This window comes from Mitsuokella sp. AF21-1AC (assembly GCF_003458855.1).
Taxonomy (GTDB): domain Bacteria; phylum Bacillota; class Negativicutes; order Selenomonadales; family Selenomonadaceae; genus Mitsuokella.
In genome coordinates, this window is sequence record NZ_QRVW01000001.1 from 57,330 (window position 1) to 115,000 (window position 57,671).

The following is a 57,671-nucleotide window of genomic DNA, read 5'->3' on the forward strand; positions in this document are numbered from 1 at the left end:
GCTGAAAAATAATTCATTTTCTTTTGAAAATATATTGCAGGATATACCAGAACCGAAAAATCCCTGCGTCAAAGCCATGCTGCAGACCATTCAAAAGCAATATGCAAGTAAGTTGTCCATGCAGCAGTTTAGTCAGGATCTGGGCGTATCGAGTGTATATCTTCATACGAAATTTAAACAGGAAATGCATTATACGTTTCATGATTTTTTGAATCGTTACCGCATTGGTCAGGCTGTCAAACAGTTGTGTCAAAAGGATTTGAAAGTATATGAAATCGCTGAACAAGTAGGATTTTCCGATTATAAATATTTTATTTCTGTTTTTAAAAAATATATGGGCTGTTCTCCCAAAAAGTTTCTGGAGCGCATGTAGTCTTGAAAAATAACACAAATGAACAATCGAGCCGATTGCTAATGCAGTCGGTTCGATTGTTATTTTACTGGTTCCCCATAAGAAAGCAGAGGATAAAAAAGTACGTACTTGCTCCTGATGACGAATCTGCTATACTGAAACTATAAAGCATGCATGTGTTTGTATCTATCTTGTGACAGGGGGCGGGAGTATGGATCTTGCCGTATTGGAAAAAAATCTGAAATGGCGCGGCATCAAGCTGGCGGTATTTCAAACAAAAGAGGAAGCGGCTGACTATCTGGTCCGGGAAATCCAGGGCAAAAGCGTGGGTTTTGGCGGTTCGATGACATTGGAAACCATGGGGCTGTATGAAAAACTCAAGGCCAATAACGAAGTATTCTGGCACTGGCGTCAGGACATGACAGCGGATGAAGCGAAAAAACGCGCGTATACAGCCGATATTTATCTTTCTTCGCTCAATGGTGTGGCAGAGACCGGAGAACTCGTCAATATTGACGGTGGCGGCAACCGCGTGGCTGCCACGCAGACAAAACATGAAAAAGTGTATTTCGTCGTGGGTGAGAATAAAATCGCACCGGATCTGCATGCAGCGATTCACCGCGCACGCAATATTGCCGCGCCGCTTAATGCAAGACGCCTGCATAAAAAGACACCGTGTGCCGTAAAGGCGGATCACTGCTACGACTGCAAGAGTCCTGAACGCATCTGCCGCAGTCTCAATGTCATCTGGGAACGGCCGTCTGCCGTTGCTGCCTGTGAACTCGTGCTGATCCGTGAACCGCTCGGCTATTGATCAAGATAAAAGGAAGGAAATCACCATGAAATTCAAGTTTGCACATAATAACTTCAATGTACTCGACCTTGAAAAAAGCCTCAAGTTCTACGAAGAGGCTCTCGGCTTCAAGCCGGCCCGCAAGTTTGAGGGTCCGGGCTTTACGCTCGCGTATCTCACGGACGGCGGGCAGACTCCGCATGAGCTGGAACTTACGTGGCTGCATGACCGCAAGGAGCCGTATAATCTCGGCGAGAATGAATTCCATCTCGCTGTCCGGGCCGATGATTTTGAGGCTGCTTACCGAAAACATAAAGAGATGGGCTGCATCTGCTTTGAAAACAAGGATATGGGCATTTATTTCATCAACGATCCAGACGGTTACTGGATTGAAATCCTGCCTGCCGATATGTGACGTCCGTTATCCGGCCAGTCCTGTCTGAATGTATTTTGCTGGACAGCAATCATAAAAAATACCGCAGCGCATGATTTTATGTGCTGCGGTATTTTTTGTGCCGGAAGCTGCTGTTTATTTGATTTTGGCATGTTCGGCGATGTAAGTTTCCAGATGCTTAAGATGCGGATTTTTGCGCAGTTCCTCGGGTTCATAGGTGATGAGCATGCTGCCGGTTACAAGATTGGCCGAAGCATCCGTCACGCCTGTGAACGTCTTGATATAATCGGTCAGCTGCTGCGCCAGTTTTTCATTGTCGGCCAGCGCGAGGGTGTAAACGCGCACGCGGCCCGGTATGAAACTCGCGATATCCGTGCCGGCGAGCAGAGCGCCGAGTGTCGTCACTTCGGCTTTGCCGGCTGCATGTTCGGCCGCATGGCAGAAACGTGACATATCTGCCTTTATTTTTCCGCGGTGCTGGATGGCATGCAGGATGGAAAGCACACCCCAGACGACGCCGCAGGCAACATGCAGGCGTTTATTGGCAAACATCGTGGCGACGGTAGCCACGCCGCTGAGCGTCAGAGGCACGCCGAATGGAAACTGTTTGATGGCTTGTGCGTTCATGGAAAATCCCCCTTTTTGATAAATATATTCAACATCATGAGGAAAAATCCTCTTAAGATCTTTTCATCTGCCGGAATTTGTGAGAGAATAGGAAGGTATTTGAACGATCTTGAAAGGGGGATTGCCATGATTGACGTGGAACATCTGGTGAAGCGTTTTCCGCATAAAGATAAAAATGGGAAGGACAGCTGGAAGACAGCCGTCAATGATCTGAGTTTTTCTGTGGGCCGGGGCGAAATTTTCGGCCTGCTCGGACCGAACGGTGCCGGCAAGACAACGACAATCCGCATGATGACGATGCAGACCCAGCCGACAGCGGGCAGAATTCTTTACGATGGCCTCGATACCGCCAAGGAGCCGCAGGCCATCAAGTCGTGCATCGGCGTCGTTCCGCAGCATATCAATTTTGATCAGGATCTCACCGTCGGAGAAAATATGGAACTACATGCGAGGCTGCATCATCTGGGGAAAAAGGAACGTCAGGAGCGCGTCGCAGAACTCCTGGATTATGTGGAACTTGGCGATGTCGTTCATGATGGCGTGCGCCGGCTGTCGGGCGGCATGAAGCGCCGTCTTTTGATCATCCGGGCACTCATTCACCGGCCGAAAATCCTGTTTCTTGATGAACCGACCGTGGCACTTGACCCGCAGGTCCGCCGCCGTATCTGGGAACTGGTGCGCCATATGGCTGACCAGGGTGTGACAGTTTTCCTGACGACGCATTATATTGAAGAAGCCGAGGCCCTCTGCAATCGCGTGGCCATTCTGAACAAAGGGAAGCTCGTGGATCTCGACAGCCCGCAGCATCTGCGGGAGAAGACGAATCTGCCGAATCTCGAGGAAGTATTCCTGGCCATGACGGATAAAAAGGAGGCACGGCGATGAAATATCATTACTGGGAAGATGTCTGGACCGTCTTCTGGCGCGACTGGGTCGTGCTGAAACGGCGCATGACGAAATTCATTTTGTCGCGCATGGTGGCCCCGATGCTCTATCTCGTCGCGTTCGGCTGGGGACTTGGCCGCAGCATCCAGGTGGATTCCGGCACATATCTCGACTTCATCGTGCCGGGCATTCTCGCACTCAATTCCATGAACATCAGCTTCAACAGCATCACGCCGGTACACGCGGAACGCATCTACCACAAGAGCCTCGAGGAGTACATCATCGCGCCCATCTGGCCCGATGCCTTCGTCATCGGCAAGGTGGCGGCGGCCGTGCTGCGCGCGCTGATCTCCTCGGCGATCATCGTCATCCTCGCGCTGCTCTTCGGCGCGCATTTCACGATGACGCCGCTCTTCTTCTGCGTGCTGGTGCTCAACTGCATCATCTTTGCCGAGATCGGCTTCCTCGCTGCGATGAAGATCAATACGTACGAGGAGATGGCGCAGGTCAATACGTACATCCTGCTGCCGATGTCGTTCCTCTGCGGCACGTTCTTTTCGACACAGGCGCTGCCTTCTCTGGTGCGTCTGGTCATCGAGGTGCTGCCGCTCACGCATACGAGTTATCTCTTGCGCGGGCTCGGCAGCGGGGCAGAGGTATCGTATCTTTCGCTGCTCGTCCTGCTGATCTACGCCTTCATCGGCCTGGTATGGGGCAGCCGCTCGTTCCGCAAACTCACAGAATGACGCTATTTTGCATACATGCGGCAGCATGTTTCCCGGACTGCCAGAAAGGATAAAGGATATACATTTTGTTCAAGACGATTTTACATCATCATGCGACTTCCTGCACGGACTGCAAGAAGCTCTGCTGTACGAAAATCGAGAATTTCGGCGTGAAGATTGGGCGTCTGACCATCTTCGAGGATGTGAACATCCACATCCACTGCGGCCAGCTCACGGCCCTCATCGGTCCGAACGGCGCAGGCAAGAGCACGCTTCTCAAGGCCATTCTCGGCGAGATTCCGCATACGGGCACGCTGCATTACGTCGATGCCAAGGGCAAGCATACGGGCCATCCGCTCATCGGCTACGTGCCGCAGTACCTGCGCTTTGATGTCAGCGCGCCGACGAGCGTCATGGATATCTTCATGGCCTGCCTGACAAATCGCCCCGTCTGGCTCTGCTCGGCCAGATCCCTGCGGCCGCGCGTCTTGAAGAGCCTCGCGCGCGTCAAGGCGGAGCATCTCATTGACCGGCGGCTCGGTGCGCTCTCAGGCGGTGAGCTTCAGCGCGTGTTGCTGGCGCTGGCCCTCGATCCGATGCCGGATCTCCTGCTGCTCGATGAGCCCGTTTCGGGTGTCGACCAGAACGGACTCGAGCTCTTCTACGAGATCGTGGCGGATCTGCGCGAGAAGGAAGATATGGCCATCATCCTCATCTCGCATGACCTCAACATGGTGGCCCGCCATGCCGACCAGGTTGTGCTGATGAACAAGGGCGTCGTCATGAGCGGTACACCGGAGGAAGTGTTTGCCGATGCGCGCACGAAGAAGATCTTCGGCATGCTCGCCGGTGAGACAGCCGCAGAGGCGGCCGCGGAGAGGGGGAACGCCTGATGGAAACCGTTTATTCCCTGCTCGACCTGCTGCCGTTTGCCTTTCTCGGCAGCGATTTCATGAAGAATGCCTTCCTGGCCATCGTGCTCGTGACGCCTCTTTTCGGCCTGCTCAGCACGATGGTCGTGTCAAACCGCATGGCCTTCTTCTCCGATTCGCTTGGACACGGAGCCTTCACGGGCATTGCCATCGGCGTGCTCCTGGGCTCCGTATCGCCGCTTTTGTCGCTCGTCATCTTCTCCGTACTCTTCGCGCTCTTCATCACCTGGATCAAGAACAAGAGCACGGCCTCGACCGATACGATCATCGGCGTGTTCTCGTCGACGGCCATCGCACTGGGCCTCATGATCATGAGCCATGGCGGCGGCTTCAACAAATTCTCCTCGTATCTCATCGGCGACATCCTGAGCATCTCGCCTGACGATCTTATGGCGCTGGCCGTGGTCTTCATGCTCGTCGTGGCTGCATGGTGTCTGATCTTCAACCGTTTGCTGATCCTTTCCATCAATCCGTCGTTTGCGCGGAGCCGCGGCATCCATTCGCTGCTGGTGGAGAGCCTGTTCGCCTCGCTGCTGGCCATCGTGGTGTCCATCAGCATCCAGTGGGTCGGCATTCTCATCATCAACGCCTTGCTGGTCCTGCCGGCTGCGGCGGCGCGCAACGTCACGAACAATGTGAAGCAGTACCACGTCGTTTCCGTCCTCGTCGCGATGTTCTCGGGCTTTGCGGGCCTCGTCATCGCCTATTACTGCAACATGGCTGCCGGTGCGACCATCGTCGTCATCGCCGCCATCCTGTTCTTCATCACCCTGTTCCTCAAGCCGTTCTTTGCACGCTGAACGGACTGGGCAGAAATATCGCCTGGCTGGCCGGACAAGATTTCTCTTGTCCGGCTTTTCCGATTTCCAGGGTGATTTTACCAGTTGTTCAAGGGTGGCAGAAAAGGATTTCGCCTTGTTTTCGCGAATACTCCCTATATAAGGAGGGTGATTGATATGGAATACAAGAAACTCGATGAAACGCGCTGGCTGCTGCGCCTCGATCCCGATGATGAAATCATCGCTTCGCTGGGGAAGCTGGCAGCGGAAGAAGGCATCCGTCTCGCGATGGTGCAGGGCCTTGGTGCGGTCAAGAAAGTCGTCATGGGTGTTTACAATGTGCCGAAGCAGGCATACAAGGCCAATACGCTCACGGGAGCCTACGAGATGCTCTCGCTTACGGGTACGCTTGACACGATGCAGGGCAAGCCTTACAGCCATCTGCACATCGCGGTTGGGGATGAGGAAGGCTATGCGCACGGCGGCCACCTCAATGAAGCCGTCATCAGCGCGACGGCTGAAATCATTGTGACGGTTCTGCCGGGTGAGATCGACCGGGTGCGCAGTGAGCAGACGGGCCTCAACATCTGGAAATTCTGAGGGAAGCGGGGATGGTCATGACCCAGCAGAATCAGCCGGCTGCCGCCGGCCTTGAGAAGCGGTATGTGGAACTCGGGGAGTTCCTGGAGATCTTTCAGCCCATCTATGCCCGGCGGCTCAAGAAGACGCGGCTGGATACCATGCGCTTTGCCTACTATACGAGCGCCGGCACGGGAATCAATATCCTCAAGGGGCATCAGCTCTGGATGCGGGCGGCAGCCTGCATGAATGACTATCGGGAAATCGATTACGGCATCCAGCTGCTCAACAAGACGATCTATGGCTCCGCTTACCGCCGCGAACGCATCCAGAAACTCGCGGCGCGTCTCGACTGGGGCGATAATGTGCTCGATTCCATGATGAGCGACCTCAACCGCAATGAGCAGCGCTACATCACGCATACGTATCTGGCCTGCGTGGCCGAGCAGCGCCCGCGCGAGAAGGGCAAGGGACGTCTCTCGATGTGGCGTGCCTATGGCAGGAAGACCGGCGTGGCTTTCGTGCTGAAGCCCAAGGCCATTTTTCGCCCGCTTGCTCCGCTGCCGCTGGTGCTGACACCCGTGGAATACCTGAGCCAGTCTCAGTTTACCGAAGGCTTTGACTGGATGCTCGACAATATCGAAGTACATCTCGATGCCCTGCAGCGCTATGAGCCGGCCAAGGTCCTCGAGTACTTCGTCAACATGCTGATGATGTCGCTCTTTTCCATCAAGAATCCGGGCTTCGTGGAGGAACGCGAGTGGCGTTTTGTCTATCATGAGACGGCGAGCAGCCGCCTGCATCACGATATCGTGGTCGTCGACGGCATCCCGCAGATCATCTACAAGCTGCCGTTCTGCGGCCCGGGAGATAAGGAGCCTGGCGTGCCGCTCGAGGAAGCTCTGGAAGAAATCATCATCGGCCCGAGCCAGTACGCCGATGTCATCCAGGCGGCCTTCGTGCGGATGCTCGAGGAGATCGGTATCAACAATGCCAGCGAACGCGTCAGCAAAAGCAACATCCCCCTGCGCTGAAGGCAGGGGGATGGAAGGTGCACGTTTATGTTGATGGTGCATCAGGCGGGATGCCCGGATGGCTCTGCCAGCACTGGAGCTTCCGTACGTCGATGCAGCTGACGCGCCCGTCCGGCAGGAAAGAACCCGTGTCGCAGTCGAGGATGTGATTCTTGAAGAGCAGCGGTGCGGTGTGTTCGGAGGAGAAGTACTGCACGGGTGTATGGCCGATGATGACGCGCGGCCTGCTAGCGTAGTCTTCGTAGAATTCCGTGCGCAGCCAGAGCATGTCGTCGACCTGCTCTTCATAAGACTGCTCGGGGTAAAAGCCGGCATGCGTGAAGATGAAGTCCGTGCCGGCGGCCGCGAGATGGTTGAGGGAGAGCAGGAATTCGAGTACGGCGTGGTAGCGCCCGCAGTCCACTTCGTAAAGGCGGCGCAGCCCCCTGAAGGTGGGCTGCCCGCCGCTGCGAAGCCAGCCGTGTGAGAGATCCATGGGCTCGCGGATGCTGTGATTCTGGAAATAGTGGAGCATCATGGCCTCATGGTTGCCGGTCAGCGCGATGATATGCGGGTGTTTCTCGATGAGCTCCATGACGAGCTGCAGGACCTCGGCACCGTGCGTGCCGCGGTCGATGTAGTCGCCGAGGAAGACGAGCAGATCGTCATCCTGATACTGTATCTGGGGCCAGAGCGAGAGCAGGCGGTGCCAGTTGCCATGGATGTCGCCGATGGCCAGCAGACGGCGGAACCGTTCTGGGGCTGGTATGAGGACGAGTCCGTCATCGTTTTGAATACGGCCGTCTTGTATGTGTTTCTGCTTTTGCCGGATTTCTTCTAAGATATTCATATGCACCAATACCTCATTCAGATCTTGTTATGTGTGCAATGATACATGAGTTCAACTCATATTATAGCAAAAACTGGCAGAATCATCTATCAAAGCAGAGGAAAGGAACGAAAATACGGATATGTATTTTAAGCCAGAAAAAGCTCCGTGACCGCCGCGGCATCTTTTCAGGAAGATGCCGCAGAAGTCATGGAGCTGTCCGGGTAAAACTTGCGGCTGCGGCGATGACGAAATTCCTCGGCATCAACTGCAGTGCGCTTTTGTGTGCGCTTGGTCAGAGTGGGGATGAAGGAGCCCTGCGCATCGAGGGACGCAGATACGGCCTTGCTTTTGCTCAGCCCTGATTCGGATTCCAGCTGCTGGCCCCCAATGGCTCAATCGGATGCGAGTCACTGAATGGAGCCCCGCAGTTTGGGCAGCCCTTTTCCTCACCGCAGCTGTCGCAGTAGAGCATGCCGCAATTGCTGCACTCATATAAGAGTTCCTTCTGTTCTTCCTTCTCCTGTGCGCCGCAGTAGCTGCAGTCATCCTGCAGAACAAATGCATTCTTGTCAGCCATGGTAATCACGTTCCTTTCTCTTGCTAGGGCTGTTCCTGTTTCTTTTTATCATTCATCTGTTGCCCAGGATTCTGGGAACGTTTGCCCTTTACAAGTATCAGTATACGGATTTGATGCTGCTGTTTCTGTAACGTTGGATACACAATCAGATTTCCTGAGACAAAACGGAGTGAATGCTTGAAAAAAACACATATTTAGAGGATAATATTTTACAGCAGTTTAGGGTTCTTTCAGGATAAGGATTGTGATACGATGGGAAACGAGATTGAGATCCGGGTCGCGACACCGGATGATGCCGATGCCTTGCTGGCCGTTTATGCGCCGTACGTCACGGATACGGCCATCAGCTTTGAGTGTGAGGTGCCGACGGTTGAGGAATTCCGGCGCCGGATTGCCCGTACGCTTGAGCGTTATCCGTATCTCGTCGCCCTGCAGGACGGAAAGATTGCCGGCTATGCCTATGCCGGTCCGTTCGTCGGGCGCGCGGCTTATGACTGGTCGGTTGAGACATCCATCTATGTGGCGCGCCATGCCCGCCGTTCAGGCCTAGGACGCGCCCTCTACACGGCGCTTGAGAACATCCTGCGCGAGATGGGGGTCCTCAATCTCAATGCCTGCATCGGCTATCCGAAAAAGGAAGATGAATATCTGACGACGAACAGCGTCGATTACCATCGTCATCTCGGCTATGCCTGGGTGGGCCGTTTCCACGACAGCGGCTGCAAGTTCGGCCGCTGGTACGACATGGTCTGGATGGAGAAAATCATCGGCAATCATCCCGATAATCCGGAACCGATTCGCCCGTTCCCGGAAGTGCGCGCCATCATCCGCGAATGTTATGGCATCGCGTGAAGCCTGCGCGTATGAAGTCAGGGACATGGAACAAGGAGTGTTGATAATATGAGGATAAGAGCGGGAAAAGTCCTGCTGGCTGTTTTTCTGCTGGCGTTTTGCTGGCAGCTATCTTCGGCGGATGCTTCGCCGGAAATCTCGGATGAGCGGGCGACACCTGCCTACTGGGTAAGCCGTCATCCGGAAGGAGAGCGCGTCCTGCTCGATGCGGCCGGGGTCAAGAACGTCAATGCCGTGCTCCGCCAGCACAATGAGATGCTCGTTGATCTTGCCGCCATGCCGGAGACCATCACCGGCAATGAAATCGAGCGGCGCATCGAGGCCGTACAGGCTCTTGGTGATTTTGACACGGCCAGCGTGCCTGGTCTCTACAAGAATGGTGCGGCACTCACGGCTTACAGCTATGGATTTGCGCGCAAGAACTGCAATCTTGCCTCCCTGCCGCAGGAGGAGCATCTGCGCTACGGCATCGTGACCGAGCGCGCCAACCTGCGCTTGCTACCGGAAGCCGCCGGCTGGTTTGAGTCGGCCGGTGACACGCATTACGACATGCTGCAGGCTACGGCACTCGACCCGGCGGAGCCTGTCGCCATCCTGGCGGACAGTTACGACGGCAAGTTCTTCTTTGTCGCCTCGCGCTATTACGACGGCTGGCTGGCGAAATCTTCACTTGGACTCACGGACCGCGATACTTGGCTCGGCTATGTCCAGCCGGCTGACTTTGCCGTGGTGACGGCGAACAAGAAGCAGATTGCAGCGCCGGGCGGCCGCAGTCTGCTCTTTCAGATGGGCGCGAAGATTCCCGTCAGGAGTGCAGAAAGCGGCCGCCTGCAGCTGCGCCTGCCCGGCGCAGAGGCGGGGAAATTACGCGAAGAGCTTGTTACGCTGCCGGCGGACGATACCCTGCATCATGGGTTCCTGCCCTGCACGGAGAACAATTTCATCCGTCAGGGGTTCCGCTTCCTCGGCGATGTCTACGGCTGGGGCGGCCTCGATGACAGCGTCGACTGTTCGGCTTTCGTGGCCGATGTTTACCGCAGCATGGGCGTGGAGATTCCGCGCGATGCCGATCAGCAGGCCAAATCCATGCCGGATGTCACGAATCTTTCCGGCATGAGCGAAGAAGAACGCCTCGCGGCGCTCTCCCGCTGCAGGCCCGGCACGCTGCTGGCGAACAACACGCACGTCATGATGTATCTCGGCGAGGATGCGGACGGCACGCCAATCGTCCTGCAGTCCATGAGCAGCTGGTTCAGCTTCGGCAGCGATTACGGCAAGCATTATCTGCGCAAGGTCATCGCGTCGACGACGACGTTCCTGAATGCCAGCGGCAATCCGTACATCGACGGTGTGCATTATCTCGGGTCCCTGTGACCTGTCAAAAGATGGGAGTAACGAAAGTTCATGAAAAGTCCTTTGCGCTATCAGTTTTCGGAGTATGACTGCGGTCCGACGACGATGCTCAATGCAGTCAGCTACCTGTTCGAGCGCGAAGAGATTCCGCCCGAGATCATCCGCAATGTCATGCTCTACAGCCTCGACTGCTACAGCAATAAGGGGGAACCGGGCCGCGCCGGCACGAGCCGCATGGCGATGATGTTCCTCTCGAACTGGCTGGACGGGTTCGGCAGGGCGACGAACCTGCCGCTCTCGAGTCAATATCTTTCGGGCAAGGCCGTGTACATCGGACAGGAGAGCCTCGTCAACGACGCCCTGCACCGCGGCGGCGCCGTCGTCGTGCGCCTTTTTTACGAAGTGGAGCATTACGCTTTGCTGACCGGCGTACAGGCTGACGGCATCCGCATGTTCGACCCTTGGTATGTGCCGGAGGAAAGCAGGGAGTTTGACGGTACGGGCATTCGTCTGACGCTGGCTGCTCCGAAATCCTACAACCGCATCGTGCCGTTTTCCTGCTTCAACCGCGAGAGCAATGAGCCCTACGCCCTGGGCCCCGTGGACGACCGCGAGGCTGTGCTGCTCTTCAACAAGCGCACGGAAAAGACGGCTCAGGATACCATCGAGTATTTTATCTGACTTGTTTTTTGCCGTTTCTCCTTTACAAGGATGCGAAAATACGGTATAATATAATACGTTGTCGGGATATGGCGCAGTTTGGTAGCGCGCTTCCTTGGGGTGGAAGAGGTCGGGAGTTCAAATCTCCCTATTCCGACCATTTAGCAAAATGAGTCCTCTATGTGATGTAGAGGGCTTTTTTATTGTTTCGTGATAAGACAATATATGATATGCTATAGGCAGGTAATCTTTACTTTGAACGGAGGGGGCTGTGATGCTGAAGAGAATGTCAGAATACTCTTATTACGCTGGCGCTTGCCTGCGGTTGTATCCAAGCCATCGTCAAAAGCGGCTGATCAAGAAGAACGCAGATGCTGCTCGTTTTGTATACAATGAAATGGTGGCCTGCAGTAAGGAAATATCATCATTTGGCTCTTTAAATATTTACATCAAAGGAATCAGTGAACGCATTGCCTGCCTGCAGGAGAGAATGAAGTCCGTTACAGCGTTGAAGGCCCATTTTTTGTGGATGGACGATCCGGAGCTTGATGCTAATATGATTGCCAATGCCAAGAAAAATTATGCTCATGCCTGGCATTGTTACCGACAGGGAGAAACGACATCCCCTCCGGCTTTTCGACGCAGGACGTATGGACAGACGTATCAAACAAATCCGCATTATCATCCCAAAAGAGTGTTACGGGCTGAATTGACAAACGGCAGTGCTGGCTTTCGTGATAAGCATCATGTTTATATACCGAAATTGGGATTGATGCGCTGCAAGGGATCACGCAAATGGATGGATAAGCTTTTTGATATGAAAACGGTGCGTATCGGAACGATGACGATTCGCAGGGATGCCTGTGGCGATTATTTTTTGTCCATGCAGTTGGCATCAGATCAGCCATTTTTTGATGTTTTGTTCCATAAGGAGGACAGTCTGGGCATTGATTTGAATCTTTGCAACTTTTATACGGACTCCAATGGCGAGACGGTTGAAATGCCCGTACGGCAACACTTGCTTGAGCGCTTGAAACGAGCGCGTCGTATTCTTTCGAGAAAAGCTGTGTCTTGTCGCAGGAAAAAAATCATGTTGAAAAATGGGAGAAATTATCAAAAACAGCGTCAGAGAGTGGCGCGTCTGTAACGACAGATCAAACGGCAGAGAATGGATTTCTTGCATATTCAGTCTTGGCATCTCATCAAGAACCACGGTGTGATTGTCGCTGAAAAACTTGATGTTCGTCATCTGCTTCATGTAAGTCGCAGCAGGCGGGTAATCCAACAGGCAGGATGGCAGTCATTCTTAAAGTTATTGGCCATGAAAGCAGATAACTACGGACGGATTTTTTTACAGGTTGAACCTGCTTATACGACACAGAGATGTTCTTCGTGCGGTCATATACTGCCTTTGAGAAAGCGGTTGAAACTTTCGCAGCGCATCTGGACGTGCCCGGTTTGTCATGTAAGCCACCAGCGTGACCATAATGCAGCACAAAATATCCTGCAGCGTGGCCAGATGCTGTTCCGTGTATAAAATACTTGTCCGTTTGGCGGCTTGCGGACGATAAAGGGCTGGTCAATTGGTTTACTGCTGCATTTTCACGATGAAGCAGGCAAATTCTACCCAGTCAAACTCCAGCAGCATGCTTCCTGGAGGCCTATATGGCAGCCGACATCACGTCGTTCCGACTTTTTTAGAGAAACGATGGATTTCTAAACGAGTAAAGAAAAGAACTGCTCATGAAATGAGGAAATGATTTTATGAGCAGTTCTTTTATTATGGATTTTTTTGTTTTAGGCGTATATAATGGAGGTACGTATCGCTAATGGATAATGTTTTTTGATTATGGAGGGAACGTCATGGGCATGGTGCCGAAACTCAATACGATGCATTTTGATAAAGAAACGCCATTTGAGGTAGTGGCACCGTTTGAACCGATGGGCGATCAGCCCGAAGCGATTGCTGAGCTGGCGGCCGGTGTGGAAGCGGGACAGAAAGCGCAGGTCCTGCTCGGCGCGACGGGCACGGGCAAGACGTACACGATCGCCAAGGTCATCGAGAAGGTGCAGAAGCCGACGCTCGTCATCGCGCACAACAAGACGCTGGCCGCGCAGCTTGCGAGTGAGTTCAAGGCGTTCTTCCCTCATAATTATGTAGGCTATTTCGTCAGCTACTACGATTTCTATCAGCCTGAGGCCTACATCGCTTCGACGGACACGTACATCGAGAAGGACGCCTCCATCAATGACGAGATCGATGAGCTGCGTCACAGTGCGACGTGTTCGCTCTTTGAGCGCCGCGACGTCATCATCGTCGCGTCGGTTTCGTGCATCTATGGTCTGGGTTCACCGGAAAGCTACCACGAAATGGTGCTGTCGCTGCACAAGGGACAGGAGGTCGAGCGCGATGCCATTCTGCGCAAGCTCATTTCCATCCGCTATGAGCGCAATGACGTGGCGTTTGAGCGCGGCCAGTTCCGCGTGCGCGGCGACGTCATCGAGGTCTTTCCGGCCGGCTACAACAACCGCGCCGTGCGCATCGAGCTCTTTGGCGACGAAGTCGACCGCATCCTCGAGTTCGACGTCGTGACGGGAGAGGTCTATGGCGAGCGCACGCATTCGATGATCTTCCCGGCTTCGCACTACGTCACGGAAGACGAGGACCTCAAGATTGCCATGAAGGACATCGAGGCGGAGATGGAGGAACAGGTCCGGAAATTCAAGGCCGATGGCAAGCTCCTCGAAGCGCAGCGCATCGAGGAACGCACGCGCTACGATCTCGAGATGATGCAGGAGGTCGGCTACTGCTCGGGCATCGAGAACTATTCGCGCCATCTGACGCACCGCAAGGCCGGAGATGCGCCGTATACGCTGCTCGACTACTTCCCGGAAGATTTCCTGATTGTCATGGACGAGTCCCATGTGACGCTGCCACAGCTCCATGCGATGTATGCCGGCGACCGCAGCCGCAAGGTGTCGCTTGTAGAGAACGGCTTCCGCCTGCCCTCGGCCTTTGACAACCGCCCGTTGACCTTTGAGGAGTTTGCCGCCCGCATCAACCAGATCATCTATGTGTCGGCAACGCCCGGCAAGTACGAGCTCAGCCAGGCGCAGCAGGTGGCACAGCAGATCATCCGCCCGACGGGCCTGCTGGACCCCGAGATCGAGGTGCGGCCGCTCGAAGGGCAGATCGACGACCTGCTGGCGGAAATCAAGCTGCGCATCGAACGGCAGGAGCGCGTGCTCGTCACGACGCTGACGAAGAAGATGGCCGAGAACCTCACGGATTACTTCAAGGAAGTCGGCGTCAAGGTTCGTTACCTGCATTCGGATATCGCGACCATCGAGCGCGCGGAGATCATCCACGACCTGCGGGCCGGCGAATTCGATGTGCTCGTCGGCATCAACCTCCTGCGTGAGGGCCTCGACATGCCGGAGGTATCGCTGATCGCCATTCTCGATGCCGACAAGGAAGGCTTCCTGCGTTCCGATACGTCGCTCATCCAGATCATCGGCCGTGCTGCCCGCAATGCACATGGCCATGTCATCATGTACGCGGATCGTATTACGGATTCGATGCAGCGGGCCATCGACGAGACAGCCCGCCGCCGCGAGATCCAGGACGCGTACAACAAGGCCCATGGCATCACGCCGAAGACCATCGTCAAGCCCATCAAACCGCTCATTGAGACGACGCTCGTCGCCGAGACGGGGGGCAGGTACGAGGTCAAGAAGGGCAGGAAGAAGCTGACGAAGAAGGATAAGGAAAAGCTCATCAAGACGCTGACGCGCGAGATGCAGCAGGCTTCGCGGGCCCTTGAATTTGAGCGGGCGGCGGAACTCCGCGATATGATCCTGGAGCTCGACGGCAGCCTGCCCGGCGCGAAACCGAAACAATCATGACGCGTATCAGGAAACAGGTTACGATTTGGGAAAGGAAGATTCTTTTGCGATTGAGTCCAAGGCAGAAGTTGTTTTTGACGGTGTTTCTCGGCATCATGACGGCGATGGCACCGCTTTCGACGGATATGTATTTGCCGGCTTTGCCGGAACTCGGCGGGGATTTCGGAATATCGGCCTCGCTGACACAGCTGACCTTGACCATGACGATGCTCGGCATGGCCTTCGGGCAGATCTTCATGGGGCCGCTTTCCGACCGCTTTGGACGCAAGCTGCCCCTGCTGCTGGGCATGCTGGTCTTTACGGCCGCGAGTGCCGGCGCCTGCCTGTCCGAACACATCACGGCCTTCCTCGTATTCCGTTTCCTGCAGGGCTTCAGCGGCGCGAGCGGCATCGTCATCGCCCGGGCCATCGCGCGCGATGTGGCGGAGGGGCCGGAGCTCACGCGGTTCTTTGCCATTTTGATGCTCGTCAACGGACTGGCACCGATTGCAGCGCCGGTCGTCGGCGGCCAGATCCTGCGCTTCACGAGCTGGCGCGGCATCTTTGCCATTCTCGTGCTCGTCGGCATCGCCCAGTTCGTTTCCACGGCGCTCTACCGCGAGACGCTCAAGCCGGCCGAACGGCTGCACAGCATCGGACAATCGTTTGCCAAATTCCCGCAGCTCCTGCGCGACCGTTATTTTCTCGGCCACTGCCTGCTGCAGCTCTTTTTCTTCGGTTCATTCTTTTCGTATATCGGCGGCAGTTCGTTCGTCTTCCAGAATGTTTACCACGTTTCGGCTCAGGCCTACAGCCTGATCTTTGGCGGCATCGGCGCGGGCCTGCTCGTGGCCGGCACCGTTCCCGCGCGTTTTGCCGGACGCGTGCCCGATGAAAAGCTTTTGGCAATCTCGCTGCGGATCCCGCTGATTGGTGCGGTTTTCCTGCTTGTGGGCTTCCTGTTCGGCGCGCCCATCTGGTATACGCTGCCCGTCCTGTTCGTGACGATCGTGCCGCTTTCCATCATGGGGACGGCCAGCTTTTCGCTCGCACTTTCGCGCCAGGGCAGGAATGCCGGTTCGGCCAGTGCGCTGCTGGGCTTCAGCCAGATGATCCTGGGCGGCGTGATGATGCCGCTGACCGGTATTGCCGGCGACAGCAATCCGCTGCCGATGGCCATTTTGATGCTCGCCGGCTACCTGTTGAGCGAGCTCGTTTACCATTTGATGATCCGCCGCCATGCTGAGGCCTGAGGGCGGACATGCAGATACATGAAGGAATATGATTATGGAAAACAGCATCAGAATCAAGGGCGCGCGCGCCCATAATCTCAAGAATATCAGCCTCGAGATCCCGCGTGACAAGCTCGTGGTCATCACGGGGCTTTCGGGTTCCGGCAAGTCTTCGCTGGCTTTCGATACGATTTATGCCGAAGGACAGCGCCGCTATGTCGAATCGCTTTCGTCGTATGCGAGACAGTTCCTTGGCCAGATGGACAAGCCTGACGTTGATCAGATCGATGGCCTTTCGCCGGCCATCTCCATCGACCAGAAGACGACGAGCCACAATCCGCGTTCCACGGTCGGCACGGTCACGGAAATCTACGATTATCTGCGCCTCTTGTTCGCAAGGGCCGGCCGCCCGCACTGCCCCAAATGCGGCAAGTCCATCACGCAGCAGACGGTCGATCAGATGATCGATCAGATCAAGGAACTGCCGGAACGTACGAAGCTGCTCATCATGGCGCAGGTCGTGCGCGGCAAGAAGGGCGAGCACAAGAAGATCCTGGCGCATATCCGCCATGAAGGCTATGTGCGCGTGCGCGTCGATGGCGAAGTCATGGATGTCGGCGAGGATATCCAGCTCGAAAAGAACAAGAAGCACACGATTGAAGTCGTCATCGACCGTCTCGTCGTGCGCGAGGGCATGGAAACGCGCCTCGCTGATTCGCTGGAGACGGCGCTGAAGCTTGGCGATGGCGTGGCCTATGTGCAGATCGTCGATGGCGAACTCCTGATGTTCAGCGAGAATTTTGCCTGTGTCGACTGCGGCATCAGCCTGCCTGAGATCACGCCGCGCATGTTCTCCTTCAACAATCCGTACGGCGCCTGCCCGGTCTGCATGGGACTCGGCAGCCATATGGAATTTGACGAGGAGCTTGTCCTGCCGGATCCGGAGCTCAGCGTGGGTGGCGGCGTCTTTGCGCCGCTCTCAAAGAACCTGCATTCCTATGCGATGTGCGTCATGAAGGCACTGCTCGAGTCCCGCGGCTATACGCTGGAGACACCCTGGAACGAGATCGACAAGAAGACGCAGGATGTCCTGCTGCATGGATCTGGCGATGAACGCTACAAATTCCATTACGTGAATATGTTTGGGGAGAACAAGGAGTATTTCGTCCCGTTTGAAGGCGTCATGCCCCTGCTCTCGCGCCGCTATCAGGAGACGGACTCCGACGAGATGCGCGAGTCCTACGAGAACTACATGACGGAGATCCCCTGCAAGGCCTGCCACGGTGCGCGCCTCAAGCCGGAGACGCTTTCCGTCACGGTGGGCGGCAGGAACATCTATGAAGTCACGACCATGACCATCCGTCAGGCCGATGCCTTCTTTGAGAACCTGGAACTCACGGCACGCGAACAGAAAATCGCCAGTCAGATCCTCAAGGAAATCCATGCGCGCTTGAGCTTCCTGCTGAATGTCGGCCTCGACTACCTGACGCTCTCGCGCTCGGCTGGCACGCTCTCGGGCGGCGAGGCCCAGCGCATCCGTCTGGCCACGCAGATCGGCTCGGGCCTGCAGGGCGTCCTCTACGTCCTCGACGAGCCGAGCATCGGCCTTCATCAGCGGGACAACAACCGGCTGCTCGCGACGCTCAAGCATCTGCGCGACCTCGGCAACACGCTGATTGTCGTCGAGCACGACGAGGACACGATGTACGCGGCGGACCACATCGTCGACATCGGCCCGGGTGCCGGTGCGCACGGCGGCCAGGTCGTGGCACAGGGCACCGTCGAGGACATCATGAAGGTGCCCGAGTCCATCACGGGGCAGTATCTCTCGCGCCGGAAATTCATTCCCGTACCGGCCAAGCGCCGCCCGGGCAATGGAAAGTTCATCGAGATCGTCGGCGCGGCGGAGAACAACCTCAAGAACCTGACGGTGAAATTCCCGCTCGGTACCCTGACCCTCGTGACCGGCGTATCGGGCTCGGGCAAGTCGACGCTCGTCAACGAGATCCTCTACAAGGGTATAGCCTCGCGCCTCTACCACGCGAAGGGCAAGCCGGGCAAACACAAGAAAATCAAGGGCCTCGAGAACATCGACAAGATCATCGACATCGATCAGCAGCCCATCGGCCGCACGCCGCGCTCGAATCCGGCGACGTACACGGGTGTCTTCGATGCCATCCGTGAGCTCTTCAGCCAGACGAGCGAGGCGCGTATGCGCGGCTACAAGGCCGGACGCTTCAGCTTCAACGTCAAGGGCGGCCGCTGCGAAGCCTGCAAGGGCGACGGCATCCTGAAAATCGAGATGCACTTCCTGCCCGATGTTTACGTTCCCTGCGAGGTCTGCAAGGGCGCACGCTACAACCGCGAGACGCTCGAAGTGCGCTATAAAGGAAAGAATATCTCGGAAGTGCTCGATATGACCATCGACGAGGCCGTGGACTTCTTTGCCAATGTGCCGCGCATTGCGCGCAAGCTCAAGATCATCCAGGATGTCGGCCTCGGCTACATCAAGCTCGGCCAGCCGGCCACGACGCTCTCGGGCGGCGAGGCCCAGCGCGTCAAGCTGGCGACGGAGCTCTCGCGCCGCTCGACGGGCAAGACGCTCTACATCCTCGATGAGCCGACGACGGGCCTCCATACGGCGGATATCCACAAACTGCTCGACATCCTGCAGCGCCTCGTCGACGGCGGCGACACGGTCGTCGTCATCGAGCACAACCTCGACGTCATCAAGACGGCGGACTACATCATCGACCTCGGCCCCGAGGGCGGTGACCAGGGCGGCACCATCGTAGCGACGGGGCGCCCCGAAGACATCGTCAAAGTCTCAGCGTCGTATACCGGGAAGTTCCTGCAGCCGCTGCTCCAGGAAAGGAACGTCTGAATGCGTTGGCATCGGCCACTCGTCAGACGGTACTTGACAAAGGCAAATATTCGTTCATAATAAGAAGAAAACAAGAGTTTTGGGGGGTGTGATTGATGGATCTTTTGAAATCGCTTTTGGCGGCCTTTGCTGCCATCGGTGTGGCGGTGGGGGGCTCGCTCTTCATGCTGGCCATTGCCGTCATCGTCATCTGTCTGATCCTGACCGGTTTCGGCGCGATGCTGGGACTCTCTGTCGCGATCCTCTGGTTCATCATTCAGCTGGGCCTGGCTTATATCGTGGGCAGTATCATTCATTTCGTCGCAGAAAAGATACTGGCCTGGCTCTACGATACGACACAGGTGGGGTTCCTGGCGTATCCGTATCAGCGCCATCGCGTATCACTGGCCGTGGCCGTCATCGGCGTGCTCTGGATCTGGTTTGGCTGAGCACAGGCAGGACAGGATGCCATCGTGGGAAGATTGTACCATCCCACGATGGCATTTTTTTCATCTCAAGCCTGTATCATGGTCATGCAGAAAAGGCATGAGCGATTTCCCGCTTCGTAATTGACTATTCCCTGTCGTTGACCTAATATATGATATATATTTTCATTTCCCCTGTGTCTCGAGACGCCAGAGGAAGAATCTCTGGAATGAGGTGTATGTTTTCATGGAAGTCTCGTTCATACAAATTGCCATCATCTGTGCAACGATTGCCGTGGTCCTCGGCTTCGGCATCCGCGCCGCGCGCTCCGTCCATTCGACGAAGGGCTTCAGCGTCGGCGGGCGTTCGGCCGGCGTGCCGCTCGTCGCGGGCGGCATCGCAGGTACCTGTGTCGGCGGCGGCGCCACCGTCGGTACGGCGCAGCTGGCCGCGACGACCGGCCTTTCGGCTTGGTGGTTCACGATCGGCTCGGGCGTCGGCCTCATCATCATGGGGCTCTTCTATGCCAAGCCCCTGCGGCGCACAGCGCTGGAAACGATTCCGCAGTTCCTGGCTCAGAATTTCGGTCTGACCTGCGGCGTGTTCTCGAGCATCGTCTCGTCCATCGGCATCCTGTTCAGTGCCGTGGCCAGCTGCCTGCCGGCCATCTACATCATTTCGGTCCTGTTCGGCATTTCCTTTGTGCCGGCGACCATCCTGCTCGTACTGGCCGTCGCGGCCTATGCGTTCTTCGGCGGCATGAAGAGTGCCGGCGTCGGCGGCATCCTCAAGATGATCGTCATCTGGGTCACGATGGCCATTGCCGGTTTCATGGCCGGCCATGCGGTGCTGACGGATCCGGCCGTCTCGTCTTCCCTGCCTGCCGGCACGTTCAATCTGTTCCACGGGGACATCAGCCATATCCTGGCCAACTTTGCCTCGGTCGTCATCGGCATGCTCTGCACTCAGTCGTATATCCAGGCAATCTTCTCGGCATCGAACCCGCGCACGGCTTCGGTGGCCGCGTTCACGGCGGCGCTCATCAGCCTGCCGGTCGGCCTGCCCTGCGCGATGGTCGGCATCTACATGGGCGCCGTGCACCCGGAGGTCACGCCGATCCTTTCGCTGCCGGTATACCTCCTGACGGAACAGCCGACGCTGCTCGGCGGCATCGCGATGGGCGGCATCATGCTCTCGCTGATCGGCTCGATTGCCGGCCTTTCGCTGGGCATCGGCACGATGCTCTCGCGCGATATCTTCCACCGCGCCCGCGTCACGCTGCGCGCCCGCAAGATCCATAAGCTGGCCGGGAATCCCGAGCAGCAGGAGATCGACATCACGGAGATTCCCACGGTCAATCATCCGTACCATCTCTCAGAGCTTGCGGTCACGCGGCTCATCGTGCTGCTGACGATTGCACTGGCGGCGTTCATCGCCCTGCTCAACGAGGGCTCGCAGGTCCTGTTCTGGAATTATCTCTCGATGGCGCTTCGGAGCGGCGGCATCTTCCTGCCGCTGAGCTTTGCGATTTTCGCTTCGGGCACGATCACGAACCTCAGCGCCACGCTCTCGATGGCATGTTCCACCGCCGCCGCACTGCTCGTCGTTTTCCTCGGTGCCGCCGGCAATCCGCTGTTTTTCGGCCTGGCCGTCAGCGCGCTGTTCCTCGTGCCGTGCTATCTGCGCCACCGGTAAGAGCATACGTTTGTTTTGTGCATTACGGATGACCATACAGCAGGATTTTTCCTCCAGGCGTGGAATATTAAAATAGAATAAAGACGTTTGGCATCCCTGCTGTCTTTGGCGGCAGGGATGTTTGATACTTGGCATAGGGGGCGGCTTCATGGAATCCAATTTTTTATTTCTGCTCGAACGGTTTCCCGTGCTGGCGCGCTTCGGGCAGCAGGCTGAGCGTTACTGGCAGTCGGACGCCAACGCGTGTCTCATGAAGCTGGGCATGATCGGGGAAACCATCGTCCAGCTCATCTACGACATCGATGCCATCGAGCATCCGGTGCCGGACGACGCCGTACACCGCATCCGCCGTCTTGAGCGCGAGGGCTACATCGCGCCGGATATTGCCGCCATTCTTCACACCCTGCGCAAGAAGCGCAACCTTGCCGTTCACGAAAGCTATGAATCGGTCGAGGACTGCAGGCTCCTGCTGCCGCTTGCCTATACGCTTACCGAATGGTTTTACGAGACGTATGGCGATTACCGCTATGAGCATCGCGACTTCGTGCCGCCGGAAGTCATGGAGGCGCGCGAATCCGCTGCCGAGCGCCGGAGGGAAGCGGCCCATGATGAAGAAGTGGCAGCAAAGGCTATTGAGACGGCAAAGGCCGAACGCCTGTCGCGCGCCAAACGCCAGCAGCGTGCCGGCCTCGCTGCCCTGCACCGTCACAAGAGCGAAGCGGAGACTCGCCTTGCCATCGACGAACAGCTGCGCCGCGTAGGCTGGGAGGCCGACACGCAAAAGCTGCGCCACAGCAGGGGCACGCGCCCGCAGAAGGGCAGGAACATGGCCATTGCGGAGTGGCCGACCAGCACGGGACCCGTTGACTACGCCCTGTTCTGCGGGGAGAAGATGGTTGCCGTCGTCGAGGCCAAGGCGGCGTACAAGGACGTCGCTTCTGTGCTCGACGGGCAGGGCAGGCGCTACGCCGTTGTCGCGGAAGACCAGGCTCCTTACGCCGCCGGCCGGTGGGGGGACTATCAGGTCCCCTTCACCTTCGCGACGAACGGCCGCCCCTACATCGAACAGTACAAGGAGAAATCTGGCATCTGGTTCCAGGATCTGCGCGACCCGATGAACATCCCGCACGCCCTGCGCGGCTGGATGTCGCCCGACGGCATCCTGGCACTCCTGCAGCAGGACAAGGCAGCGGGGGAGAAGCGTCTCGCCGCCGAGCCCTACGATGAGCTGCGCGACCCGCAGGGCCTGAGCCTCAGGGACTATCAGGTCAGAGCCGTCGAAGCCGTTGAGCAGGCCCTCTCTGACGGCCAGACCTCGATGCTGCTCGCGATGGCGACCGGCACGGGCAAGACGCGCCTGATCCTCGCGCTTATCTACCGCTTCCTCAAGACTGACCGTTTCCGCCGCATCCTCTTTCTTGTCGACCGCAATGTCCTCGGCGCGCAGGCGGAGGATACCTTCCGCGAAGTCAAGCTCGCCGAGCTTCAGACGCTCACGCAGATCTACAATGTCCAGGGCATTGCCGACGATGCCGTCGTCGAACGCGAGACGAGCGTGCAGGTCGCGACGGTCCAGAGCCTCGTGCGCCGCATCCTCTATCACGAGGGCGAGGCGATGCCGGCCGTCACGGACTTCGACCTCGTGATTATCGATGAGGCGCACCGCGGCTACATCCTCGACCGCGACATGAGTGAGGACGAGGTGCTCTATCGCGACCAGCGCGACTATTTGAGCAAATACCGCAATGTCGTCGAGTACTTCGATGCCGTGAAGATCGCGCTGACGGCGACGCCCGCGCTGCATACGACGCAGATTTTCGGCACGCCGGTTTTCACGTATTCCTACCGTGAGGCCGTCGTCGACGGCTACCTCGTCGACCACAATGCCCCCATCCACATCGAGACCGAGCTTTCCACCAGGGGCATCCACTATGAGCAGGGCGAGCAGGTCGTGATGCTCGACCCCGAGACGGGCGAACTCCTCAATGGCGCGCAGCTGGCGGACGAGCTCGACTTCGATGTCGACGACTTCAACCGCACGGTCATCACGGAGAATTTCAACCGGGCCGTGCTGAAGGAGATTGCCGACCGCTTTGATCCGGCCGAACGCTCACAAGGGAAAATGCTCATTTTCGCCGCCAACGACCAGCACGCCGACCTCATCGTGCGCCTGCTGCGCGAAATCTATGAGGGCATCGTGCCCGCGGGTGCCATCAGCAAGATCACGGGCACCATCGAGAACGGCAATCAGAAAAAGATACGCGAAGCCGTGCTGCACTTCAAGAATGAGCAGTATCCGAGCATCGTCGTGACGGTAGACCTGCTCTCGACGGGCATCGATGTCCCGGAGATCACGACGCTCGTCTTCCTGCGCCGCGTGAAGTCTCGCATCCTCTTTGAGCAGATGCTCGGCCGTGCGACGCGCCTGTGTCCGGCCATCCACAAGGAGGCCTTCGATATCTACGACCCGGTCGGCACGTATGCTGCTCTCGAAACCGTCAGCAATATGAAGCCCGTCGCCGCCAACCCGAAGGAGACGTTTGCCAAGATGCTCGACGGGCTCGAGCAGGAAGCGCTGGCAGCTGACGGGGACGATGACCGGGCGAGGCAGAAACGGCTCAGTGTCCGTCTCGACCGCTTCACGAGCCGCCTGCGCCGCAAGAGCAAATTGCTCGACAAGGCACAGGACAAAGAAGCGGCGGCCTCGCTGACCATTGCGGGAAAAGTGCCGGCCTCGCTGACGGATTTCATCAACCAGGTGCACGCACTGCCCAGCGAGCAGGCGCGCACCGTCCTGCTCGCAAACCGCGAGGCCGTTACGAAGCTGGAAGCCATTCACCGCACGCGCAGGGGCATTGTCATCGACAGCCACGAAGACCGTGTCATCAGCGTCCGCTCCGGCTACGGCGAAGGGGAGACGCGGCCGGAGGACTACATCGAATCTTTCACCGCGTGGGTCCGTGAGAACCGTGACAAGGTCGAGGCGCTCAGAATCATCTGCACGCGGCCGCAGGACCTCACGATGCAGGAACTCAAGAGCCTGCGCAAGCAGCTCAGCGAGCTGCATTTCACCGAGCGCCAGCTGTCGGAGGCCATGGCGGGCGGCGATGGGGCAGCCGTCACGGCCGATATCATCAGCCTCATACGACGCGCGACCATCGGCACGCCGCTCAAGAGCCACGCGGAGCGCATTCACGATGCCGTCAGCCGGCTGATCGATGAACTGCACCGGCAGAATCAACTCACCAAGCCGCAGGAAAATGTTCTGCGCAAAATCGAGAAATACTTCCTGGCCGATGAGAATTACGTCATCGGCATGCAGATGTTCAGCGAAGACCGCCGCTTCAAGATGGAGGGCGGTCTGCCGCGCCACGACAAAATCTTCCATGGTCATCTGGCGGAAGTCATCGACAAACTCAACAACTATCTCTATGACGATGGAGGAAAATCGGCATGACCACACAAGAAATCGTAGCGAAACTCTGGAACCTCTGCAACGTCCTGCGCGATGACGGCATCACCTATCATCAGTACGTGACCGAGCTGACCTACATCCTCTTCCTCAAGATGGCAAAGGAGACGGGCGCCGAGGACACGATACCTGAAGACTGCCGCTGGGATGCCCTCCGGGCCCTGAAGGGGCTTGAACTCAAGAACCGTTACAAGACCGTACTCGACAAGCTCGGTACGGAGACGCAGGGCCGCGTGCGCGAGATCTACGCCGGAGCCGCGACGAATATCGACGAGCCGAAGAACCTCGAGAAGATCATCGCGAGCATCGATGAACTCGACTGGTTCTCCGCGAAGGAAGAAGGGCTCGGCAGCCTCTACGAGGGCCTGCTCGAGAAAAACGCCAACGAGAAGAAATCCGGCGCGGGCCAGTACTTCACGCCGCGCGTGCTCATCGATGTCATGACGCAGCTCGTGAAGCCGCAGCCCGGCGAACTTTGCAATGACCCCGCCTGCGGCACGTTCGGCTTCATGATCGCCGCCGCGCAGTACGTCAAGTCCCAGACGGATGACTACGCTGACCTCACGGCAGATATGGCGGACTTTGAGATAAAGGAGGCCTTCTCCGGCTGTGAGCTCGTTCACGACACGCACCGCCTCGCGCTCATGAATGCCATGCTGCACGGCATCGAAGGACCAATCTTCCTTGGCGACACGCTTTCCAACTTCGGCAAGCGGTTCAAGGATTACGATGTCGTGCTGACGAATCCGCCGTTTGGCACGAAGAAGGGCGGCGAGCGCGCGACGCGCGACGATTTCACCTACACGACGAGCAACAAGCAGCTCAACTTCCTCCAGCACATCTATCGCAGCCTCAAGCCCGACGGCAAGGCGCGCGCCGCCGTCGTCCTGCCCGACAATGTGCTGTTCGCGGACGGCGATGGCCAGGCGATCCGCCGCGACCTCATGGAGAAATGCGACCTGCACACCATCCTGCGCCTGCCGACGGGCATCTTCTACGCCCAGGGAGTCAAGACGAACGTGCTCTTCTTCACGCGCGGCGCAGCCGACCAGGGCAATACCAAAGAAGTCTGGTTCTACGATCTGCGCACGAACATGCCGTCCTTCGGCAAGACGCACCCGCTGCGCAAAGAGGACTTCGCCGACTTCGTCAAGGCGTATGAGGCGGACGACCGCCGCAGCATCGCCGACGAGCGCTGGCACTGTTATACGCGCGAGGAGATTGCCGCGAAGGACGACAGCCTCGACCTCGGCCTAATCAAGGACGACTCCATCATCGACTACGAAGATCTGCCCGATCCCGTCGAGAGCGCCGAGAGTGCCATCGCGAGTCTCAAGGACGCCGTGCAGCTCCTGCAGGAAGTCGCCGACGAACTGCGCGCGGCAAAGGAGAAGTGAGCATGGCCAAGAAAAAACAGGAAATGACACCAGAAGAACGCCTTGCCGCTGCCCTCGTACCCGGAGAGGAACAGCCGTATCAGCTGCCAGAGGGATGGAAGTGGGTGTATCTGGGAAAAATCACTACGATTGTTGGCGGTGGAACACCATCATCCAGTCATCCAGAATATTACGATGGAGGAGAGGTCCCTTGGATTACTCCGGCAGATTTATCAAATTACCATGAAGTATATATTTCACGAGGTAAGAAAAATATTACGGAACAGGGACTGGCAAAGTCTTCGACGAAGTTAATGCCACCCAATACAGTGCTTCTGTCTTCCAGAGCGCCGATTGGCTATGTCGCGATTGCTGAAAATGACATTTGTACAAATCAGGGATTCAAGAGTTTTCTTCCGTCCGTGCATTTTGAGCCTCGGTATTTATATTGGTTTTTTAAGGGGAATCAAACACTTCTGACCCAGTATGCAAGTGGAACGACTTTTTTGGAATTATCGGCAAGACGCGCAGGAGAAATAAAGTTTCCTATTGCTCCGATTTCCGAGCAGCAACGCCTTGTCGCACGCATCGAGTCCCTGTTTGCCAAGCTCGATGCTGCCAAGGAAAAGGTGCAGTCTGTTCTCGATGATCACGAAACGCGCAAAGCCGCCCTGCTGCATGATGCTTTTGCAGGAAAACTGACAGCGAAGTGGAGGAAAGAGTATGAGATAGATGCGCCTGCATATCGAAGTGTAGTATTGGCTGAAGTCTGTGACAGCATCTTTGACGGTGACCACATGCCGCCACCAAAATCGAGCAGTGGCATTCCGTTCTTGGTCATCTCGAATGTGAACACAGGCAAACTCAATTTCTCGGATACACGATTTGTTCCGCAGGATTACTACGATGCGCTGACTGACACGCGCAAGCCGCAAAATGGTGATGTACTCTACACATTGGTCGGAACGTATGGCATCCCTGTACTTGTCGATACCGACCGAGCTTTCTGCTTCCAGCGTCATATGGCACTGCTGAAGCTGAAGAAAGACGTTATATTGCAGAGGTATCTATGGTATGCTCTGCAGGAGAAGAATTTTTATCGAAAAGCTACGAAAATCGCAAAGGGAACGGCACAGCTGACTGTTCCCATTAAGGGATTGCGTCAGTTGACGATACCGATGGCGTCGCTTCTTGAACAGCAAGAGATTGTCCGGATCCTTGATCGACTGCTTGGCCGCGAGGAGCTGGTCCGACAGTCGGCGGAGTCGGTGCTGGAAACGATTGACCGCATGAAGCAGTCCATACTCGCGCGGGCATTCCGCGGCGAGCTTTGAGGGGCTGAGCTGGATCTTGCGTGATGATTACTGATAGGATGAATACGATGGAAAAAGATTGGATACCAGATATCTACAGCGATGTCCCGGTGGCGTATGTAGTCTATAAGCTGATCTTCGCCGAGGATGGCAAGACCGTGCAGGACGCGCAGTACGTCTTTGTCAACAAGATTTACTGCGAGATGGCGGGGCTGACAAAAGAAGAGCTTTTGGGGAAGCGCTTCTTGGAGGCCTACGAGAATGCGGACCTCGTCTGGATGACGTACTGCACGAGGGCGTATCAGGCGGGCAGGGCCATCCGTGACTGCATCTATGCGCCGGAGATCGATCATTGGCTGGATTTCACGATCATGCCGCTCGAGCAGCCGGGCTATGTCGCTTACACATTCATGAATGTCGATCTCGACCGTGCGCGGCAGCTGCAGATGAAGCGCGAGTACACGACGAACGACATCATCCTGCGCATCTCGAAGATTCTCAACGGCGAGGACGATTACGAGACGGCGATGAACCACGCGCTGCGGGAGCTCAGCCATGTGCTGCACCCGGACCGTCTCTACATCCTCGAGACGGATGGAGAGACCGTCTCGAATACCTTTGAGTGGTGTGCGCCGGGGGTTCAGCCGGAGATGGATACGCTGCAGCATCTTGACTATCAGACGTACATTGGCGGCTGGGAGAAGTTCCTCGAGAAGGCGTCGAGCGTCATCATCGAGAATATCGAGGTTTTGAGGGACGACGATCCCGTCGACTACTGGAACCTCAAGCGTCAGGGCATTGAGCGCATCATCGACGCGCCGTTCTATCACGCGGGCGAGCTCATCGGTTACCTCGGCGTCGACAACTATGAGAAGAGTGAACTTGTCAATACGGTCACGGTGCTCGAGACGGTGTCGTACTTCATCGCCTCGAAGATCACGAACCATCGCCTCATGGTGGAGCTCGAGCGTGCGAGCCGCTACGATGCGCTGACAGGGCTGCACAACCGCAACGCCTGTATCGAGAAGATTGACTTCCTGACGCAGCATTCGAGCTATGCGGGCATCGTCTACGCGGACGTCAACGGCCTCAAGGAAATCAACGACACGCGTGGTCATCAGGCAGGAGATGAAGCGTTGAAGCGAGTGGCCCGGCTGCTCGCGAAGTGCTACGGCCTTGAGAACACCTACCGCATGGGCGGCGATGAATTCCTCGTGCTGATGCCGCTCGTCACAGCACTCGATTTCAAGAACAGCTTCCGCCGCCTGCGCGAGCTGGTCGGCCGTGAACAGGACTTGTCCATTGCCCTCGGCAGCGACTGGGTATCCGATACCGCGCACCTGAACGAAGCCATCTGTCGCACCGACCAGCGCATGTACAGCGACAAGGTCGAGTATTACAACCGCCACGGCAAAAAAATCCACGACCGCCACATCCCGCACGAGTTCCGTCAATCCACCGAAACAGAATCACCTGTTTCCGACTAACGGCATGGAACATCCGCACAAGAGCCTTGGAACGCACCGTTTTCCAGGGTTTTTATGTTTTTTTAGTGGCAAAGTTTCTTTTATGAGATCAGGTCTTTTCCTGAGATAAGCCGGATATACTTTTACCGAAGACATGCTGGTTGCAATTTTTTTTTGCATGTGATAAGATGATTTCCATATAAAGCAAAGACGATGAGGAAGAAGAGTACGCGCCTGGCCTGGTGCAGAGAGGGGACGGCTGGTGAGAGTCCCGGCAGGAGGGTGCGGAAGGTAGCTTCGGAGTTTTCCGGCTGAACGTCAGTAGGCGGGGACGTGGGCGGCGTTAACGCGAGAGTCATGCGGCCGTGGCTGCATGAGAAGATTGGTGGTACCACGAAGGCAGGCGCTTTCGTCCTTTTGGACGGAGGCGCTTTATTTTTTTGAGGAGGATTCGTATGCCAGAGAAAGAAGAGCTCGGGAACAACATCCCGAAGGTTTATGACCCGCAGTCGTTTGAGAAGAAATGGTATGAGTTCTGGGAGAAGAACAAGTTCTTCCATGCCGAGGTCGACAAGAGCAAGAAGCCGTACAGCATGGTCATCCCGCCGCCAAATGTCACGGGCCAGCTGCACATGGGCCATGCGCTCGACAATACGCTGCAGGATATCCTGATCCGCTACCATCGCATGCAGGGCTACAACACGGTCTGGATCCCGGGCTGTGACCACGCCGGCATCGCGACGCAGGCCAAGGTTGAGGCCGCTCTGCGCAAAGAAGGCACGAACCGCTATGAACTCGGCCGCGAGAAATTCCTCGAGCGCGTCTGGGACTGGAAGGAGAAGTTCGGCAGCCGCATCATGTTCCAGCTGCGTTCGCTCGGCTCTTCGCTTGACTGGGACCGCGAGCGCTTCACGATGGACGAGGGCTGCAGCCGCGCCGTCCGCGAGGTCTTCGTCAGCCTCTACGAAAAAGGACTCATCTATCAGGGCACGCGCATCACGAACTGGTGCCCGTCGTGCAACACGGCCATCTCGGACATCGAGGTCGAGCACGAGACGGAGCAGGGCCACCTCTGGCATCTGCGCTATGAGGTAGAGGGAGAGCCGGACAAGTATGTCGAGATCGCGACGACGCGTCCGGAGACGATGTTCGGCGATACGGGCGTCGCCGTCCATCCGGATGACGAGCGCTACAAAGATCTCGTCGGCAAGACGCTGATCCTGCCGGTCGTCGGCCGCCGCATCCCGCTGTTCGCCGATGAATACGTCGACAAGAACTTCGGCACGGGCGCCGTCAAGGTTACGCCGGCGCACGATCCGAACGACTTCGAGATGGGCCAGCGCCATCACCTCGAGGAAATCAAGGTCATTGGCAACACGGGCAAGATGCTCGAGGGTGCCGGCAAGTATGCGGGCATGGACCGCTATGAATGCCGCAAGGCTCTCGTCAAGGAGCTCGAGGAGACGGGCGTGCTCGTCTCGGTCGAGGATCATGAGCATTCCGTCGGCCATTGCTCGCGCTGCCATTCGACGATTGAGCCGCTCGTCTCGAAGCAGTGGTTCGTCAAGATGGAGGGCCTCGCAAAACCGGCCATCGAGGCGGTAAAGGACGGACGCATCCAGTTCGTGCCGGAACGCTTCACGAAGACGTACATCAACTGGCTCGAGAACATCCGCGACTGGTGCATCTCGCGTCAGCTCTGGTGGGGCCACCGCATCCCGGCCTGGTACTGCGATGACTGCGGCGAGACGAGCGTTTCGCGCACGGATCTCACGGAGTGCCCGCACTGTCACAGCAAGCATATCCATCAGGATGAGGACGTGCTCGACACATGGTTCAGCTCGGGCCTCTGGCCGTTCGAGACGTTCGGCTGGCCGGACAAGACGCCGGAGCTCGAGCAGTTCTACCCGACGGCGACGCTCGTCACGGGCTATGACATCATCTTCTTCTGGGTCGCACGCATGGTCATGATGGGCCTGGAGTTCGGCAAGGACATCCCGTTCCATCACGTCTTCATTCACGGCCTCGTGCGCGACAGCCAGGGCCGCAAGATGAGCAAGTCGCTCGGCAACGGCATCGATCCTGTCGAGGTCGTCGAGAAGTACGGCGCCGATACGCTGCGCTTCATGCTGATTACGGGCAACACGCCGGGCAACGATATGCGCTTCTACTGGGAGCGCGTCGAGAGTGCGCGCAACTTCGCCAACAAGATCTGGAATGCGTCGCGCTACATGCTCATGAACCTCGAGGGCTTCGATAAGAGCTTCAAGCCGGAGGAGAACGACTTCACGCTTGCCGACAAGTGGATCCTCTCGCGCTATGCCAAGACGGCGGAAGGCGTCACGAAGAGTCTCGATAACTTCGAGCTCGGCGAGGCCGGCCGCATGATCTACGAGTTCATCTGGAATGAGTTCTGCGACTGGTACATCGAGCTCACGAAGGCCCGTCTCTACGACAAGGAAAATGTGCGCGCCAAGAATACGGCGCTCTATGTCCTTTCCTATGTCCTCGAGCATACGCTGCGCCTGCTGCATCCGTTCATGCCGTTCCTCACGGAGGAGATCTGGCAGAAGGTGCCGCATGACGAGACGTTCAAGAGCATCATGATCGCGGACTGGCCGACGGAGAGCGATGCGCTCGTCAACGATGCAGCCGAAGCACAGATGACGGCCATCATGGAGACGATCAAGACGGTGCGCAATCTGCGTGCCGAGGTCGGTGCGGCTCCGGGCCACAAGAGCGAGGTCATGCTCCACTTCACGGAAAGCGGCCTGCGTGAGGTCTTCGCCGAGAATGAGGGCTACCTCAAGGCGCTCGCTGCGGCTGAGCCGGTCACGCTGCTCGCGGACGATGCCGAGAAGCCGGAGAACGCCATGGCCGGTGTCGTCGATGGTGTCGAGATATACCTGCCGCTCAAGGGCCTCATCGATGTCGAGAAGGAAACGGCCCGCCTGCAGAAGGAACTAGACAAGCTCGAGAAGGAGATCAAGCGCCTCACGGGCAAGCTCAGCAACGAGGGCTTCCTCAAGAAGGCCCCGGAGGCTGTCGTCGCCAAGGAGCGCGAGAAGCTCGCCGGCTATGAGGAGAAGAAGCAGGCTGTCGAGGGACGTATCCAGGATCTTGCCAAGCTTTGAGAAATGGAGCGACGTGATATGAATTATCAGGAAGCCATTTCCTATCTGGAAGGGCTGAAGATTTTTGGCATCCGGCTCGGACTCAGCCGCATCACCAGGCTGCTGGAGCTACTGGGGGAGCCGCAGGACCGTTACCGCACGATCCATGTGACGGGAACGAATGGCAAGGGTTCTGTCTCGGCCATGCTCGAAGGCATCCTGCGCCGCAGCGGCATCCATACGGGCTTTTACAGTTCGCCGCATCTTGTCTCCTATACGGAGCGCATCCGCGTGGACGGTCAGGCCATCAGCGAGCAGGAGTTTGCTGACGGCGTGGCGCTCATCCGTGAGAAGGCGGAGCAGATGACGGCGGAAGGCGGTGAGTATCCGACGCAGTTCGAGGTCCTGACGGCCCTGGGCTTTTACTATTTCGCCAAGTGCCAGGTCGAATACGCTGTCATCGAGGTGGGCCTCGGCGGCACGCTCGATTCGACGAATGTCATCACGCCGGAGGTATCGGTCATCACGAATGTCACGTTTGAGCACGCGGATAAGCTGGGCGGTACGCTTGCAAGCATCGCGGAGAACAAGGCGGGCATCATCAAGGAGGGCGTGCCGGTGGTCACGGCGGCCACGGGCGAGCCGCTCGCCATCATCCGCAGCCGGGCTGAGGAAAAGAATGCCGATATCTTCGTGGCCGGTGAGGATTTCTCCTCGCGTTTCCTGTCCTGTGACGGGCGCACGCAGAAGCTGGAATTTACCTCCGAGCTGCTGGGGGTCGACAAGGAGCCGTATGAACTCCATCTGCTGGGTCGCCATCAGGTGGAGAACAGTTCGCTCGCTGTCATGACCTGCACGCTCCTGCACAACATCGATGAACGCATCACGATCACGCATGTCCGCGAGGCCCTGCGCATCGTGAGCTGGCCGGCACGCTTTGAGTTCATCGAGCTTTCCGGGCAGAAGGTCCTCATTGACGGTGCTCATAATCCGGCCGGCATGCGCGTGCTGCGCCAGAGCCTCGATGATATTTTCCCCGCTGAGCAGCGCGTGCTGCTGCTCGGCATCCTGAAGGACAAGGACATCGACACGATGCTCGATATCCTTTTGCGCCCAACGGATACCGTCGTCGTGACCATGCCGCAGTCAGAACGCGCGGACAGCGCGGACGATCTGCTGCGCCGCGTGGCACCGGCCGTCCAGCATGTCGAGTCCTTCGCGGATAACCGCGAGGCCTTGCGGCGTGCCCTGGAACTGGCGAATAAGGAGCGCCTCCTCGTCATTGCGGGGTCTCTGTACCTCGTCGGCGGAGTGCGCCAGATGCTGCTCGCACGAAAGGATTGAGGTCATGGAGGATAATCAGACATCGGTACATATCCGTCAGAAACGCCGGGCCATCATGCGTGAGCGGCGGCGCCGCCGCATCCGGGCGATTGCCTGGTATGGCCTGCTCGCTGAGGTATTCCTGCTGCCGCTTTCGCCGGGCGCGGCGACGGCAGCTCTCCTGATCGCGAGCATCGCGACGGGGCTCCGTCTCTGGAAGGATGAGGAATTCCATTTCCGTCATCTGCCCTTTGACGTGCCGGCTATGCTCTTCGTGGTCATCAGCGCCCTGTCGGTGCTGGCTTCGCCAAACCGGGCGTTCAGTTTCTACAATTACTACAATCTTGTCGGCGTATACGTGCTGACGTATCTTTTAATCGGGCAGAATGTCCGGCAGCCGCAGCAGATGAAAATCATGCTGCGCGTGGCCGGCGTTTCTGCCGTACTGGTCATCCTTTACGGATATTACCAGTTCCTGTTCGGCATCGATATCAGTTCGATGAAATGGGTCGATGGCGACGCCTTCCCGGAACTCCGGAAGCGCGTGTTCTCGACCTGGGAGAACCCCAACATCCTGGCGGGGTATCTCGATATCGTCATCTGTCTGGCTTTCGGCCTCTTCATGCATGCCGGGGAGCGGAAGATGCGCACGATATTCGGCGTCTTCATGCTGGCGGCTGCGGCCTGCCTGGCCATGACGTATGCGCGCGGTGCCTGCCTGGTCATCGCGGTGATTCTCGCGGGCTACGGCGCTTTGAAGGACCGTCGCGTGCTGCTCGCCTGCGTGGTTGTCGGCGCACTGCTGCTCGCTGCTGATCCGGTGCTCTACGAGCGGCTGACCTCTGTGTTCACGAAGGTCGATACGTCGACGGAGATGCGCCTGGCTTTCTGGGAGAGCACAGTGGCCATGATCCAGGACCATCCCTTCCTCGGCATTGGCTGGGGAGCCTACTGGATGGTTTATCCGGAATACGATTTCTATCTGCAGGGCGCGGATATCCTCATTGTCCATGCGCATAACATCTACCTGAATTACATGGCGGAGATCGGTATTCCCGGCGCAGTGGCGTTCTTCTGGTTCTTCTTCGGCACGATGTTCCTGGCCCTGCACCAGCCGTTCGGCGGCAGGGAGAAGGAGGGGGAGCAGCGCCTGCTGCGCGGTCTGTCCCTCGGCCTGGGGCTTGCCGTCTTGTCGGTGGCGCTCAATGGCCTGACGGATGACCTGCTCTTCAACATCCCGTCGTCGATGGTGCTCTGGATGATTGCCGCTCTGATCGGTGCGCTCTCCTTCCTGAGTCGGCCGGCTGCCGATGAGGAGAAGCAGGCCCTGCCGTTCGGCCTGGATGAGGAGAAGCTGCGTGCCATCGGTACGCGTGTATCCTCTCTGTGGCAGGCGCATGGGCCGTCCACGGAAGAATTTGTGGCGGAAAAAGATGCAAATTCAGAAAATACAACGGCACCTGAAACAAAAACCGAGGCTGCTTCGGAGAAAACCGAGGCACCGCAGGAACAAGCTGGCAAAAAGCCGGCTGACGACGGCCATGTGACCATCTCGGCCGAAGACATTGCCGCCATCATCGAGGAGGCTTCGGTAAAGAAGTCTGACGCGCAGGAAACGGCTGATGCGCAGGACCCGGCTGCGCCGCAGCCCAGCGACACGGCTGACGGCGATGCGGCTGCGCAGGCAGAGGAACAGGCTGCCGAGGACAAAACCGACACAGCCGATAAAGCCGACAAAGCAGCCAAAGACGGTGCAGATGATGCAGATGCTGTGGCTGATGCGGCCGATGCCGAAGAGACAGCCAGTTCACCGGATGCAGAAGAAGCATCAGATGAGCAGGCAGATGCGCCTGAAACGCAAGAGAAGGAGGATGCGCATGAAGGAACAGACAAGCATATCCAAGGCGACCATTGACCGCCTGCCGTTATATTTCCGCACCCTGCGGCTCGTGCAGGACGAGGGGCGGGATATCATTTCTTCCGAGGATCTCGGACGCCGTCTCGGCATCACGCCGGAGCAGATCCGCAAGGATCTCGCTTCCTTCGGCCAGTTCGGCAAGAAGGGCGTCGGGTACTACGTCAATGAGCTCAAGCGCAATGTGGGCGAGATACTGGGCCTCAACAACCATTGGAATATCGCGGTTGTCGGCATCGGTCATCTCGGCGCGGCGCTCGCCAACTACCAGAATTTCGTAACGCTGGGCTTCAATCTCGTGGCCCTTTTCGATCAGGACCCGAATGTCATCGGCACGATCGTCAACCATGTCAAGGTGGAGGATATCCGCAATCTCAAGAGGGTTGTCAAGGAACGCAATATCCAGATCGGCATTATCGCCGTTCCGGCTGCTTTTGCACAGGGCGTGGCCGACCAGCTTGTCGCTGCCGGTGTCAAGGGCATCTGGAATTTTGCCCCCATCAAGATGAAGGTCCCCGAAACGATGCATATCGTCAATGAAGATCTGTCCATCGGGCTCAGCAGCCTTTCGTACCACATTACGAGAAAGTGAATATCGTCACGTACTCACGGACGTGCCGTCAATCAGACTGTATTGACGGCACGTCTTTTTCGTGGTATTCTTAGGCATGAGGCATAATTGATACATAACAATACGATAACCTATGATTATAGACTATCGTTATGATAACCTTGTGTTATAATTTTCTCAAACTCTCGTTTGTGAAGCACGGGGGCGAAGACCATTGTTGTATCGTATCCATGCTTTTACTGTTTTTTTACGAAGGGGAATCCCGATATCGATGGGGGAGGTTTTCTGATGATTGATATTCTCGATCGCGTGCGTAACAAGTCCCTGCAGGAGAAGATTGTGACTGCCGAAGAAGCTGCCGCATTCATCAAACCTGGCATGAATGTTGCGACGAGCGGATTCACAGCTTCTGCTTATCCAAAAGCTGTGCCGATTGCTCTGGCAGAGCGCATGAAGAAAGAACCGTTTACGATTAATCTGTGGACGGGTGCATCGACGGGCCCGGAGCTCGATGATGTCCTGGCTTCCGTACACGGCATCAAGAAACGTCTGCCGTATCAGACGGACAAGGTGCTCCGCAGTGAGATCAACGATGGCTCGGTCGATTATCTCGACCTGCATCTTTCGGAATCGGCTCAGCTGAGCCGCTGCGGCTATCTCGGCAAGATCGATGTAGCCATCGTCGAGGCATGTGCCATCACGGAAGAGGGCAACATCATCCCGACGACGTCTCTCGGCAACGCCGCTTCCTACGTGCAGTCGGCCGATACCGTCATCGTTGAGGTCAACGTATCTCAGCCGCTCGAGCTCGAGGGCATGCACGATGTCTACATCCCGCTCGACCCGCCAAACCGTCTGCCAATCCCAATCGTCAAGGCAGATGACCGCGTCGGCACGCCGTACATCCCGTGCACGCCGGAGAAGATCAAGTACATCGTTCCCTGCGATATCAAGGATCACACGCGTTCCCTGTCGGCCATCGACGAGAACTCCAAGAAGATGTCGGCCTTTACGCTCGACTTCCTGCAGAAGGAGATCGATGCGGGCCGCATGCCGAAGAACCTGCTGCCGCTGCAGTCGGGTGTCGGCAATGTCGCCAATGCCGTCATCGCAGGTTTCGTCGATTCGGACCTCAAGGATCTGACTGTTTACACCGAAGTCATCCAGGACGGCATGCTCGACCTCATCGATGCGGGCAAGCTGAATTTCGCTTCCGGCACGGCCTTCTCGCCGTCGCCTGAGGGCCTGGCACGCTTCTACAAAGATGTGGCAAAGTACAAGAAATATCTGCTGCTGCGCCCGGAGGAAATCTCCAACAGTCCGGAAGTCGTCCATCGTCTCGGCGTCATCGCCATGAATACGGCCATCGAGGTCGATATCTACGGCAACGTCAACTCGACCCATATCACGGGCACGAAGATGATGAACGGCATCGGCGGCAGCGGCGATTTCGCACGCAATGCTTACCTGACCATCTTCTACACGCCGTCGGTAGCCAAGGATGGCAAGATCTCCTCGGTTGTCCCGTTCTGCTCGCACATCGACCACACGGAACACGATGTCGATATCATCGTCACGGAGCAGGGCATTGCTGACCTGCGCGGCAAGGCTCCGCGCGAGCGTGCGCTTGAGATCATCAACAACTGTGCTCATCCGGATTACCGTCCACAGCTGCTCGATTACTTCCAGCGTGCAGATGCCGCCACGAAGCACAATCATACGCCGCATATCCTCGAGGAAGCATTCTCGTTCCACGAGAAATTCCTGAAGGACGGCACGATGAAATAAGCCATCAATCTCAAGATACATTTACATAGAGAATGACTGGAATGAAGTCAGGAGGATTTCCACTATGAGCAATGAAAAAATCCAGGCTGAGCTTGAAAAATACAAAGCCAGCGTCGAAAAAGCAATCGCCCGCTTCCCGGAGCGTCCGCATCTTCCGGAGCAGCGCCTCTATACGCCGCTCGACATCAAGGATGAGGACTATGCAGAGGAACTCAGCTTCCCAGGCGTTTATCCGTATACGCGCGGCGTACAGCCGACGATGTACCGCGGCCGCTTCTGGACGATGCGCATGTACGCAGGTTTCTCGACGGCTGAGGAATCCAACAAGCGCTACCGCATGCTGATTGAGAATGGCGCCACGGGCCTTTCCTGCGCCTTCGACCTGCCGACGCAGATCGGTTACGATTCCACGGACCCGATTGCAGAGGGCGAGGTCGGCAAGGTCGGTGTTGCCATCGATTCGCTGGCTGATATGGAGACGCTGTTCGACAAGATCGATCTGGGCAAGGTTTCCACGTCCATGACGATCAATGCACCGGCTTCGGTCCTGCTCGCCATGTACATCGCTGTTGCTGAGAAGCAGGGTGTTCCGGCTGACCAGCTGCGCGGCACGATTCAGAACGATATCCTCAAGGAGTATTCGGCCCGCGGCACGTACATCTTCCCGCCGCGTCCGTCGATGCGTCTGATCACGAATATCTTTGAATATTGCTCGAAATACGTACCGAAATGGAATACAATCTCCATTTCCGGCTACCATATCCGTGAGGCTGGTTCGACGGCTGCACAGGAAATCGCCTTCACGATTGCCGATGGTATCGCTTACTGCGAGGCAGCTCTCAAGGCTGGCCTGCACATCGACGATTTCGCCGGCCGTCTGTCCTTCTTCTGGAATGCACACAACAATGTGCTGGAAGAAGTTGCGAAGTTCCGTGCGTCCCGCCGTATCTGGGCCAAGGTCATGAAAGAGCGCTTCCATGCTCAGAAGGACAAGTCCATGAAGCTGCGCTTCCATACTCAGACGGCTGGTTCCATGCTGACGGCTCAGCAGCCGAACAACAACATCGTCCGCGTTGCTCTGCAGACGGCCGCTGCTGTTATGGGCGGCACGCAGTCCCTGCACACGAACTCCCGCGATGAAGCACTTGCTCTGCCGACGCAGGAATCCGTCACGATCGCTCTGCGCACGCAGCAGATCGTCGCTTACGAAAGCGGCCTGGCCGATGTCATCGATCCGCTGGCTGGCTCCTACTATGTCGAGGCCATGACGAACAAGATCGAGGCTGAGGCTTGGGACTACATTAAGAAGATTGACGAGATGGGCGGCGCCGTTGCTGCCATCGAGAAGGGCTACATCCAGAAGGAAATCCAGGACAGCGCTTACAAGTGGCAGATGGACGTTGAGTCCGGTGCCCGCACGATTGTCGGCGTCAACAAGTTCCAGATGGAAAACGAAGAACCTCCAAAAGACCTGCTGAAGGTTGATGAAGCTGTCGGCGAGCGCCAGAAGGCCAAAGTCGAGGCCATGAAGGCAAAACGCGACAACGAAGCAGTCAAGGCTGCACTGGCTGACCTCAAGGCTGCCTGCGAGGACGAGCATGAAAACCTCATGCCGCATATCCTGGCTGCTGTCAAGACGTATGCAACCCTCGGCGAGATCTGCAACGTCATGCGTGAAGTATTCGGTGAATACGAGGCACATGTCAGCCTTTAAGCTGTCATCTGCCGCAGGAATCTTGCGTACACGTATCGCCTTGTGCGATAGTTTGGAGGAATCGAAATGGAAAAGAAAATCAGAGTATTAGTTGCAAAACCGGGCCTTGACGGCCATGACCGCGGTGCAAAGGTCGTTGCCCGCGCGCTGCGTGATGCTGGCTTCGAGGTCATCTATACGGGCCTGCGCCAGACGCCGGAACAGATTGCTGAAGCTGCCCTGCAGGAAGATGTCAACGTCATTGCGATGAGCATCCTCTCCGGTGCACACGGCCATCTCTTCCCGAAAGTCGTCGACCTCGTCCGCAAGGAAGGCATGAACGATGTCCTGATCATCGGCGGCGGCGTCATTCCTGAGGCTGATATCCCGGCCCTCAAGGAAGCCGGCATTGCCGAGGTCTTCACGCCGGGCACGCCGACGGGCGACGTTGTCAACTTCATCAAAGAACATGTAAAAGCGTAAGCATAAGTGTTGGGAGCCTGGGGCCGATGGGAATCTTGGCCCCTTGCTGCCAGCACTATTTTATTGCAGCCATCTGTAAACGACAGGCGTTTGGATGGTTGACGATTGAATCATGAGAAAGGTGGTGAGGTCTTGGATATAGCAAAGGAGCTTTTGGCGGGCAACCGTCTGGCGCTTTCCCGTGCCATCACGGCCATCGAGAATGAATACGAGGAAGCGACGGATATCATGAAGGAGATCTATCCGCACACGGGCCATGCTTATGTCCTGGGCATTACCGGCCCTCCTGGTGCCGGCAAGAGCACATTGACCGATAAGATTGCCAGGGCGTATCGCTCACAGGGCAAGACGGTGGGTATCATCGCCGTGGATCCGACGAGCCCGTTCACGGGCGGTGCCATTCTCGGCGACCGCATCCGCATGAACGGCCTGACGCTTGATGCGGGTGTATTCATCCGCAGCATGGGCACGCGCGGCAGCCTCGGCGGACTGTCCCATAAGACGGCCGATGCCGTCAAGGCCATGGATGCCTTCGGCAAGGATATCATCATCGTCGAGACGGTCGGTGTCGGCCAGTCCGAGGTCGATATCGTCAAGGCCGCTGATACGACGGTAGTCGTGCTGATCCCCGGCATGGGCGATGACATTCAGGCCATCAAGGCCGGTATCCTCGAAATCGGCGACGTGTTCTGCGTCAACAAGGCCGATCACGACGGAGCCGACAAGCTCGTGCGTGAGCTCAACATGATGCTCGATCTCGATGCGAATACCATGATGACTTCGGATGAGACGAAGAAGGCCCTGCAGGATCAGTTCCATCATCTGTCGGCCGCCATCATGGCACCGACGACGGGCTGGCGTCCGTCCATCGACAAAGTGGTCGCCAATCAGAATGAGGGCATTGATGTACTGCTTGAAAGCATCCACAAGCATCGCGTCCATATCGAAGGCGACGGCGAACTTTCCTGGCGCCGCACGAAGCGCACGCGCGATGAAATGCTCGATATCCTCGAGAGCAGTATCGGACGCTACGTCAAGAACAAGATTGTCGCGACGGGCAGGCTTGATGGCTACGTCGAGAAGATCAAGCATCATGAGACAGACCCGTACTCCGTAGTCGGGGAGCTGCTTCAGGAAATGCTGAAATAACGAGAGTTTAGTGATTTTGGAGGAGGAAACCATTATGTTCAAGGTTTTAGGTGTCGACCATATCGGTATTGCTGTCACGGATCTCAAGGAAGTCGGTGCATTCTGGACGGAAGCACTTGGCCTGCCGGCCAACGGCGAAGAGACGGTTGCGGAGCAGAAGGTCACGACGGGCTTCTTCCCGACGCCGAATGGCAGCGAGATCGAGCTGCTGGCTGCTACGGATGAGGAATCCCCAATCGCGAAATTCATCGAGAAGAACAAGGGACGCGGCGGCATTCAGCACATCGCTCTGCGCGTCGATGACCTCGAGGCTGCTCTGGCAGATCTCAAGGAGAAGGGCGTACGCCTTATCGATGAGAAGCCGCGCAAGGGTGCAGGCGGTGCCAAGATCGCATTTGTTCATCCGAAAGCTTCCCACGGCGTCCTCCTCGAGCTCTGCCAGCGCGACTAAGTTTTATCACTTGGTGATAAATCCTTGCATTTTTCACGTAAATCGTGCAAAATAGAACTTGCAAGAACAAAGCGATATGCTTTACATTAGGAGGTATATAATGGCTACTGTTCAGGAAAAAATTGACCTGATGAATGCGAAAAAAGCACACATCAGATTGGGTGGCGGTCAGGCTCGCATTGACAAGCAGCATCAAAAGGGCAAACTGACGGCTCGTGAACGCATCAACATGCTGTTCGATGAGGGCACGTTTGTTGAACTCGATATGTTCATGAAGCATCGCTGCACGAACTTCGGCATGGAGAAAAAGGAAATGCCTGGTGAAGGTGTTGTCACGGGCTACGGCACGATCGACGGACGCCTCGTCTATGCTTATGCACAGGACTTCACGGTTTCGGGCGGTTCGCTCGGCGAGAAGCACGCGCATAAGATCTGGAAAGTCCAGGATCTGGCTCTCAAGATGGGCGCACCCTGCATCGGCATCAACGATTCCGGCGGTGCCCGCATCCAGGAAGCAGTCGATGCCCTCTCGGGCTTTGGCGGCATTTTCTACCGCAATACGGCTTCTTCGGGCGTCATCCCGCAGATCTCCGTCATCATGGGACCGTGCGCCGGCGGTGCTGTTTACAGCCCGGCCATCACAGATTTCATCTACATGGTCAAGAACACGAGCCAGATGTTCATCACGGGCCCGGCCGTCATCAAATCCGTTACGGCTGAGGAAGTCACGGCAGAGCAGCTCGGCGGTGCGATGACGCACAACACGAGAAGCGGTGTCGCTCACTTCGCGGCAGAGAACGAAGAGGACTGCATCAAGCAGATCCGTTACCTGCTGTCCTTCCTGCCGAGCAACAACATGGAAGATGCACCGGTCGTCGAGACGGGTGATGATCCGGACCGCCAGGATGAGAGCCTCAACACCATCATCCCGGACAATCCGAACATGCCGTACGATATGAAGGATGTCATCCGTTCGCTCGTCGATAACGGTGAATTCTACGAAGTGCATGAGCATTTCGCCACGAACATCATCTGCTGCTTCGCACGCTTCGACGGCCGCAGCGTTGGTATCATCGCCAACCAGCCGAACGTCATGGCCGGCTGCCTCGATGTCGATGCATCCGATAAGGCGGCACGCTTCATCCGCTTCTGCGATGCCTTCAACATCCCGCTCGTCAACCTCGTCGATGTACCGGGCTTCCTGCCGGGTGTCGATCAGGAGCACAACGGCATCATCCGCCACGGCGCCAAGATGCTCTACGCGTACAGCGAGGCGACGGTGCCGAAGGTCACGGTCATCACGCGCAAGGCATACGGCGGCTCCTACATCGCCATGTGCTGCCGCGAGCTCGGTGCTGATCAGGTCATGGCATGGCCGACGGCTGAGATCGCTGTCATGGGTCCGGCTGGTGCAGCCAACATCATCTTCCGCAAGGATCCGGACAAGGAAGCAAAGACGAAGGAATACGTCGAGAACTTTGCTACGCCGTACGTTGCGGCTGAGCGCGGCTACGTCGATATGGTCATCGAGCCGAAGGAGACGCGCCCCTGCATCATCACGGCCCTCAACGCCCTTGCCAGCAAGCGTGAGGTCGGCCCTGCCAAGAAGCACGGCAATATTCCGCTTTGATTGAGGGGTGAGCAACTTGAAAATTGATGCAAAAGAGGTCAGCCCGGAAGTCGTTGCTGCGATTTCGGCTGCTGTCCAGATGATGACCGGCAATCGTGTCATCGCCGTCCGCATCAAGCGCACGAGCAACGCCTGGGCCCTGGCTGCCCGCGGCGGCCGCCGCTGAAGCTGATGCGTCATCCATGATGGATTACAGATAACTTGGAGGAAAGTTCAATGAAAAAGTTCAATATCACGGTAAATGGCACGTCCTATGAAGTAGAAGTAGAAGAAGTAAAGGCTGCTCCGGCTGCTGCTCCGAAAGCAGCTGCACCGAAGGCTGCTCCGGCTCCGAAAGCTCCGGCTGCACCGGCTGCACCGGCCAAGGCTGCTGTCGCTGCCGGCGCTGGTGAGCATTCCATCGATGCTCCGATGCCGGGCAAGATCGTCAAGCTCGTCGCTCAGGAAGGCCAGGCTGTCAAGGCCGGCGATGTCCTGCTGATCCTCGAGGCCATGAAGATGCAGAATGAGATCACGGCTGACACGGACGGCACGGTCAAGACGTTCAACGTCACGGCTGGCCAGAGCGTCAAGGTTCACGATTCTCTCGTCATCCTCGGCTGATCGCTATAGCATGGGGCTGCCGCATCGGGCAAATACCGGGTGCCGGCAGCCCTTTTTCGTATCCATTTATACAAGTCATTCACATAAGGAGGCTTATCATGGCGACACGTTTGACTGAACTTCTGGGGATCCGCTATCCCATCATCCAGGGCGGCATGGCCTGGATCTCGGATGCAGGCCTGGCTGCGGCCGTATCGAATGCGGGCGGTGCCGGCATCATCTCGACGGGCGGACGCACAACGGAATATACGGAGCAGGAGATTCGCCGCTGCCGGACGCTCACGGACAAGCCGTTTGGCGTCAATGTCATGCTCATGGCTCCGAACAAAGAGGAGATTGTCGAGGTCATCTGCCGGGAGAAGCCGGCTTTCGTGACCCTCGGTGCCGGCAACCCCGTGCCGTATTTTGATAAACTGCACGAAGCGGGTGTCAAGGTCATTCCCGTGGTGCCGAATCTGCGCCTGGCAAAGCGCGTCGAGGCGAAGGGGGCTGACGCAATCGTCGTCGAGGGCATGGAGGCCGGCGGCCACATCGGCACGCTCTGCACGCTGCCGCTCATGACGCAGGTCATCCCCGAAATGCATATCCCCGTCATCATGGCGGGCGGCTTTGCCGATGGCCGCGGCCTGGCTGCGGCGCTCTTGATGGGCGCAGCGGGCGTGCAGATGGGCACGCGCTTCCTCGTGGCGCAGGAATGCCCCGCACATCCGAATATGAAGCAGAAACTGCTCGAGGCGACGGATACCGACAGCATCGTGACGGGCCTGACCATCGGCGGCGCCGTGCGCGGCCTGCGCAATCTTTTCGCGGAGCATTTTGTCGAGCTGGAGCTCGCCGGAGAAACGGATAAGGATACGCTCCTCAAGATGGCCACGGGCACGAACCGGCTGGCAGCCGTCGACGGCGATGTGGAGCACGGCATGATGCAGGCCGGTCAGAGCCTGACACCGCTCACCGCCATTGAGCCGGCGGCCGTGATCATCGAGCGGATCATCCGGCAGGCACGCGAAACGCTTGACAAAGCTGCTACAATAAAAATATAATTGAGATGGAATTTCAAGAGCGCAGGCAAGAGCATTGCCGGCGCTCCTCTTTTACAAAAGAAGGGAGAATTTTTTTGAAACGAATCATGAGCCTGGTCCTCTGCCTGCTGCTCGTCGTCCTCGTGGCGGGCTGCGGCAGCACGAAGCAGGGGGGCAGCGACAAGAAGGCGTTCCGCATTGTCACGTCGTTCTATCCGATGTATATCGATGTCATCAACATCACGAAGGGCGTGGATGGCGTCGAGGTCGTCAACATGACGAAGCCGCAGACGGGCTGCCTGCACGATTACCAGCTGACGACGGAAGACATGAAGACGCTTGAGAAGGCCGATGCTTTCGTCGTCAACGGCGCCGGCATGGAGAGCTTCCTCGACAAGGTCGTCAAGCAGCAGAAGAATCTCAAGATCATCGATGCCTCGAAGTCAGATGAGATTAACCTGCTCAAGGATGGCGATGAGGAGAATCCGCATGTCTGGCTCAGCGTGACGTACAGCATTGAGCAGGTCAAGGCCATCACGAGCCAGCTCTGCGAGGCAGACCCGGCACATGCTGATGCTTACCGTAAGAATGCGCTCGATTACGTGACAAAGCTCGACAAGCTGCGCACGCAGATGCACGAGGAGCTCGACAACCTGCCGCACAAGGATATCGTGACGTTCCACGAGGCTTTCCCGTACCTGGCCAAGGAATTCAAGCTCAACGTGGTCAGCGTGATTGAGCGCGAGCCGGGGACGGAGCCGACGCCTCAGGAACTTGAGGAAACCATCCGCCAGGTGAATGCGCTGCCGGTCAAGGTGCTCTTTACGGAGCCGCAGTATTCGCCGTCAGCGGCGAAGACGATTGCCGCTGAGACGGGCGCAAAGGTCTATCAGCTTGATCCCGTGGTGACGGGAGAGGCGAACGAGCAGGCGATGGATGCCTATATCGATGCGATGAAGAAGAATATGGAAGTCCTCAAAGAGGCACTCCAGTAAGGATTTCAGCCGCATGAGCAGAGTGTTGCTCATGCGGCTTTTTTCACGCATGTATTTTCTACTTGCAGAAAGTCAAAAAATCAAATATAATATAGGAAACTAATAGTCAAATAGTCAATTGCAAGTGAAGGTGATTATCGTGAGTAATATTGCAGATTTGATTGAAGCGTATATCTTGCGTCAGCTTGCGACGAAGCAGGACGGCAAGGTGGAGCTGCGGCGCACGGATATCGCGGACGAGATTTCCTGTGCTCCGTCCCAGATCAGTTATGTGCTGTCCACGCGCTTCACGCCGGCAAAGGGCTTTGTCGTAGAGTCGCGCCGCGGTCTCGGCGGCTATATCCGCATCGTGCAGGTGCCTCTGAAGAATCTCGTCTATCAGGATATGATAGAGAAGATTAAGGAGGATACGGATTACCAGACGGTGCAGTCGATGGTCCGGTATCTTCTGCAGCACGAGATGATCACGAACCGCGAGGCAGCGCTGATGATGCAGGTCGTGACGTCGGTGTATCAGTCGGAGGGCATGTCTGCCAAGGAGCGCGTTCATCTGCTCAAGGCCATGCTGATGACGGTGGAGAATTTTTCGTAGATCGCGATTTCCCGTAGGATATCGTAGCAGAGAGAATACCTGGTAAAGGGGGAACGCATGATGTTATGCGATGATTGCGGCCGTAACCGGGCCGTTGTCCATATTACGCAGATCGGCCCGAATGGCCGTGTCGAGAAGAATCTTTGTGAGGAATGCGCGGCGAATTACAGCGAATTCCTCGTGGAACCGCAGCGCAGGAAGAACGTATCGATGAATGACTTCCTCAAGGGCGTTTTCAGCGCCGATACGGGCGCCGCGGAGCGCACAAAGGAACAGGTGACGGAACTGGTCTGCCCGAACTGTGGCATGAGTTACCGCGATTTCCAGCAGACGGGCAAGATCGGCTGCAGCGTCTGTTACAGTACGTTCCGCCGTCAGCTGGAGCCGCTGCTGCGCCGCATTCACGGCTCGAGCACGCACAGCGGCAAGATCCCGCACCGCAGCGGCGGCCGCCTCGAGAAGAAACATGAGATCGAGACGCTGCGCCGGGCGCTCAAGGAGTGCGTCGCGCAGGAAGAGTATGAGAAAGCCGCAGAGCTGCGCGACCGCGTGCGGCTGCTCGAGAAGGAACTGGAGGAGAAGGAAGGGGGCCGTGCCGATGTCCGTTAATACGCTTTTGCGCGACAGCAGCCTTTCCTGGCTGGCCGCTGAGGGCAGGGAGAGCGATGTCGTGCTCGCAAGCCGGATCCGCTTGGCCCGCAACTTCCGTCAGGTGCCGTTCCCGAACCGGGCGGATTTCAACCAGCTCGCCGAGGTGCGCCTGCAGGTCGAGAAGATCCTGCCGGGCATTGCCGCGGATCTGCAGCAGGATTTTGATTTGCTCGATATGGAGCGCCTGAGTCCGCTGCAGCGCGATGTGCTCGTGGAGAAGCAGCTCATCAGCAACAACTTCATCCAGAATCCGCAGCATCGCGTGGCGTTCATCACCGAAGACTGCCGCACGAGCATCATGATCAATGAGGAGGATCACCTGCGCATCCAGTGCATGGCGCCGGGGCTCGACCTCGATACGCCGTTTGCCAAGGCCTCGCATATCGATGATATGATTGAAGACAAGCTCGATATTGCCTTTGATGAGAAGATGGGCTATTTGACCTCGTGCCCGACGAACCTCGGCACGGGTCTGCGCGCGTCAGTGCTGCTGCATCTGCCGGGACTCGTCTTCACGCACAATATCGAGAGTATCGTCAACATCTCGCCGCAGCTTGGCCTGGCCATCCGCAGCGTGTACGGTGACGAGAAAGAACGTTTCGGCAATCTGTTCCAGATTTCCAATCAGCTGACGCTGGGCTTCTCGGAGAATGAGATCATCGAGAACCTCAAGACGGCTGTCATGGAGATCGTTTCCCATGAGCGCCAGGCGCGCAAGGCCCTGGCCCTCTACATGAAGGAACGCCTCGAAGATGAGGTATGGCGTGCCTATGGCACGCTGCGCTACGCGCGCCTGCTGTCGGAACAGGAGGTCTTGGAACTCTTATCGAAGGTGCGCCTTGGCATCGATCTCAAGCTCATCAACGAGGTCGCGGCCGATTGCTTCGCCGAGATCCTCATCAGCAGCCGCACGAGCTACCTGCAGAATGTTGCAGAGAATGAGAATTTATCCAAACATGAAATAGACAGGCTGCGGGCCAATCATGTGCGCCAGGCACTTCTGGCACATGCCCGCGGCCAGGAGGCTCCAAAATGAATTATCGCAATCATTTTACCAGCCGTGCCATCAAGGCCATCGAATTCGCGCAGTACGTGTCGCGCAATCTCGAACAGGACTACATCGGCACGGAGCATATCCTGCTGGGCCTCCTGCATGAGGAGGGCAGCGTGGCCTATGAGGCGCTGTCAGCAGTCGGACTGAACTTCGACACCGTCATGCAGAGGGTAGAGGCAATGGTGTCCGGCGAGACGGATTATCCGTCGGACAATCCCTACTATACGCCGCGGGCCAAGCGCGTCATGGAAGGGGCCGTCGAGGAGGCACAGAGCCTTCGCCATAATTACATCGGCACGGAACATATCCTGCTGGCCCTGCTCGAGGAAACGGAGGGAGCGGCGACGGAACTCCTCATCAGCCTGGGCGTGGATTTCGACGCCCTGCAGGATGAGGTGCTGGCGCGCATCGACAGCCCGCATCCTGAAGGCGACGGCGAGGCCTCAGCCGGCCGCGGTGAGGCGCGCGGCCGCACGCATCAGCCGATGATGGTGGAGCGCTTCGGCCGCAACCTCAACGATGTGGCCAAAGAGGGCCATATGGACCCCGTCATCGGCCGCGACAAGGAAATCCAGCGCGTCGTTCAGATTCTTTCGCGTCGCACGAAGAACAATCCCATCCTCATCGGCGAGCCGGGCGTCGGCAAGACGGCCATCGCTGAGGGGCTGGCGCAGCGCATTGTGGAAGGCACCGTCCCGTACATGCTGCGCGACAAGAAAGTCATCTCGCTCTCGATGGCTTCGCTCGTGGCTGGTGCCAAGTATCGTGGTGAGTTTGAGGAACGCCTCAAGGGGCTCATCGACGAGATCCGTAAGGATGGCAGCATCATCCTGTTCATCGATGAGATGCACACGCTCATCGGCGCCGGTGCGGCGGAGGGCGCACTCGATGCGGCCAATATCCTGAAGCCGGCGCTCTCGCGCGGCGAGATTCAGATCATCGGTGCAACGACGCTTGACGAATACAAGAAGCATCTGGAAAAGGATGCAGCCCTTTCCAGAAGGTTCCAGACCATCATGGTCGAGGAGCCCGATGAGGAAGATGCCAAGAAGATTTTGTATGGCCTGCGTCCCAAGTATGAGGATTTCCACCGTGCGCATATCGAGGACGAGGCCATTGATGCGGCCGTGCGCCTTTCGCAGCGGTACATCACGGACCGCTTTCTGCCGGATAAGGCCATCGACCTTATGGATGAAGCCGCTTCCAAGGTCCGCATGAAGCAGGTGGCTCAGCCGGATCACCTGAAGGACGTGCGTGCCAGACTCGACAAGCTGCAGAGTGATAAAGAGGCAGCCATTGCCGCGCAGGATTACGAGCGCGCGGCGAAGCTTCGCGACAAGGCCCAACTTGTGAAAGATGAGCTTGATGAAGCCAAGCGCAAGCTCGAGAAACGCGGCACGAGCCGCATTGTCGTGCGGGCTGACGACATTGCCGATGTCGTGGCGCAGTGGACGGGCGTGCCCGTCAGGCAGATTGCGGCCAAGGAATCCGACCGGCTGCTGCATATGGAGAAGATCCTTGCGCGCCGCGTCGTCGGCCAGCAGGAAGCGGTGGAAGCCGTTTCCAAGGCGGTGCGCCGCGCGCGGGCGGGGCTCAAGGATCCGAAGCGTCCCATCGGCTCGTTCCTGTTCCTCGGACCGACGGGCGTCGGCAAGACGGAGCTTGCCAAGGCGCTGTCGGAAGCCCTGTTCGGCACGGAAGATGCCATCATCCGCTTCGATATGTCCGAGTACATGGAAAAGTATGCAGTTTCCCGCATGGTCGGTGCGCCTCCGGGCTACGTGGGCTATGAGGAAGGCGGTCAGCTCACGGATGCCGTGCGCCGCAAGCCGTATTCCATTATCCTGCTCGACGAGATCGAGAAGGCGCATCCCGATGTCTTCAACATCCTGCTGCAGGTCCTCGACGATGGCCGCCTGACGGATGGCAAGGGCAGGACCGTGGATTTCCGCAATACGGTCATCATCATGACGAGCAATGCGGGCGCCGATCTCCTGCGCCGCACGGGCGGTTCACTTGGCTTTGCCGTAGGCGGCGACGACGGAGACAACGGAGAAGAAGCCGGGAGAAAACGCGTGCTGCAGTCCATCCGCCATGTGTTCAAACCGGAATTCCTCAACCGCATCGATGAGCTCATCGTCTTCCATCCACTCGGCCGCGCCGAGCTCGAGCGCATCGTGGATATCCTGCTGCGGGATGTCCGCAAGCGCCTGCAGGAACGTGACATCCGCCTCGACATCAGCCCGGCGGCCAAGAACAAACTCGTGGAACAGGGCACGGATTTCAAATACGGTGCCCGTCCCCTGAAGCGGGCCATCCAGAAGCTCGTCGAGGACCGCATCGCCGAGCGGCTGCTCGCACGCGAATTCCGTTCCGGCGATACCATCCTCGTGCGCAAGAGCGGCGATGAGCTGACGTTTGCGCGCAGGGAGGACAAGGATGAAACGGACGAAAAAGCGGCTCAGCCGGCAGGGGGCGTCCATGCCAAGGAATAAGCTGCTGCCGGAAGGATATGGGGCAAGGTTCTGGAACTTCTGCCAGAATCTCATCTGGGCGGTCGTCTGGCTCGGCCGCTGGACCATCCGCCTCGTGCGGAAGTTGCTGACAAGAGAGAAGTGAGGTGTCGCGATTGCCCAAGAAAAAGAAGACCGTCTATGTCTGCCAGGAATGCGGGTACGATACGCCGAAGTGGCTCGGCCGCTGTCCGGGCTGTGGTGCCTGGAATACCATGGTCGAGGAAACGGTGACGCCGGAACCGGCGTCGGGAGGCCTGCGCCTCGGGCTCTCCGATGCGCGCAAGCCACAGCCGATTGCCGAGGTTCGCATTGAGGATCTGCCGCGCTTTGCGACGGGCTCGGGCGAACTTGACCGCGTGCTCGGCGGCGGCGTCATTCCGGGCTCCATGGTGCTCATCGTCGGCGATCCCGGCGTCGGCAAATCGAGTCTGACGCTGCGCGTCTGTGCCGAGGTGGCGCGGGGCGGCCGCAAGGTGCTTTACGTGACCGGTGAGGAGAGCACGCGGCAGGTGCGCATGCGGGCCGACCGTCTGCACGCGCTGGCGGATTCCCTGCTCGTCGTCAGCGAGACGAATCTCGAGACGATTGAGCAGCACATCCTTGCCGAAAAGCCGAAGCTTCTGGTCATCGATTCCATCCAGACCATATTCAAGCCCGATGTGCAGAGTGCGCCGGGCTCCGTCTCCCAGGTGCGCGAATGCTCCGTCGATTTATTGCGCATTGCCAAGACGAATGGCATCGCGGCGTTTATCATCGGCCATGTCACGAAGGATGGCACGCTCGCGGGACCGCGCGTCCTCGAGCATATCGTCGATACGGTGCTCTACTTCGAGGGGGAGCGCAATGCGGAGTATCGTGTGCTGCGCGCGGTCAAGAACCGCTTTGGCAGCACGAACGAGCTCGGTCTGTTCGAGATGCGCGATGTGGGGCTCGTCGATGTACCCGATGCTTCGAAACTCTTTTTGTCGGACCGCGAGCAGGACTCCGGCACGGTCATCGTGCCGACCGTCGAGGGCACGCGGCCGCTGCTCGTGGAGCTTCAGGCCCTCGTGGCGCCCACGCCGTATGTGCCGCCGCGCCGCACGGCTGATTCCGTCGACGTCAAGAGGATCCAGCTTCTGCTGGCCGTGCTCGAGAAGCGCGTCCATCTTTCAATCGGCGCCTGCGATGTTTACGTCAAGGTGGCCGGCGGCATCCGCATCGATGAGCCGGCGGCTGATCTCGGCCTCTGCGTGGCCATGGCTTCGAGCTTTGCCAACCGGCTGCTGCGGCCCAAGACCATCGTCTTCGGCGAGGTCGGGCTCTCCGGCGAAGTCCGGGCTGTCAGCCAGGCGGACCTGCGCATCCATGAAGCCAAACGCCTGGGCTTCCAGCACGTCGTCCTGCCTATGAAGAATTACCGCCAGCTTAAGGATACGATTGAAGGGATTTCGCTCTATGGGGCGGAAACCATCGGCGATGCGCTGCGCCTGGCCATGCCGAAGGCATAGACAGGACGCCGTGACGTGTTATAATAGAATCATCCGCAGAAAACCTTCCTCGGCTGGGGAAGGTTTTTCTTGTGAAGAAAAAAACGACTTCTGGGAGGGTATGATATGCCTCGATTATGTGATAGGGCGGGCTGCGTCAGGCGGGCCGGCCTGCTCGTCTTTTTCCTGTTGTTCCTGTTGCTGCCGGCCTCGCTGGCGCAGGCGGAAGAGCCTGAGGTTACGGCGGATGCGGCCATCCTCATCGATGCGCAGACGGGCCGCGTGCTCTGGTCGAAGCATGGTGAGGAGCGCCATTATCCGGCCAGCATGACGAAGATGATGACCTGCATTCTGGGCATGAACAGCCTGACGCCCGACAGCCTCGTGAAGATTTCGCCGCTCGCGGCGCAGACCGAGGATACGCCGCTGCAAATCGCAGCGGGCGATACGATGCGCTTTGAGGAAATCCTGCGCGGCATGATGATGGCATCGGACAACGGGGCGGCGGTGGCCATTGCGGAAGCAGCGGACGGCAGCGTCCCCGACTTTGTCGCGCGCATGAATGAAAAAGCGGCGGAGCTCGGCATGACCGGCACGCATTTCGCGAATCCGAACGGGTTGACGGATGAAGACCACTATTCGACGCCTCACGATATGGCACGGCTGGCACAGTATGCCATGCGGAATCCCGTGTTCCGCGATATCGTGCGCCAGCAGCAGCGCACGATCCGCTGGGAAGAGCCTGCAGGCAAGCAGCTGCTCGTGGAGAACACGAATGAGCTCCTGGGCCGCTATGAGGGCATCACGGGCATCAAGACGGGCTGGACGAAGGCGGCCGGCGGCTGCCTGGCCGCTTCGGCGGAACGCGGCGATGTCAGGCTCATCGCCGTGGTCATGCATGCGGCGAGCGAAGAGGACCGCTTCAAGGATATGCGGCGCATCCTGGATTACGGCTTTGCTGAGACGACTATGGCTGCCGGGCCGACGGCCTCCGCATGCAAGCGTCACGTCTGGGTCAAGGGCGGCGTTCATTCGCGGACCAAGGTGGTTCCGGCGGGGGATATCTATTATCCGCTGCTGCCGGGAGAATCTGCCGAGCATTATACGATTTCGTATGACCTGCCGAAGGTCATTGCCGCGCCCATCGAGCCCGGCGAAGCCGTCGGCAAACTCATCCTGTCATACGACGGGCAGCCGGTCGGCAGCGTCGACCTCATCGCCAATCCGGTGGAGCCGGGATTCTCGCTCGGTTCCTGGCTCGTGGGCGTCTTCGAGGGCGTGCTGACGTGGCTTTGATGCCTGTTTCCTGCGCCTGGCATGCGGTTGACAGTGGCAAGACGATTATATTATAATGTCCCTATGCGGATGTGGCGGAATTGGCAGACGCGCTGGATTTAGGATCCAGTGCCGCAAGGCGTATGGGTTCAAGCCCCTTCATCCGCACCAGAGCAAAGTTCGGGGTTGTCACACGGAGGAAACTCGGTGGGGGCAGCCCCGTTTTATTATGAAAGGATTTCCATTACCATGAATATCTTGCACGGCCTGCGCCGGCTCTCGTCCTTCCAGCTCATCGTGCTGAGCTTCCTGCTGCTCATTGCCATGGGCACCATGCTGCTCATGACGCCGCTGGCGACGAGCGACGGGCGCGGTACTAGCTTCCTGTCGGCCTCCTTCACTGCCGTTTCGGCTTCGTGCGTGACGGGACTGACCGTGGAGGATACGGCTTCCTACTGGTCGTTCTTCGGCCAGCTCGTCATCCTCATCCTCATACAGATTGGCGGCCTTGGCGTCGTGACCATGGCCGTGGCCGTCACGATGGCCTCGGGGCAGCGCGTGGGCCTCATGCAGCGCCATACGATGCAGGAGGCGCTCTCCGCGCAGCAGCTCGGCGGCATCGTCCGCCTCCTGCGCTTCATCCTCAAATTTACGATTGGGGTGGAGTTTCTCGGAGCCTGCCTGCTCGCGCCGGTCTTTATCCGCGATTATGGCTGGCAGCACGGTATCTGGATGGCGTTCTTTCACGCCATCTCGGCCTTCTGCAACGCGGGCTTTGATCTTCTGGGGAGCCGCGGCGGCGGTTCCCTGATGGCCTATGCCGCTGATCCTCTGGTCAATCTGACGATCATGGGGCTCATCGTGGCCGGTGGCCTGGGCTTTCTGACCTGGGCTGATCTCATCACGCACCGCCATCACGTCAGTCACTGGACGTTCCAGACGCGCATCATCATGATCATGACGGCTGTGCTCATTTTCCTGCCGGCCCTTTTCTTCTTCACGCAGGAGCTGGCGGGCACGGATGCCTTCACGCGGTTCTGGCAGGCACTGTTTCAATCCGTCACGCCGCGCACGGCCGGCTTCAATACGATGAACATCGAGGATCTGAGCGAGGCCGGGCGCTGCCTGATGGTGCTCCTGATGCTGACGGGCGGCGCCCCAGGGTCGACCGCAGGCGGCATCAAGGTCACGACGGCCTTCACGCTCTTCATGGCCATGATTTCGGCCCTGACGATGAAGCGCGATGTCGAATGCCTGTCGAGGCGCATGCCGATGGAGGCGCTGCAGCATGCGCTGGCCATCTTCATGATGTACTTGTTCCTGTTCATGGGCATCAGCATCTTCATCAGTGTCTTTGACCATGCAACCATGATTGACTGCATGCTGGAAACGTCATCGGCCATCGGCACGGTCGGCCTTTCCATCGGCCTGACGGAGAAATTGTCGCCGCTGTCTCAGGGGCTCTTGATGTTCCTGATGTATTTCGGACGCGTCGGCGCCCTGACCATGATTTACGCCCTGCACAGCAGGAAGAGCGCGGCGCGGCGCCGCCTGCCAGAGGGCAAGATTACCATCGGCTGACGATGGCAGTGAGGTGTAAAAAATGAAATCCATATTACTGATCGGGCTTGGCCGCTATGGCCGCCACGTGGCCCGCAAGCTGCATGCCATGCATCACGAGATTTTGGCCATCGACAAAAACGAGGACCTCGTCAATCAGGTGCTGGCTTATACGAACAATGCCCTGATTGCCGACACGACCGACAGGCATTTTCTTGAGTCGCTCGGCGTCAGCAATTTCGATACGTGCATCGTAGCAATCGGCGACGATTTCCAGAGTTCTCTGGAGACGACACTGCAGCTGCGAGAGCTCGGTGCGCGCTATATCGTAGCCCGTGCGTCAAGCAGCATCCATGAGCGCTTCCTGCGCCGCAACGGTGCCGATGAGGTCGTCTATCCGGAGAAGCAGCTGGCTCTCTGGACGGCCATCCGCTACGGCTCCAACCACTTGCTCGATTACTTCGAGCTTAGTCCCGGCTATGCGGTCTACGAGATCTCGATGCCGGCCGTTTGGGCGGGACACACCATCGGGGAGCTCGATATCCGCCGCAATTACCATGTCAATGTGCTCGGCATCAAGGTTGGGGGCAGCCTGACGGTGGAGATCACGCCTCAGACGATGCTGCGGGCGGAGGATTCCATCCTGGTCCTCGGCAAGCAGGAGGACATGGAGCGTTTCGTGAAATTCTGAGCATCGCGCAAAGACGCTGTATCCGGTGCTGCCGGCAGGAAAATCGGCCCGCCTGTTGAATACCTGTAGAAAAGGAGTGTTGCAGTTTGAAGACCAAAAAATTATTTGAAGAGAATGTCATGCTGCAGTCCTGTGAGGCAACGGTGCAGGCTTGTGAGCCAGCCAAAGACGGCTACCGGATTGTCCTGGATCAGACGGTCTTTTTCCCGGAGGGCGGCGGACAGCTCAGCGACCGCGGCGTGCTCAGGAACGGCAGAGATGCCATCGAGGTCCTGCATGCTTCGGAACGGGACGGCGTCATTTATCATAAGACGAAGCAGCCGCTTGCTGCAGGCATGCTCGTGACCTGTCAGCTCAACTGGCAGGAACGCTTTGATCACATGCAGCAGCACTGCGGGGAACACATGCTGTCCTATGCGTTCTGGAAGCTCTACGGGGCGGATAATGTGGGCTTCCACATGCACCCTGACATGGTTTCCATCGATATCAGCCGCGAGGTGGATTATGAGGAGGCCATGGCAGCTGAAGCCATGACGAATCAGGCCATCGAGGAAGACCGGCCCATCCATGTGGAGCTCGTGCCCGCAGAACATGCGGCCAAGCGGCCGCTGCGCAAATTCAACGACAAGCTCAAGGGGCTCCTGCGCATCGTTTCCGTCGAGGGCAACGATTCCTGCACCTGCTGCGGCACGCATCCGCCGACGACCGGCATGGTGGGGCTCGTCAAGGTCCTCAAGGTGGAGCGCCATAAGGGCGGTTCGCGCATCAGTTTCCTCTGTGGCCGCGAGGCCCTGCAGAAGATGGATGTCTGGATGCGGGCGGCACAGGACGTTTCCAATCGTCTCTCGGTCAAGGAAGAAGAGATCGCTGCGGGGGTCGAGCGCCTCGAGGAAGAAAAGAAGGCACTCGGCGCGCAGGTCACAGCCCTTACGGACCGGCTGCTCGACTACGAGCTGCGCGAGATGGACGCCAAGCCGGTATTTGATCAGGCGGGCCATCGCAAGCTCGTCTTTATCCGCGAGGATCTGACGCCGTCACAGGCCAAGGCCCTTGCCAAGAAAGCACTCGAACGGGAGCATGCCGTGGTGGCCGTCTTCTACCGGAACGGCGCGCGCATCAATTACATCCTGTCTGCCGCGTCAGATGATGTGAACTGCCAGCAGAAGCTCAAGGAAGTCAACGACCGCTTCAAGGGACGCGGCGGCGGACGGCCGGATGCCTGCCAGGGCAGCGCCGCCTGTGTTGAGGGCTGGCAGCAGATGGCAGCGGACCTTGCCGCCGCCTGGTAAGAACTGTTTTGGAATACTGTCGGAAAAGAGGAAGATTTTCATGAAGTTGTTGCTGGATTGTGCCGATATGGCAGAAATCAAAGAGGCATACGGGATATTCCCGCTCGATGGTGTGACGACGAATCCGAGTATCCTCGCGCGCACGGGCAGGCCGCCGTATGAGGTACTCGGCGAGATCCGGGATTTCATCGGTTCGGAAGCAGAGCTGCACGTGCAGGTCGTGTCCGAAGATGCCGCCGGCATGATTAAGGAAGCCGACCGCATCGGCGATGAACTCGGTTCCTCGACGTACGTCAAGATTCCAGTGACGTCCGAGGGGCTGCGCGCGATGAAGAAGCTCCACAAGGACGGCGTGCGCATCACGGGCACGGCCGTCTACACGGCGATGCAGGCCTTTCTCGCGGCGAAGGCCGGTGCTTCCTATGTGGCGCCGTATGTCAACCGCATCGATAATCTGGGCTCCGATGGCATCGTGACCGCCCGGAATATCCAGACCATCCTCACGCAGAACGACTGCCATGCCGAGATCCTGGCGGCCAGTTTCAAGAATGCCCAGCAGGTGCTCGCACTCTGCACCTGCGGCATCGGCGCGGCTACGCTCGCGCCCTCCGTGCTCAAAAGCCTCGTGCAGCTCGATGCCGTCACGATGGCAGTCAAGACCTTCCGCACGGATTTTGAGACGCTCTGCGGCCAGGGCAGGGATATGAGCAATATCTGATTTTGCCAGATATGCAAAAATACGTTGTGTCCGTACAGG

The 57,671-nt window shown here is 57.7% G+C and carries 48 protein-coding genes, 2 tRNA genes, 2 pseudogenes and 1 other annotated feature (1 of these 53 only partly in view); of the genes and pseudogenes, 49 read left to right on the forward strand and 3 right to left on the reverse strand.

Annotated elements, in window-relative coordinates; all coding sequences use genetic code 11:
* From DWX75_RS00305 to DWX75_RS00315, 3 genes are all read left to right on the forward strand, one after another.
* Positions 1 to 373 carry the 3' portion of a response regulator gene (locus tag DWX75_RS00305; protein WP_233519410.1) on the forward strand. The gene continues 407 nt to the left of window position 1, outside the view, so only the last 373 of its 780 coding nucleotides appear in the window; its start codon lies off the left edge, out of view; it ends in the stop codon at positions 371 to 373.
* A gap of 190 nt (positions 374 to 563) precedes the next feature.
* Positions 564 to 1,166 carry a lactate utilization protein gene (locus DWX75_RS00310; RefSeq protein ID WP_118013782.1) on the forward strand — a complete coding sequence of 201 codons (603 nt, stop codon included), beginning with the start codon at positions 564 to 566 and terminating at the stop codon, positions 1,164 to 1,166.
* Between the two features lie 25 nt (positions 1,167 to 1,191).
* Positions 1,192 to 1,560, forward strand: a complete 369-nt coding sequence (locus DWX75_RS00315; RefSeq protein ID WP_118013784.1) for a VOC family protein — start codon at positions 1,192 to 1,194, stop codon at positions 1,558 to 1,560.
* 114 nt (positions 1,561 to 1,674) lie between these two features.
* Here DWX75_RS00315 and DWX75_RS00320 read toward each other — a convergent pair whose 3' ends face one another.
* Positions 1,675 to 2,166: an HMA2 domain-containing protein gene (locus DWX75_RS00320; RefSeq protein WP_118013786.1), complete on the reverse strand. Its 492-nt coding sequence runs from the start codon at positions 2,164 to 2,166 to the stop codon at positions 1,675 to 1,677.
* Positions 2,167 to 2,292: 126 nt separating this feature from the next.
* Here DWX75_RS00320 and DWX75_RS00325 point away from each other — a divergent pair, with 126 nt between their 5' ends.
* The 6 genes from DWX75_RS00325 (at position 2,293) to DWX75_RS00350 (ending at position 7,100) form a co-directional block, all read left to right on the forward strand.
* Entirely contained in the window at positions 2,293 to 3,051 is a 759-nt protein-coding gene (locus DWX75_RS00325; RefSeq protein ID WP_118013788.1) for an ABC transporter ATP-binding protein, read from the forward strand.
* Positions 3,048 to 3,797, forward strand: a complete 750-nt coding sequence (locus DWX75_RS00330; protein WP_118013790.1) for an ABC transporter permease — start codon at positions 3,048 to 3,050, stop codon at positions 3,795 to 3,797. The genes DWX75_RS00325 and DWX75_RS00330 overlap by 4 nt, the downstream gene beginning before the upstream one ends.
* Positions 3,798 to 3,862: 65 nt before the next feature.
* The gene (locus DWX75_RS00335) at positions 3,863 to 4,669 is read left to right on the forward strand and encodes a metal ABC transporter ATP-binding protein (protein ID WP_118013793.1); all 807 of its coding nucleotides are present in this window, start codon (positions 3,863 to 3,865) and stop codon (positions 4,667 to 4,669) included.
* The gene (locus DWX75_RS00340) at positions 4,669 to 5,508 is read left to right on the forward strand and encodes a metal ABC transporter permease (protein WP_118013795.1); all 840 of its coding nucleotides are present in this window, start codon (positions 4,669 to 4,671) and stop codon (positions 5,506 to 5,508) included. The genes DWX75_RS00335 and DWX75_RS00340 overlap by 1 nt, the downstream gene beginning before the upstream one ends.
* A 156-nt stretch (positions 5,509 to 5,664) precedes the next feature.
* Complete coding sequence (locus DWX75_RS00345; protein WP_118013797.1) at positions 5,665 to 6,087, forward strand: PPC domain-containing DNA-binding protein; 423 nt, start codon at positions 5,665 to 5,667, stop codon at positions 6,085 to 6,087.
* Positions 6,088 to 6,104: 17 nt separating this feature from the next.
* A complete protein-coding gene (locus DWX75_RS00350) occupies positions 6,105 to 7,100 on the forward strand; it encodes a DUF2971 domain-containing protein (protein ID WP_158558739.1) in 996 nt (331 codons plus the stop codon).
* 25 nt (positions 7,101 to 7,125) lie between these two features.
* Here DWX75_RS00350 and DWX75_RS00355 read toward each other — a convergent pair whose 3' ends face one another.
* Positions 7,126 to 7,929, reverse strand: a complete 804-nt coding sequence (locus DWX75_RS00355) for a metallophosphoesterase family protein (protein WP_118013801.1) — start codon at positions 7,927 to 7,929, stop codon at positions 7,126 to 7,128.
* Positions 7,930 to 8,263: 334 nt separating this feature from the next.
* Positions 8,264 to 8,488, reverse strand: a complete 225-nt coding sequence (locus tag DWX75_RS00360; protein WP_118013803.1) for a hypothetical protein — start codon at positions 8,486 to 8,488, stop codon at positions 8,264 to 8,266.
* A gap of 252 nt (positions 8,489 to 8,740) precedes the next feature.
* Here DWX75_RS00360 and DWX75_RS00365 point away from each other — a divergent pair, with 252 nt between their 5' ends.
* The 40 genes and pseudogenes from DWX75_RS00365 (at position 8,741) to DWX75_RS00560 (ending at position 57,632) form a co-directional block, all read left to right on the forward strand.
* Positions 8,741 to 9,340 carry a GNAT family N-acetyltransferase gene (locus DWX75_RS00365; protein ID WP_118013805.1) on the forward strand — a complete coding sequence of 200 codons (600 nt, stop codon included), beginning with the start codon at positions 8,741 to 8,743 and terminating at the stop codon, positions 9,338 to 9,340.
* Positions 9,341 to 9,388: 48 nt separating this feature from the next.
* Positions 9,389 to 10,714: an NlpC/P60 family protein gene (locus tag DWX75_RS00370; RefSeq protein ID WP_118013806.1), complete on the forward strand. Its 1,326-nt coding sequence runs from the start codon at positions 9,389 to 9,391 to the stop codon at positions 10,712 to 10,714.
* 30 nt (positions 10,715 to 10,744) lie between these two features.
* Positions 10,745 to 11,374 (forward strand): peptidase C39, encoded by a 630-nt coding sequence (locus DWX75_RS00375; RefSeq protein ID WP_118013807.1) that lies wholly within the window; start codon positions 10,745 to 10,747, stop codon positions 11,372 to 11,374.
* Positions 11,375 to 11,436: 62 nt separating this feature from the next.
* Positions 11,437 to 11,513, forward strand: a tRNA-Pro gene (locus tag DWX75_RS00380).
* Positions 11,514 to 11,639: 126 nt separating this feature from the next.
* Positions 11,640 to 12,890 (forward strand): annotated as a pseudogene (locus DWX75_RS00385) (RNA-guided endonuclease InsQ/TnpB family protein).
* Positions 12,891 to 13,216: 326 nt separating this feature from the next.
* Complete coding sequence (gene uvrB / locus DWX75_RS00395; protein ID WP_118013810.1) at positions 13,217 to 15,259, forward strand: excinuclease ABC subunit UvrB; 2,043 nt, start codon at positions 13,217 to 13,219, stop codon at positions 15,257 to 15,259.
* A gap of 44 nt (positions 15,260 to 15,303) precedes the next feature.
* The gene (locus DWX75_RS00400; protein ID WP_199497475.1) at positions 15,304 to 16,491 is read left to right on the forward strand and encodes a multidrug effflux MFS transporter; all 1,188 of its coding nucleotides are present in this window, start codon (positions 15,304 to 15,306) and stop codon (positions 16,489 to 16,491) included.
* Positions 16,492 to 16,525: 34 nt separating this feature from the next.
* A complete protein-coding gene (uvrA, locus tag DWX75_RS00405; RefSeq protein WP_118013814.1) occupies positions 16,526 to 19,354 on the forward strand; it encodes an excinuclease ABC subunit UvrA in 2,829 nt (942 codons plus the stop codon).
* Positions 19,355 to 19,449: 95 nt separating this feature from the next.
* Positions 19,450 to 19,782: a hypothetical protein gene (locus tag DWX75_RS00410; protein WP_118013816.1), complete on the forward strand. Its 333-nt coding sequence runs from the start codon at positions 19,450 to 19,452 to the stop codon at positions 19,780 to 19,782.
* Positions 19,783 to 20,005: 223 nt separating this feature from the next.
* Entirely contained in the window at positions 20,006 to 21,454 is a 1,449-nt protein-coding gene (locus tag DWX75_RS00415; RefSeq protein ID WP_118013818.1) for a sodium:solute symporter, read from the forward strand.
* A gap of 148 nt (positions 21,455 to 21,602) precedes the next feature.
* A complete protein-coding gene (gene hsdR, locus DWX75_RS00420) occupies positions 21,603 to 24,911 on the forward strand; it encodes a type I restriction-modification system endonuclease (RefSeq protein WP_118013820.1) in 3,309 nt (1,102 codons plus the stop codon).
* Entirely contained in the window at positions 24,908 to 26,323 is a 1,416-nt protein-coding gene (locus tag DWX75_RS00425; protein WP_118013822.1) for an N-6 DNA methylase, read from the forward strand. The genes hsdR and DWX75_RS00425 overlap by 4 nt, the downstream gene beginning before the upstream one ends.
* A 2-nt stretch (positions 26,324 to 26,325) precedes the next feature.
* Complete coding sequence (locus DWX75_RS00430; RefSeq protein WP_118013824.1) at positions 26,326 to 27,636, forward strand: restriction endonuclease subunit S; 1,311 nt, start codon at positions 26,326 to 26,328, stop codon at positions 27,634 to 27,636.
* A gap of 47 nt (positions 27,637 to 27,683) precedes the next feature.
* Complete coding sequence (locus tag DWX75_RS00435; protein WP_233519411.1) at positions 27,684 to 29,102, forward strand: sensor domain-containing diguanylate cyclase; 1,419 nt, start codon at positions 27,684 to 27,686, stop codon at positions 29,100 to 29,102.
* A 183-nt stretch (positions 29,103 to 29,285) separates the two neighbouring features.
* Positions 29,286 to 29,501 (forward strand) — a binding site (T-box leader).
* Between the two features lie 35 nt (positions 29,502 to 29,536).
* Complete coding sequence (locus DWX75_RS00440) at positions 29,537 to 32,215, forward strand: valine--tRNA ligase (protein WP_118013828.1); 2,679 nt, start codon at positions 29,537 to 29,539, stop codon at positions 32,213 to 32,215.
* 18 nt (positions 32,216 to 32,233) lie between these two features.
* Positions 32,234 to 33,538 (forward strand): folylpolyglutamate synthase/dihydrofolate synthase family protein, encoded by a 1,305-nt coding sequence (locus DWX75_RS00445; protein ID WP_118013830.1) that lies wholly within the window; start codon positions 32,234 to 32,236, stop codon positions 33,536 to 33,538.
* Between the two features lie 55 nt (positions 33,539 to 33,593).
* A pseudogene (locus tag DWX75_RS12165) lies at positions 33,594 to 34,844 on the forward strand (O-antigen ligase family protein); the annotation flags it as partial.
* Between the two features lie 550 nt (positions 34,845 to 35,394).
* Entirely contained in the window at positions 35,395 to 36,024 is a 630-nt protein-coding gene (locus DWX75_RS00455; RefSeq protein WP_233519412.1) for a redox-sensing transcriptional repressor Rex, read from the forward strand.
* Between the two features lie 267 nt (positions 36,025 to 36,291).
* Complete coding sequence (locus DWX75_RS00460; RefSeq protein WP_118013833.1) at positions 36,292 to 37,791, forward strand: acetyl-CoA hydrolase/transferase family protein; 1,500 nt, start codon at positions 36,292 to 36,294, stop codon at positions 37,789 to 37,791.
* A gap of 64 nt (positions 37,792 to 37,855) precedes the next feature.
* Positions 37,856 to 39,505 carry a methylmalonyl-CoA mutase gene (locus tag DWX75_RS00465; RefSeq protein WP_118013835.1) on the forward strand — a complete coding sequence of 550 codons (1,650 nt, stop codon included), beginning with the start codon at positions 37,856 to 37,858 and terminating at the stop codon, positions 39,503 to 39,505.
* Between the two features lie 66 nt (positions 39,506 to 39,571).
* Positions 39,572 to 39,967: a cobalamin B12-binding domain-containing protein gene (locus DWX75_RS00470; RefSeq protein WP_118013837.1), complete on the forward strand. Its 396-nt coding sequence runs from the start codon at positions 39,572 to 39,574 to the stop codon at positions 39,965 to 39,967.
* 132 nt (positions 39,968 to 40,099) lie between these two features.
* Positions 40,100 to 41,116: a methylmalonyl Co-A mutase-associated GTPase MeaB gene (gene meaB / locus DWX75_RS00475; protein WP_118013839.1), complete on the forward strand. Its 1,017-nt coding sequence runs from the start codon at positions 40,100 to 40,102 to the stop codon at positions 41,114 to 41,116.
* A 34-nt stretch (positions 41,117 to 41,150) separates the two neighbouring features.
* On the forward strand, positions 41,151 to 41,567 hold the full coding sequence (gene mce, locus DWX75_RS00480; RefSeq protein ID WP_118013841.1) for a methylmalonyl-CoA epimerase: 417 nt from the start codon (positions 41,151 to 41,153) through the stop codon (positions 41,565 to 41,567).
* A gap of 100 nt (positions 41,568 to 41,667) precedes the next feature.
* Positions 41,668 to 43,197 (forward strand): acyl-CoA carboxylase subunit beta, encoded by a 1,530-nt coding sequence (locus DWX75_RS00485; protein ID WP_118013843.1) that lies wholly within the window; start codon positions 41,668 to 41,670, stop codon positions 43,195 to 43,197.
* A 16-nt stretch (positions 43,198 to 43,213) separates the two neighbouring features.
* A complete protein-coding gene (locus DWX75_RS00490; RefSeq protein ID WP_199497476.1) occupies positions 43,214 to 43,363 on the forward strand; it encodes a methylmalonyl-CoA carboxyltransferase in 150 nt (49 codons plus the stop codon).
* A gap of 50 nt (positions 43,364 to 43,413) precedes the next feature.
* Entirely contained in the window at positions 43,414 to 43,800 is a 387-nt protein-coding gene (locus DWX75_RS00495) for a biotin/lipoyl-containing protein (protein WP_118013845.1), read from the forward strand.
* 98 nt (positions 43,801 to 43,898) lie between these two features.
* On the forward strand, positions 43,899 to 44,843 hold the full coding sequence (locus DWX75_RS00500; RefSeq protein WP_118013847.1) for a nitronate monooxygenase: 945 nt from the start codon (positions 43,899 to 43,901) through the stop codon (positions 44,841 to 44,843).
* 86 nt (positions 44,844 to 44,929) lie between these two features.
* Positions 44,930 to 45,817 (forward strand): metal ABC transporter substrate-binding protein, encoded by an 888-nt coding sequence (locus tag DWX75_RS00505; RefSeq protein ID WP_118013850.1) that lies wholly within the window; start codon positions 44,930 to 44,932, stop codon positions 45,815 to 45,817.
* Positions 45,818 to 45,956: 139 nt separating this feature from the next.
* The gene (locus DWX75_RS00510; protein WP_118014021.1) at positions 45,957 to 46,409 is read left to right on the forward strand and encodes a CtsR family transcriptional regulator; all 453 of its coding nucleotides are present in this window, start codon (positions 45,957 to 45,959) and stop codon (positions 46,407 to 46,409) included.
* Positions 46,410 to 46,469: 60 nt separating this feature from the next.
* Entirely contained in the window at positions 46,470 to 47,018 is a 549-nt protein-coding gene (locus DWX75_RS00515; RefSeq protein ID WP_118013852.1) for a UvrB/UvrC motif-containing protein, read from the forward strand.
* Complete coding sequence (locus DWX75_RS00520) at positions 47,008 to 48,096, forward strand: protein arginine kinase (RefSeq protein ID WP_118013854.1); 1,089 nt, start codon at positions 47,008 to 47,010, stop codon at positions 48,094 to 48,096. The genes DWX75_RS00515 and DWX75_RS00520 overlap by 11 nt, the downstream gene beginning before the upstream one ends.
* Positions 48,093 to 50,609: an ATP-dependent Clp protease ATP-binding subunit gene (locus tag DWX75_RS00525; RefSeq protein ID WP_118013856.1), complete on the forward strand. Its 2,517-nt coding sequence runs from the start codon at positions 48,093 to 48,095 to the stop codon at positions 50,607 to 50,609. The genes DWX75_RS00520 and DWX75_RS00525 overlap by 4 nt, the downstream gene beginning before the upstream one ends.
* Positions 50,596 to 50,733, forward strand: coding sequence for a hypothetical protein (locus tag DWX75_RS12035; RefSeq protein ID WP_158558740.1), 138 nt, complete (start codon positions 50,596 to 50,598; stop codon positions 50,731 to 50,733). Before DWX75_RS00525 ends, DWX75_RS12035 begins: the two co-directional genes overlap by 14 nt.
* 10 nt (positions 50,734 to 50,743) lie before the next feature.
* Complete coding sequence (radA, locus tag DWX75_RS00530; protein ID WP_118013858.1) at positions 50,744 to 52,120, forward strand: DNA repair protein RadA; 1,377 nt, start codon at positions 50,744 to 50,746, stop codon at positions 52,118 to 52,120.
* A 105-nt stretch (positions 52,121 to 52,225) separates the two neighbouring features.
* Positions 52,226 to 53,395 (forward strand): D-alanyl-D-alanine carboxypeptidase family protein, encoded by a 1,170-nt coding sequence (locus tag DWX75_RS00535; protein WP_118013860.1) that lies wholly within the window; start codon positions 52,226 to 52,228, stop codon positions 53,393 to 53,395.
* A gap of 65 nt (positions 53,396 to 53,460) precedes the next feature.
* Positions 53,461 to 53,545, forward strand: a tRNA-Leu gene (locus DWX75_RS00540).
* 78 nt (positions 53,546 to 53,623) lie between these two features.
* Positions 53,624 to 54,955: a TrkH family potassium uptake protein gene (locus tag DWX75_RS00545; protein WP_118013862.1), complete on the forward strand. Its 1,332-nt coding sequence runs from the start codon at positions 53,624 to 53,626 to the stop codon at positions 54,953 to 54,955.
* 22 nt (positions 54,956 to 54,977) lie between these two features.
* Complete coding sequence (locus DWX75_RS00550; RefSeq protein WP_118013864.1) at positions 54,978 to 55,625, forward strand: TrkA family potassium uptake protein; 648 nt, start codon at positions 54,978 to 54,980, stop codon at positions 55,623 to 55,625.
* 86 nt (positions 55,626 to 55,711) lie between these two features.
* Positions 55,712 to 56,914: an alanine--tRNA ligase-related protein gene (locus tag DWX75_RS00555; RefSeq protein ID WP_118013866.1), complete on the forward strand. Its 1,203-nt coding sequence runs from the start codon at positions 55,712 to 55,714 to the stop codon at positions 56,912 to 56,914.
* 40 nt (positions 56,915 to 56,954) lie between these two features.
* Positions 56,955 to 57,632, forward strand: a complete 678-nt coding sequence (locus DWX75_RS00560) for a transaldolase family protein (RefSeq protein ID WP_118013868.1) — start codon at positions 56,955 to 56,957, stop codon at positions 57,630 to 57,632.
* The last annotated feature ends 39 nt before the right edge of the window (positions 57,633 to 57,671 follow it).

What these genes read in the sequence shown, in the direction of transcription:
- DWX75_RS00375 (WP_118013807.1), top strand. Translation starts at nt 10,745, where the DNA reads ATGAAAAGTCCTTTGCGCTATCAGTTTTCGGAGTATGACTGCGGTCCG.
- DWX75_RS00365 (WP_118013805.1), top strand. Translation starts at nt 8,741, where the DNA reads ATGGGAAACGAGATTGAGATCCGGGTCGCGACACCGGATGATGCCGAT.
- DWX75_RS00355 (WP_118013801.1), bottom strand. Translation starts at nt 7,929, where the DNA reads ATGAATATCTTAGAAGAAATCCGGCAAAAGCAGAAACACATACAAGAC.
- DWX75_RS00345 (WP_118013797.1), top strand. Translation starts at nt 5,665, where the DNA reads ATGGAATACAAGAAACTCGATGAAACGCGCTGGCTGCTGCGCCTCGAT.
- DWX75_RS00485 (WP_118013843.1), top strand. Translation starts at nt 41,668, where the DNA reads ATGGCTACTGTTCAGGAAAAAATTGACCTGATGAATGCGAAAAAAGCA.
- DWX75_RS00470 (WP_118013837.1), top strand. Translation starts at nt 39,572, where the DNA reads ATGGAAAAGAAAATCAGAGTATTAGTTGCAAAACCGGGCCTTGACGGC.
- DWX75_RS12035 (WP_158558740.1), top strand. Translation starts at nt 50,596, where the DNA reads ATGCCAAGGAATAAGCTGCTGCCGGAAGGATATGGGGCAAGGTTCTGG.
- DWX75_RS00545 (WP_118013862.1), top strand. Translation starts at nt 53,624, where the DNA reads ATGAATATCTTGCACGGCCTGCGCCGGCTCTCGTCCTTCCAGCTCATC.
- DWX75_RS00550 (WP_118013864.1), top strand. Translation starts at nt 54,978, where the DNA reads ATGAAATCCATATTACTGATCGGGCTTGGCCGCTATGGCCGCCACGTG.
- DWX75_RS00325 (WP_118013788.1), top strand. Translation starts at nt 2,293, where the DNA reads ATGATTGACGTGGAACATCTGGTGAAGCGTTTTCCGCATAAAGATAAA.
- DWX75_RS00505 (WP_118013850.1), top strand. Translation starts at nt 44,930, where the DNA reads ATGAGCCTGGTCCTCTGCCTGCTGCTCGTCGTCCTCGTGGCGGGCTGC.
- DWX75_RS00460 (WP_118013833.1), top strand. Translation starts at nt 36,292, where the DNA reads ATGATTGATATTCTCGATCGCGTGCGTAACAAGTCCCTGCAGGAGAAG.
- DWX75_RS00435 (WP_233519411.1), top strand. Translation starts at nt 27,684, where the DNA reads ATGGAAAAAGATTGGATACCAGATATCTACAGCGATGTCCCGGTGGCG.
- DWX75_RS00515 (WP_118013852.1), top strand. Translation starts at nt 46,470, where the DNA reads ATGTTATGCGATGATTGCGGCCGTAACCGGGCCGTTGTCCATATTACG.
- DWX75_RS00410 (WP_118013816.1), top strand. Translation starts at nt 19,450, where the DNA reads ATGGATCTTTTGAAATCGCTTTTGGCGGCCTTTGCTGCCATCGGTGTG.
- DWX75_RS00340 (WP_118013795.1), top strand. Translation starts at nt 4,669, where the DNA reads ATGGAAACCGTTTATTCCCTGCTCGACCTGCTGCCGTTTGCCTTTCTC.
- DWX75_RS00430 (WP_118013824.1), top strand. Translation starts at nt 26,326, where the DNA reads ATGGCCAAGAAAAAACAGGAAATGACACCAGAAGAACGCCTTGCCGCT.
- DWX75_RS00560 (WP_118013868.1), top strand. Translation starts at nt 56,955, where the DNA reads ATGAAGTTGTTGCTGGATTGTGCCGATATGGCAGAAATCAAAGAGGCA.
- DWX75_RS00315 (WP_118013784.1), top strand. Translation starts at nt 1,192, where the DNA reads ATGAAATTCAAGTTTGCACATAATAACTTCAATGTACTCGACCTTGAA.
- hsdR (WP_118013820.1), top strand. Translation starts at nt 21,603, where the DNA reads ATGGAATCCAATTTTTTATTTCTGCTCGAACGGTTTCCCGTGCTGGCG.
- DWX75_RS00310 (WP_118013782.1), top strand. Translation starts at nt 564, where the DNA reads ATGGATCTTGCCGTATTGGAAAAAAATCTGAAATGGCGCGGCATCAAG.
- DWX75_RS00520 (WP_118013854.1), top strand. Translation starts at nt 47,008, where the DNA reads ATGTCCGTTAATACGCTTTTGCGCGACAGCAGCCTTTCCTGGCTGGCC.
- DWX75_RS00415 (WP_118013818.1), top strand. Translation starts at nt 20,006, where the DNA reads ATGGAAGTCTCGTTCATACAAATTGCCATCATCTGTGCAACGATTGCC.
- DWX75_RS00445 (WP_118013830.1), top strand. Translation starts at nt 32,234, where the DNA reads ATGAATTATCAGGAAGCCATTTCCTATCTGGAAGGGCTGAAGATTTTT.
- DWX75_RS00535 (WP_118013860.1), top strand. Translation starts at nt 52,226, where the DNA reads ATGCCTCGATTATGTGATAGGGCGGGCTGCGTCAGGCGGGCCGGCCTG.
- DWX75_RS00370 (WP_118013806.1), top strand. Translation starts at nt 9,389, where the DNA reads ATGAGGATAAGAGCGGGAAAAGTCCTGCTGGCTGTTTTTCTGCTGGCG.
- DWX75_RS00360 (WP_118013803.1), bottom strand. Translation starts at nt 8,488, where the DNA reads ATGGCTGACAAGAATGCATTTGTTCTGCAGGATGACTGCAGCTACTGC.
- uvrA (WP_118013814.1), top strand. Translation starts at nt 16,526, where the DNA reads ATGGAAAACAGCATCAGAATCAAGGGCGCGCGCGCCCATAATCTCAAG.
- DWX75_RS00525 (WP_118013856.1), top strand. Translation starts at nt 48,093, where the DNA reads ATGAATTATCGCAATCATTTTACCAGCCGTGCCATCAAGGCCATCGAA.
- DWX75_RS00495 (WP_118013845.1), top strand. Translation starts at nt 43,414, where the DNA reads ATGAAAAAGTTCAATATCACGGTAAATGGCACGTCCTATGAAGTAGAA.
- DWX75_RS00455 (WP_233519412.1), top strand. Translation starts at nt 35,395, where the DNA reads ATGAAGGAACAGACAAGCATATCCAAGGCGACCATTGACCGCCTGCCG.
- DWX75_RS00500 (WP_118013847.1), top strand. Translation starts at nt 43,899, where the DNA reads ATGGCGACACGTTTGACTGAACTTCTGGGGATCCGCTATCCCATCATC.
- mce (WP_118013841.1), top strand. Translation starts at nt 41,151, where the DNA reads ATGTTCAAGGTTTTAGGTGTCGACCATATCGGTATTGCTGTCACGGAT.
- DWX75_RS00465 (WP_118013835.1), top strand. Translation starts at nt 37,856, where the DNA reads ATGAGCAATGAAAAAATCCAGGCTGAGCTTGAAAAATACAAAGCCAGC.
- DWX75_RS00330 (WP_118013790.1), top strand. Translation starts at nt 3,048, where the DNA reads ATGAAATATCATTACTGGGAAGATGTCTGGACCGTCTTCTGGCGCGAC.
- DWX75_RS00350 (WP_158558739.1), top strand. Translation starts at nt 6,105, where the DNA reads ATGACCCAGCAGAATCAGCCGGCTGCCGCCGGCCTTGAGAAGCGGTAT.
- DWX75_RS00425 (WP_118013822.1), top strand. Translation starts at nt 24,908, where the DNA reads ATGACCACACAAGAAATCGTAGCGAAACTCTGGAACCTCTGCAACGTC.
- uvrB (WP_118013810.1), top strand. Translation starts at nt 13,217, where the DNA reads ATGGGCATGGTGCCGAAACTCAATACGATGCATTTTGATAAAGAAACG.
- DWX75_RS00440 (WP_118013828.1), top strand. Translation starts at nt 29,537, where the DNA reads ATGCCAGAGAAAGAAGAGCTCGGGAACAACATCCCGAAGGTTTATGAC.
- DWX75_RS00320 (WP_118013786.1), bottom strand. Translation starts at nt 2,166, where the DNA reads ATGAACGCACAAGCCATCAAACAGTTTCCATTCGGCGTGCCTCTGACG.